This window comes from Aeromonas sp. 602658, assembly GCF_049173005.1.
GTDB classification, from domain to species: Bacteria; Pseudomonadota; Gammaproteobacteria; order Enterobacterales; family Aeromonadaceae; genus Aeromonas; species Aeromonas veronii_A.
The window spans coordinates 1-57,671 of the sequence record NZ_JAAKRF010000001.1 but is presented as its reverse complement, the minus strand read 5'-3'; the positions used below and the strand labels follow the sequence as shown (position 1 = coordinate 57,671).

Genomic DNA, 57,671 nt, shown 5'->3' with positions numbered 1-57,671 from the left:
TTATCCCATCGGCAACGACGTGACCTCGGACGTGGCGGTGCGCCGCGCCATCAACTACGCCATTGACCGCAAGTTGCTGGCCGACCAGCTGCTGGAAGGACATGCCATCCCCGCCTACAGCGCGGTAGAAGGCCTGCCCTGGCTAAACAAGGCCACCGCCTTCAAGGATGGCGATGCGGCCCACGCCAACGCCCTGCTCGACGAGGCGGGTTGGAAGATGGGCAGTGACGGCATTCGCCACAAGGGCGACCTGCGCGCCGCCTTTACCCTCTGGTACACCAGTGGCGACAGCACCCGCCGGGATTTGGCGGAAGCGGTGCGGGCCATGCTCAAACCCATCGGTCTTGAGGTGAGCCTCAAGTCCGGCAGCTGGGAGCAGGTGGAGCGGGAGATGCACGCCAATCCGGTGCTGATGGGGTGGGGGAGTCTGGATCCCATGGAGCTCTATCACCACTACCAGAGCGGCTCCGGTGGGGTAGAGTTCTACAACCCTGGCTACTACAGCAACTCTGTGGTGGATGGCCACCTCAAGCAGGCGCTGGATGCTCCGAACTGGCAGGCGGCCGTGCCGTTCTGGCAGCAGGTGGAGTGGGATGGCAAAACCGGCGCCGGGGTACAGGGGGATGCCGCCTGGGCCTGGCTGCTCAATGTGCAGCACACCTATCTCGCCAACCGCTGCATCGACCTTGGCAAGGGGGCGCCGGAAATCCACGGTAGCTGGTCCCTGCTCAACAACCTGCAGGATTGGCGGTGGACGTGCCGTTAAGTTCGCCCTTGAGTCATTCAGGTTATCTGTTGCTAAAAGCCCTGCTGCGTCTGGCAGGGCTGCTCTGTCTGGTCTCGGTCGCCACCTTTGTGCTGCTGAGTTACTCCCCCATCGACCCCATCAAGGCCTATATCGGCAACGATCTGCTCCATGTGCCGCCGGAGCAATACGCCCGCATCGCCGCTCGCTGGGGGCTGGATCAACCGCTCTGGCTGCGCTACTGGCACTGGTTTAGCCAGGTGCTGCAGGGGGATCTCGGTTACTCCATGCTCTACAACGCGCCTGTGGGTGAGGTAATAGGCCAGCGCTTTGCTGCCTCCTTCCTGCTGCTGGCGGGTGCCTGGCTGCTCTCCGGCTTTTTCGGCATCCTGCTTGGGCTCTGCGCCGGTCGCTATCTCAACCGCTGGCCTGATCGTCTTATTTGCCGCTTTGCCTACCTGCTCGCCTCCCTGCCCACCTTCTGGGTCGGCCTGTTGCTGCTCGCCCTGTTTGCGGTGCACTGGCCGCTACTGCCGGTCTGCTGCGCCTGGACGCCGGGGCTGGCTGCCTATGAGGCGGATTGGGCCATGCGGTTGCGTCATCTGCTGCTGCCGGTCACCACGCTCGCTCTGCTCGGGCTGGGCAATATTGCGCTGCACACCCGGGCGCGGGTGGCCGAGGTGCTGGAGAGCGACTTTATCCGCTACGCCCGCGCTCAGGGGGATGGCGGCTGGCCCATGTTGCGCTTTCACGTGCTGCGCCACGCCCTGACCCCGGCGCTCTGCCTGCAGTTTGCCTCCCTTGGTGAGCTGATTGGCGGGTCGCTGTTGGCGGAGAAGGTCTTCTCCTACCCGGGGCTCGGCCAGGCCACCGTTGATGCGGGGCTCAGGGGTGATATCCCCTTGCTGATGGGAATCGTGCTTTTTTGCACCCTGCTGGTCTTTATTGGCAACACGGTGGCCAGTTTGCTGCTGGCCAGCATCAATCGAGGCTGGGAGGGTGAGCATGCTGTTTAATCCGTTTCCCTCCATACTGCGGCTGGTTTTTGCCCTGCTCGGATTGGCGCTGCTGGCCACTTACGGCTGGAGCCTCTCTCATCAGGATGTGCCGATGGATCTGCTGGCGCGCCAGCAGCCCCCCTCGCTGGCCCACTGGTTCGGCACCGATCAGATGGGGCGGGATCTCTGGTTGCGCGCCTTTCAGGGCACCCTCACCAGTCTGGAACTCGGCATCAGCACGGCTCTCTGCAGTGGCCTGCTCGCCATGGTGGCGGCAAGCGTATCGCTCATTCACCCCAGATGTGATGCGGCGGTGCGAATGGTGATCGACGCCATGCTGGCGCTGCCCCATATGCTGCTGCTGATCCTTATCTGTTTTACCGTGGGGGGCGGTATGCGCGGGGTGATCCTGGCGGTGGCGCTGACCCACTGGCCCAAGTTGGCGCTGATCCTTTGCGCAGAAGCGCGGCGGATCGCCTGCAGTGACTATGTGGTGCTGGCCCGCTGTCAGGGGATGGGGGCGCTGCGTCGCTGGCGCATCCACTTGTTGCCGGGGCTGTTGCCCCAGTGGTTTATCGGCACCTTGCTGATGTTTCCCCATGCGGTGCTGCACAGCGCGGCCTTGAGCTTTCTCGGCTTTGGTCTGGCGGCCCACGAAGCCTCGCTGGGCCTGCTGCTGGCCGATGCCCTGCGTTATCTGGCCGGTGGCGGCTGGTGGCTGGCCCTCTTCCCGGGGCTGATGTTGCTGCTGCTGGTTCTGCTGTTTGATCAGGCCACTCGCGCCTTGCAACAACTCTGGTTTGGGGGAGATACATGCTGAGCTTCGACCAGTTGACCATAGAGGCGGCCCACTACTCCTGGCTGGGGCGGCGCAGCTGGCAGCCTTTGCTGACCGATATCAGCCTGCAACTGGCGCCGGGGGAGATAGTGGCGCTGGTGGGGGGGAGCGGCGAGGGCAAGAGCCTGCTGTTGCAAAGCGCCCTGACATTGCTGCCGGACAATCTGCGCATGCGCGGCACCATTTCCCTCGATGGCGAGCCCCTGTGTGATGCCAGCCGGGCCCGTCTGCGCGGGCACACCCTCTGCTATGTGCCACAGGGGGTAAGCTCCCTCAATCCATTGCTGACGGTGGAGCGCCAGCTGGGCCGTGCGGCACGTCTCTGCGGCCAGAATTGTTCCCGCGAGCGGCTCGGCGAGCAGTTGCTGCGCTATCAGCTGCCCGCGACCACCCTAGACAGATTCCCGCGCCAGCTCTCCGGCGGCATGGCCAAGCGCATTCTGGCCTGCACTGCGGCGCTCGGCGGCGCCCGCTACATTCTGGCAGACGAGATCACCGCCTGGCTCGACGAGGGGCTGGCCTGTCTGCTGCTCGGCCAGTTGCGTGAATTGGCCAATCAGGGCAGCGGTATCCTCTGGGTGACCCACGATCTGGCGCTGGCGGCCCGCTTTGCCGATCGCATCGTGGCGCTGCATCAGGGGCAGGTGAGCGATACCTTGAGCTGCCACCATCTGCGCCAGGGGCAGGGGAGCGAGATGCTCCGTGCCCACTGGCAGGCGCTGCCGGAGTTCAATGCACTCTTCCCTGCGCCGGAGGTTTCCTGATGTTGGAAGTACGAAATCTCACTATCGCCCAGGGTGAACGTCCCCTCTGGCAGGGTTTATCGCTGACGGTGAAAGCGGGCGAACGGCTCGGCATCTCCGCCCCGAGCGGCCATGGCAAGACCACGCTGGGGCGGGTATTGGCGAGTTGGCAGCCTGTTCGGGCTGGCGGGCAGATCCTGCTGGATGGGCAGCCAGTACCTGAACAGGTAAAAGGTTATAACCCTATCCAGCTGGTGCCCCAGCATCCGGAGCTCACCTTCAATCCCTATCGCACCTCCGGGCAGGCGCTCTGGGATGTATGGCGCCCCGATGACGCCATGCTGACCCGCTTTATGGTCAAGCCTGCGTGGCTCAGTCGTAAACCCGGTCAGCTCTCCGGTGGCGAGCTGGCCCGCATCGCGCTGCTGCGCGCCCTCGATCCCCGAACCCGGTTGCTGATTGCCGATGAGGTGACTGCCCAGCTGGACCCGCAAATTCAGCGCCAGCTCTGGCGGGAGTTGATGATTGAGTGCGAGCAGCGCGGGCTTGGCATGGTCATCTTCAGCCACCAGCAGGCACTGCTGCGCCAGATCTGTCATCGGGTGCTGCGCTTTGGTGAGATGCAGCCCGTGACTGGTGTATTGGCTGAAAATGCGGCCTGAGGGTTAGTTCCCCCTCATCCCCAGCCCTTCTCCCGCAAGGGGAGAAGGGAGCAGAAGGTGCCATCTCACCCGCCCGGGGTTAGGGTTTGGAAAAATTCGGGGTTTGAAAATATGGCTGGTTGTTATGCTCGAAGCCTCCCTGAGGGGTTTGAGGGCGTCGTATAGCCGCGGCATCCACAAACCGGTTCCCTCTCCCTGGGGAGAGGGCTAGGGTGAGGGGAAGCGAGTGTGGGATGCTGGCCATTTTGGACGGATAGCATGACCGACAAGGTCTACAGATAAAAGAGAGGGAGGCATCAGCCTCCCTCTCTTGCTATCCGCTGTTGGTAACGGCATTTAACCGGTTCTGGTTCAGGCCGTGGCCAGCCAGTTCAGCCAGGCATCCATCCCTTCGCCTGTGGTGGCGCTGACCTGGATCACCTGGATATAGGGGTTGACCCGTTTGGCGTTCTCGATGCAGCGGGCCACGTCAAAGCTGACATAGGGCAGCAGATCGATCTTGTTGATCACCATCAGCTGGGCGGCGGCAAACATGTCCGGGTATTTCAGCGGCTTCTCTTCCCCCTCGGTGACGGAGAGGATCGCCACCTTGTACTTCTCGCCGAGATCGAAGCTGGCGGGGCAGACCAGATTGCCCACGTTCTCGATAAAGAGGATGCCCCCTTGATTGGCGGGCAGCTGGTGGCAGGCGTCGTGGACCATTTTGGCGTCCAGATGGCAGCCCTTGCCGGTGTTGATCTGCACGGCAGGGACGCCAGTAGCACGAATGCGATCCGCATCGGCGCTGGTCTGCTGATCCCCTTCGATCACCGCGCAGGGGCGTTTGTCGGCCAGTTGGCGCAGAGTTTCGCACAGCAAAGTGGTTTTGCCTGAACCCGGGCTAGAGACCAGGTTAAGCACCAGCTGGTCTGCGGCAGTGAAGTGTTCGCGGTTGTGGGCCGCCAGCGCGTTGTTCTTGGCCAGCACATCCATCTCGATGGCGATCAGCTGGCGCTGCCCCATACCGGGCACCGACAATCCCGCTTCCCCTTTGCCATAGTGCAGATCACCCTGCTGGTGGTCATGGTCATGGTCATGGTCATGGTCATGGTCATGGCAGTGATCATGGGGATGCGTGTGGGAATGGCCGTGCTCATGAGATTGGGCATGATCATGATGATGGTCGTGGGGGTGATCATGGTGGTGCTCATGGTGGTGCTCATGGGGGTGATCATGACCCTCTTGGCTTATGGGAGCTCGCACCCCGTGGTAGTGGTGATGGACATCCCCCTGATGGTGATAGTGGTGGTGAATGTTCAGGGTGCGCGGCGCACTCTGCTCGTGATCATGATGGTGATGGGCGTCATGACCATGATGGTGGTCGTGCTCATGGCCATGGTGATGTTCATGTTCGTGATGATGCTCATGATCCTGCTCATGGCCGGCGATCCGCGCCTGGCCGCATCCGCATACGCTACACATATCAACTTACCTCGATGTCGGTGATGCGCAGGCTATCACCCTGCGCGACTCGTAATTTGTATCCGCCACACTCGGGGCAGGCCTGCCCGCGCTCGGTGAGGGTGACCGTCTTGTTGCAGTCGTAACACCAGGCCTCTGCCGCCTGGTGCTGAAAGTGCAGTTGGGCCCCCTCGACGGCGGTGCCCTTGGCGGCGGCCTCGAAACAGAAGGCAATGGTGTCCGGGTCGACGCAGGAGAAGCTGCCGACCTCGAGCCAGAGGGCGGTCACCCTGGTAAAGCCCCGCTGGGTGGCCTGTTCAGCCGCCAGATCGATGGCGGCCATGGCCAGAGACATTTCGTGCATGGTGGCTCCTTAACCGATATGGGGAGGAGCAGTGACTCCTCCCTGTAAATGACGGAACGGCATGGCTGCTCAACAGATCCGCGGCAGCAGCTCCCCTTGCGGCAGCTCCAGATAGCGGCGGCTGCCCCAGGGGTTGTTGAGGATCACCTTGTGGCGATCGCTCGCCTGCACCACGCCGATCTGGCTGGCGGCGGGGTTGAATTGCCGCAAGATGCCCAGCGCGTCCTGCGCCTGTTCGGCAGGCAGGGCCAGCACCATGGTTCCCTCGTTGGCGAGATCATGGGGCTCGAAACCGTAGAGCTCACACAGGCCGCGCACCGGATCGCACACCGGAATGGCTGACTCCTCCAGCTCGATGGCAACACCGGAGGCGCTGCTCCACTCGTTGAGCACGGCGGCAAGGCCACCGCGGGTGGCATCGCGCAGGGCGTGAGGGGTAATCCCCGCTTTTAGCAGCGCTTCTACCTGCGGCCATAGGGTGGTGCAGTCGCTCTTGAGATCGGAGCCCAGTTGCAGGGCGTCACGGGCCATCAGGATGCAGGCGCCGTGGCTGCCGATATCCCGCGACACAAGAATGGCGTCACCGGCTTTGAGGTTGCGTACCGAGATGCCCCGGCTCTGCTCAGGCCGCGGAAAGGTGCCGACCCCGCTGGTGTTGATGAAGATCTTGTCGGCCGCCCCCTTGGGCACCACCTTGGTGTCGCCGCAGACGATGCGGGCACCGCTCTTGGCAAGCTCGGCCGCCATCGACTCGACGATGCGGGCAAGATCGGCGTAGGGGAAGCCTTCCTCGATGATAAAGCTGCAGCTCAGATACTCGGGCTTGGCCCCCATCATGGCGAGATCGTTGACCGTACCGGCGATGGCCAGCTTGCCGATATCGCCCCCCTCGAAGAAGAGCGGCGAGACGGTAAAGCTGTCGGTGGTGAAGGCAACGGGGCCGTTTACCGGCAGCAGGGCGGCATCTTCACCGCGCAGCAGGATCTCGTTGCCAAAGTGGCGAAAGAAGAGCTGATTGATCAGCTGGTTCATCTCCACACCGCCGCCGCCGTGGCTTAACTGAATTTCTCTCATTGGATCCCCATATATCGGTAGTAGGCATTGCAGGCCCCTTCGGAGCTGACCATGCAGCTGCCCATGGGCTGGGTCGGGGTGCAGCCCCGGCCAAAGACTTTGCACTGGTTCGGTTTGGCCAGGCCGCGCAGGATATCGGCGCACTGGCACGCCTTGTGGTCATCGATGGGAGTCTGATTGAGCGCGAAGTGGCGCTCCGCATCGCGTTTGGCAAAGGTATCGCGCAGGCGCAGGGCGGAGGCGTTGATATCCCCCAGACCTCGCCAGCGAAAGTGCTCGCGGGTCTCGAAAAAGCGCTCGACCAGCCGCTGGGCGGCTTTATTGCCGCTGGCGGTGACGGCGCGGCTGTATTGCACCTCCAGCGCGTAGCGACCCTCCACCTTCTGGCGCACCATCATCAAGAGCGCCTCCATCACATCCACCGGCTCGAAACCGCTCACCACCACAGGCACCTGATAACGATCGACGATGGGCAGGTAGATATCGGCGCCGGTGATGACGCTGACGTGGGAGGGGCCGATAAAAGCGTTCACCTTGGCGACCCCGTCGGCCATCACCGCATGAATGGCGGGCGGCACCAGCACATGGTTGATATGAAACAGCAGATTCTCGACCTCTTGCTCTTCAGCGGCAGCCAACAAGGCGGCCGTCATCGGGGTGGAGGTCTCGAAACCGATGGCGAAGAAGACCACGGTTTTCTCCGGATTCTCACGGGCGATACGCAGGGCATCGAGGGGGTCATAGACCGGGCGGATATCGCTCCCCTTGGCCCGTTGCTGGGCCAGCGTGCCCCTGGATCCCGGCACCCGGATCATGTCCCCCAGGGTGACCAGAATGACGTTCGGTTGGCAAGCCAGCTCGATGGCCTGATCGATGCGCTCTTTGGGCATGATGCAGACCGGGCAGCCGGGGCCGTGAACGAACTCGATGCTGGCCGGCAGCAGCTGGTGCAGGCCGTACTTCATGATGGTGTGGGTATGGCCGCCACACACCTCCATCACCCGCAGCGGTTCGGGCAGATCTTTGGCCAGTTCGGTGATCTGGGCGGCGAGGGCGCGGATCACCTCGGGTTGGCGAAAGCCCTGGAACAGGTCATTCAAGGTCAGCATGGCAAGATATCCTGTTTGGGCATCAGGGCCACCATCTGGCGGAAGCTCTCGAGGCTGGCCTGCGCCTCCGCTTCGTCAATCTTGCTCATCACAAAGCCGATATGGAGCAGCACATAGTCGCCCACCTGGAGGGGCTCTTCGAGCAGCATGCAGCTGACGCGCCGTTGCACCCCCAGGGTGTCGACGGTGACGCAGTTATCTTCGGGGTGCAGTTGCACCACCTGAGAGGGGATGGATAGACACATGAATTTCAGGACTCCGACAAGGTGGCACAACCGGCTGTGGCAGGCTGGTGCATGGCAAGATGGTGGATGGCAAACCAGAGCTGACCGGCGGCGATGCCACCGTCATTGAGCGGCAGGGTTTCGCTGGTCAATACCTGCCGACCGGCCGCTTCGAGAGCGGGCACCAGCTGGTCCATCAGCACCCGGTTTTGAAAAACGCCGCCCCCCAGCGCCACCGGATAGCCGGGGAAGCGCTCGGCAAGGGCGATGACCAGATTGCTGATGGCGCGGATAAAACCGGCAGCCAGGCTGGCGGTTGAGGTGCCTTGGCGCCGCTCGCTGACAAGGGTATGGATCAGCTTGGCCCACTGGATCTGCAGTGGCCCCTCTGTTGATTGGCTGAGATCAAAGGCGAGGGGGAAGGGCGCTTCATCGGGGGCCTGCTGCAAGGCGGCAGCCTCCAGCAAGAGTCCCGTTTCGCCCTCGTAATCGGGGGTGCCGATTACCCCCAAGAGCGCTGCCACCGCATCGAACAGCCGGCCGATGGAACTGGTGTAAGGGGCGTTGCGACCCAGCTGCCAGAGCTGGTGCAGGTTGCAGATCCGTTCAGCTGGCAACTTGTTGATCAGCGGAATATCGAGGGCGCTGATCTGCTCAGGAGTGTGCGATTCAAACAGCAGCCCCAGTAGCTGGCGCACCGGCTCGCGGATGGCTGCCTCGCCGCCGATCAGCTTGAAGGGGGCAAGGTGGGCAACCCGCTCAAATCCCTTAACGTCTGCGATCAGCAGCTCGCCGCCCCAGAGGGTGCCGTCATCGCCAAGGCCGGTGCCATCGAAGGCCACCCCCAGCACCGGGCCCGTGATGTCGTGCTCGGCCATCACCCCCAGCAGGTGGGCGTGATGGTGCTGTACCTCGAGATGGGTGGCATTCTGATCGCGGCAATAGCTTTTGGCCCACTGGTGGCTGAGGTAGCCGGGGTGGCGATCCGAGACCAGAACTTCGGGCTTGAGATCGTAAAGATCGCGAAAGGTCGCCAGGGTCTGCTCGAAGTGGCTCTGCATCGGCAGGCTGTGCAGATCGCCGATATAGGGGCTGTAGATGCGCTGGCGGCCGAAGGCCAGTGCCAGCTGGTTCTTCTGTTGCGCCCCGACAGCCAAGAGCGGCACCCTGACCGCCTCTTGCAGGCTGGGGGTGCAGGGGGCATAGCCCCGGGCGAGGCGCAACGTCTGGCGTCGCCCGCCTGCCCACTGCACCAGACTGTCGTCGCAGGGGTGCAGGATGGGGCGGTTGTGATCCAGGATGCCGTCAATCTCGCTGCCGAGCTCCCTGACCACCACCTCGGATTCGATAAGGATTGGGCTGCCGCGACCATTGGCGCTGGTGGCCACCAGCGGCATGGCGCAGGCGTCCAGCAGCAGCTGATGAAGCGGGGTATAGGGGAGCATGACCCCAAGGTAGGGGATGCCGGGGGCGATCCCCTCGGCCAGCGGTGCGGTTGCAAGTAGGGATTCTGAGAGCCGATCATCATTTTTGCGCTTGCGCAGCAAGGTGATGGGTCTGGCTTGGGAGGTGAGCAACTTCCACTCTTCTTCGCTTCCGGTGACATGCAATTTGGCCTCGGCAAGGGAGCCCATCATCACCGCCAGTGGCTTGCGCGCGCGCCGCTTGAGCGTTCGCAATCTGGCAACACTCTGTTCATTGCGGGCATCACACATCAGGTGATAACCCCCCATCCCCTTGACCGCGATAAGCTTGCCTGCTTGCAGGGCGCTTGCAGCTGCTTGCAGGGCATCCTCGCGCTCAGCCAGCGCATCGCCATAGCCGCTGCGCCAGCTGAGATGGGGCCCGCACTCGGGGCAGCTCACCGGCTGGGCGTGGTAGCGTCTGTCCAGCGGGTTTTCATAGGCCGCCGCGCAGTGCGGGCACATGGCAAAGCCTGCCATGGCGGTATGGGGGCGGTCGTAGGGGAGGCGGCGGATGATGGTGTAGCGCGGGCCGCAGTGGGTGCAGTTGGTAAAGGGGTAGTGGTGGTGGCGATCGTTGGGATTGGCCACGTCCCGGGCGCACGCCTCGCACATCCCCTGATCCGGCGAGATGGCGACCGTTGCAGAGCTCTGCTGCTGGCTCGCTTTAATTCGAAACTGGCCATGAAATTGGCCATCGAAGTCGGGATCATGAGCAAGGGGCAGCTCCCGCTCGCTGAAATGATCGATGCGGCTTAAGGGCGGCGCCAGTTCCCGCAGTTCGCGGGCAAAGCTGGCGAGCTGCTCGGGCGATCCTTCGGCGCCAATGGTGACGCCGTTGGCATCGTTCAACACATAGCCGGCAAGGCCGTGGCGCAGTGCTAGCCCATAGACGAAGGGGCGAAAGCCGACCCCCTGCACGATACCGTCGATATGAAATTCGCGGCGCAGCCGGTTGGCCACAGGATTAGCAGAGCCAGAGGGGGCGATGGTGGCGCTCATGCCGGCTCCATCTCATCTTGAGTCTGCGGCAAACGCAGTACTCGGCGCTCGTTCTCCTCGCGCCGCACCCAGCCATCCATCTCCATGCGCAGGCAGAACGGAATGGCGTATTTACGGGACAAGCCGGTGATCTCCTTGAGGGATGCCATGTCGATCAGATCTCCCACCTGCTGGCCCGCCAGCACGGCGGCGACCATCTGGTTGTAAAGCTCGGCGTCGTAGTAGATGGGGCCATCGAGCTGCACCAGATACTTGAGTCGTGCCAGATTGCGCAGCTGCTTTTGCAACGCGCCTTTTTGCAGCAAGCCCTGCTGCAGGGCGGCGGGCAGCTGGCGGGTGATAAAGGGGTCCAGCTCCACGCCGCCGGGGCCCAGTTTACCGGGCTCATAACCCTCCTTGCCTTGATCTCGCACCACCTTGAGCACCAGCTGCGCCTCTTCCCCCAAATCATCTTCCGACTCGCCGCTGCCCTGCTGCCACTTGTCATGGTGCAGGCGAACAAGCTGCTCGCTCTTGAGCTGCTGGAGCAGGGCCTGAGTGACTGGCAGGGCGATGCCAAAGCGGGTCGCCAGCTCGGCGGCGCTAAGCGGTTCGCTGGCCAGCGTAGCCAGCAGCTGGTCGCGGCTCTGGGCCAGCCAGCAGCTATCTAGCAGCCAGTCACCGAGGGGGGTGATCTGCTCTGGCTGCTGGTCAAAGCGGCTGGCAAGCACATAGCCATTGAGCCCCAGTTGCAGGGTGGCCGGGTTGTAGTGCTCCAAGTCATCAGGCAGTTCGCCCAGCAGGGCGTGCAGCGCCTTGCGTCTGGCGGGGTGGATGTCGCCGCACCAGACGATGCGGGCGCCGTGCAGCAGTTCGCTGCTGCCGTGGCGAATGATGGCGAGCGGCTGGCCAAAGAAGCAGGGGATGGGGCTGGTAAAGATCAGCCGTACCAGCCGGGTATCCTTGATGGGCAGCCCTTTTATAGGTGCCTCTTTTATCGGCACACAACGGGCTCGGCCATGCCAGCTGCCAAGGGCCACCTCGACCTCCTTGTTGTGCAGAGAGGGGCGCAGCGCCTTGCCGCTCAGGCTCTCGGCGTTGAGTCGCACGATAAGGTGGGTTGCCGCCTCGCACTGGCCAGCGGCGCTGGTAAGGCAGTGGCCGCGTGCCACCTCCTTGTGAGGCACTTTTTTAAGGCCCACCGCCACCCGACAGACGGCGCCAATCTCGTCGACGCTCTGGTGATAGGCCTGCAGGGAGCGCACCTGCACCTCCCGATCGGCGGGGTAGAGGCGCAGCTTGTCCCCCACCTTGAGGCAGCCCTGTTGCAAGGTGCCGGTGAGCACTGTGCCGGTGCCATTGGCGGTAAAGACTCTGTCTACATACAGTCGCGGGGCGCTCTGCTCGCGGGTAGCGTGTGAGGCTGGCAGATCGGCAAGCTGGCGCACGATGGCGGCGTGCAGGGCAGTCATATTCTCGCCGGTTTTGGCGCTGACGCTGACGATATCGGGCACCATGCCGCTCTCGTCCATCACCCGTTCCAGCAGGCTCTCTTCCAACAGCAAAAGCTCGTCGGGGGAGACCAGATCGCACTTGTTGATGCAGACCAGCAGGCGTGGCACCCCCATCGCCTTGAGCAGGCGCAGGTGATCGCCGGTCATCGGCATCCACCCCTCGTCGGCGGCGATGACCAGCAGCACCAGATCCAGACTCCAGAGCCCCGCCACCATATTGCGGATATAGCGCTCGTGACCGGGTACATCGATGACGCCGATGGTGTTGCCCTGACCGTCGTCGAAGTGGGCAAAGCCGAGATCCTGGGTCATGCCGATGGCCTGCTCGTGGGCGCGGGCCGTGGTGATGCCGGTGAGGGCCTTGATAAGCAAGGTCTTGCCATGATCCACGTGGCCGGCAAGGCCGATAACGGCGCGATAGGGGGTCATGGGATCAGGGCTCCTCGGTCGCATTTGTTGCATTGAACGGGGCGAGGAGCAGCAACTCCTTGAGTTGGGCGATCAGCAGTTCCATCTCGGTCGGCAGCAGGGTGGCCATATTGAGCAGCACCTTCTGCTGGCGCACCGTGGCGATGACAGGGACGGGGAGTTCGCGCAGGGCGTCGAGCAACTGCTGGGCCGGGCGCGGGTCGGTGCATTCGAGCGCAGGGGCCGGGTAGAACTCGTCCGGCAATGTGCCGCCGCCCACCACCAGCTGGGCGGGAACCGGCACAAAGGAGCCGGGCAGGGCGGCCATCAGCTGATCTGCGCGGGCCTGCATGGCGGCCGGATTGCTCAGGGTGCGCTGGGCGATACCCTCGCCGACGGGAGATTTGTTGAGCTTGTGGATGAGCAGGCGTTCGAGCAGGGAGTAGACGATGCGGCTCGGGCGGAAGGTGCGCATCATGGGGTGTTTTTCCAGCCGCTTGATAAGGTCGCTGCGGCCACTGATGATGCCCGCTTGCGGGCCCCCCAAGAGCTTGTCGCCGGAGTAGCAGACCAGATCTGCCCCCGCCTTGATGTACTGCCGTACCGAGGTTTCATCCGGTGCAAACTCTTCGGTGGTCAAGCCCGACCCCTGATCCACCGCCAGCACTACATGTTCGGGCAGGGCGCGGGCCACCTCGCCGATATCGGGGGATTCAGTAAAGCCGCGAATGGCGAAATTGGATCTGTGCACCATTAGTACCAGCGCGGTCTGATCGGTGATGGCATCGAGGTAATCTTTGGCGGTAGTGATATTGGTAGTGCCCACCTCCACCAGTTTGGCACCGGAGAGCGCCAGAATATCGGGAATGCGAAAGCCGCCACCAATCTGGATCTGCTCGCCGCGCGAGACGATCACCTCGCGCCCCTTGGCCACCTCCTGCAGCAGCAAAAAGAGCGAAGCGGCGTTGTTGTTGACCACCAGCGAATCCTCGGCCAGGGTGAGGCAACGGAGCAGGGGGGCGATCAGCCCCTTGCGCCCGCCGCGCTTGCCGGTGGCGAGATCCAGCTCCAGATTGTTGTAGCCGGTGTTGAGATCCCGCACCTCGTCCCACAGATCGGCACTTAACGGCGAACGCCCCAAATTGGTATGCACCAGGGTGCCGGTGGCGTTGATCACCCGGGTTTGACGCTGGCGCAACTGCTGTTGGCAGCGTTTGGCAATCAGCGCCTCGATCTGCTCGGGGGCGACGCCGTGCTGGCGAAAATCTTCGCTCTGGCGCAGCTCGCTCAGGGTGTCGCGCACCGCCTGAGTCACCAGCGGGCGGCTCAGCGCTTCGATAAACCCGGCGAGAAAGGGTTGCTGCAGCAGCTGTTCCACTTGCGGCAAACGGCGCGTTGGTTGCTGGCTGGGCTGTTGCTGTGAATCTGGCAGTGAATCGTCGGCAGCCGTACCTGATGCGGGCTGGCGGTGGGGGATGGCTGACGCGTGAGACGAGTTCGGCATGGGATTACCAGTGCAGTGCGTGGGTTCGGGATGCGCACCGGTTTGCCGATAGAGAGGCCGAGCTGACGGGTTATGGCACTGCTGGCGATTTGCGGATGAGTGCAAACTGGGTGCATTAATGAGCGGGTATAAATTAATGCTGCATCGATGCTGATAAATTAATTTTTGGCCAGCGAGATAACCTGAGTTCGGATTATATTGGCAAGCGGCAAGCACCTTTTTAAAGGTATTACTTCAAACATATTGAACAAACAATGGAAATAACATCCAGGCCGAAAAATTCAGCGGGAGAGTATTTGTTCAATAGATAAATTTGGCGGAAGAGGCAGGAATCGAACCTGCCAAAGCCTTCTCGGCTCACATCGGTTTTGAAGACCGAGGAGGCCACCAGACCCCATCAACTTCCGTAATGGTCGCCATTTTGTGGCAAATTTCTGTGACTGGCAACGCTTTTTTTGTCATAAAAAAGCGAGAGTTAGCGATTTTTTGAAAAAATCAAAGAACCTTGTTTTATATCAAGTCCAGCACAATTAGCCCGATGTTTTTAATTTAACATCGGGCCTCGATCACATTGCCGTAACCGTCGGTCAATAACGGTCGTTAACAACTCGATAAATAATCACCGCTTGGCGTTGGCAATATTCCACTGATCCAGTTTATCTATTAACAGACTGGTGTCACTGGCGGCATCAAGATGCTGATAAAGATAATCCATCGCCTCGCTCACCATCTCGGTCATCGGGAAGGAGAACGCCACGATGGCCGGTTGTACCCCGACAAAGATCACCTCGGGGACAAAGGTCTTGAGCTCGTCGATCAGGAAATTGAGCGGCATATTGTGGGTCGAGAAGATAAACATCTCGGCGATGGTCTCGGGGGGGATCACCTGCAGGGTCCCCGCCTTCTCGCCGATCTCGGCGGCATCCACCAGCACCACCCGCTCCGGTTGCAGTTCCCGCACCTTATAGACCACATTTTCCGGCGCGATGCCGCCGTCGATATGGATCCAGCCGGGTAGGGGGGCGGCTTGCAGTTTGTCGGCAAGATAGGGGCCGGCACCGTCGTCCCCCATCATGGCATTGCCCACGGTCAACACGAGATTGCAGCCCATCAGCGGCTCCTTACCATCAGGTACATATGGGGGTCGTTAAAGAGGGCGGTGAGCTGATCCATAAAGGTATTGGTCCAGCCCAGCTCCTGCTCATCGAGCAGATTGTCGGCTTTGCGCAGTCGGTCGAAGGCGCAGGCCAGCATATGGCAGTGCTCGCGATAGATGGTGATCTCGCCAAAGGTGAGAAACCCCTCCATCTTGCGGCGCGCTTCGCTCCCCTCTGGCAGCTTGGCTACCCAGTCGCGATAACCGGTCAGCGAGCAGACCAGGTCTGCTCGCAGGCAATCGACAATGCCGAGGTGGTGGCCGATGGCGAGGCTGTAGTACATCACCTCCCTGGCCTCTTCCGGCACGTCGAACTGCTCGTCGACGAACTTGCGCGAGAGGCGATAGAAAAAAACCTCGTCAGCCATGCACCGCCTCTCCCTTGCCGGCTGCCCGGTTGAGGCAGGCGTTTGCGAGGTTGTTGACGATCTCCGAGAGGCGCGGATCGTCGTGCTGATCGAGGTAGCTCTGGATGCGCAGATCCACATCCTGCTGGGTCGCCCCTTCGAGAAGGGCCATAAACTCGTCGGCGATGATCCGCCCCTGCCGGTAACCGGCCATGCGGCGCGCTTCGCGTTCGATCATCACCCGGATTTCGTTGGGGATGCCGGTGTGGCGCAGTTCGACCCGCTCACCCGGTTGCACCTCGTGGCTGGTGGCTTTGAGTTTCTGCTCAAGCAGACCGAGCGCCACGGCAAAGCCGTAGATGGTGGCCGCCGGTGTCGGAGGGCAGCCGGGAATATAGACATCCACCGGTACGATTTTGTCGGTGCCGCCCCAGACGCAGTAGAGGTCGTGGAAGATACCGCCGTCACAGCCGCAGGCGCCGTAGGCGATGCAGATCTTGGGATCGGGCGCCGCCTCGTAGGCGCGCAGGGCCGGTACCCGCATCGCCCGGGTCACCGCGCCGGTAAAGAGCAAGATGTCGGCGTGACGGGGAGAGGCGACCACCTTGATGCCGAAACGCTCGGCATCAAACAGCGGGGTGATGGTGGCGAAGATCTCGATTTCGCAGGCGTTGCAGCCGCCGCAATCGACCCGGTAGACATAGGCCGAGCGGCGAATGTCCTTGAGCAGGGTCTTCTTGAGTTTGGTGATCTCGGGATCCTGTGCCAGCGGCACGGCGCGGGTATGGGCATGGCCGACAGCCGGTTCTATGCCTTTGATCTTGCTCATCACATCTACTCCTTTTGTGCGGCCATCGGTGTGGCTATCGGTGTGATCAGGGCCGAGTCAGGCTGGCTCAGCATGCTCTGTTTTCGTTTGCAGTCGGGGCAGTGGTGCAGCCTTTCCGGGGTCGCGAGCGGCGTGCCCGCCTGCTTGAGGGTGTCCTCCACCAGCGCCACCAGCTTGCTCGGGGCAAAGTAGGTGCCGCACAGGGTGCAGGGGGCCAGCGCAAAGCGGGCCTCCTCATAAAGGTCGGCCTTGTTGGTCACCGCCAGCTCGAACTCGGGGGAGAGGGCGATGGCGCGGGTCGGGCAGACCTCCTCGCAGCGGCCGCAGAAGATGCAGCGCGCCATGGAGATCTCCCAGCGCCGTTCGCCGGTCTCCATGTCCACTTCCATCACCAGCGCATTGGCCGGGCAGGCCTTGGTGCAGGCGGCGCAGGCGATGCACTGATCCGCCTGATATTTCGGTTTGCCGCGAAAATCCCGGTTCACATCAATAGGGGCGAAGGGGTACTTGGCGGTCGGGGTGCCAGCCTTGAGGATGGTCTTGAACAGCTTGATCATGATGACCCCTTATTTCAGCGGAGAGTTTTTGCGATCGATGCCGTAGCGCTCGATCTCCTTGTAGGAGACCACGGTGGATTTGCCCTTCTTGGGGTCGACCAGGGTGACCCGGTCGGTACAGGAGTAGCAGGGATCCAGACTGCCGATGATGAGCGGCGCATCCGCCACGGTATTGCCGCGCAGCATGTAACGCAGGGCAGGCCAGTTGGCGTAGGTGGCGGCGCGGCAGCGCCAGCGGAACAGCTTCTGGTTGTCCCCGGTCATGCTCCAGTGGACGTTCTCGCCGCGGGGCGCCTCGGTAAAGCCCAGCGCAAACTTGCCCGGCTGGTAGGTGAACCCTTCGGTCAAAAGTGGCCCTTCCGGCAGGTGCTCAAGACCAAACTCAATCATGTCGAGGGAGTCGTAGAGCTCGTGGATGCGCACCAGCACCCGGGATTGCACGTCGCAACCCGCCTTGGTCTGGATCTCCATCGGCAGCTCGCGGTAGCCGGCAAAGTCGTGGACCCGGCGCACGTCACGCTTGAAGCCGCTCGCCCGCACCATGGGACCGACGCAGCTGAAATCGCGGGCAATTTGCGGCTCGAGCTTGCCGATACCGATGAGGCGGGAAGAGATGTTGGCGGTATCCAGCAGCATGGCCACCAGGGGTTTGAGCTCATCACGCAGCTCCCGTACCAGCTGGGCACCCTTGATGCGATCTTCCTTGAAGATGTCGCGGCGCACCCCGCCAATCAGGTTGAGGCCGTAGGTCTTGCGTGCGCCGGTCAGCAGCTCGGCCAGGGTCATGGATTTCTCCCGCACCCGGAAGAACTGCATGAAGCCGGTGTCAAAACCGGTGAAGTGGCTCGACAGGCCGATGTTGAGGATATGGCTGTGCAGGCGCTCCACCTCCAGCAGCACGGCGCGGATCATCTTGGCCCGCTCGGGTACCGGAATACCCATGGCGTTCTCCACCGAGGTGGTGTAGGCGACGCTGTGGGTAAAGCCGCAGATGCCGCAGACCCGGTCGGTCAGAAACGCCACTTCGTTATAGCCCATCCGGGTTTCCGCCAGCTTCTCCATGCCGCGATGGACATAGAAGAGGCGGTAGTCGGCATCGATGATGTCTTCGCCATCGACGAACAGACGAAAGTGGCCCGGTTCGTCCGAGGTGATGTGCAGCGGGCCGACCGGCACGATGCGGTTGGCATCACTGCCCAGCTCGTTGACGAAGGGGTAGATCTCGGTGTCGGTGGTGGGCATCGGGCGCTGGCGGTAATCCATGGCGTCTTTGCGCAGGGGATGGATATCCTCCGGCCAGTCGTCCGGCAGTACCAGACGGCGTTCGTCCGGCAGACCGATGGCGCGCAGGCCGTACATGTCGCGGATCTCCCGCTCGCCCCACACCGCCGCCGGAATGGTCGGGGTGATGGAGGGGTACTCCTGGGTATCGGCATCCACCAGCACCTTGACGGTGATCCAGCACTTGGTGTCGCCCTCCATGGAGAAGACGTGGTAGACGGCGAAGTGGCCGTTGAGGCTGCGCTCGTCATTGGCAAAGGAGAGCGGAAGCCAGCCCCCCAGCTGGTGGAAGATCAGGCTGGCGGTTTCGACCAGACTGGTGGGCTTGACGGTGATGGTGGCCTGATCGGCGGTTTGCCACTCCTCGTCGACGATGGCGTGGGGCAGTTGTGCTCGCACCTGCTGGATGTAGTCGCAGCCGATGCGATCCGAAATGGCGATGGTCATGCAGTTCTCACTTTAATGTTCGGGAATGAGCATTCACAAATGATGAAATCGGAAAAAGTTGCTGTGCTGGCGGGCATGATTCAGATCCCGACCAGATAGGCGAGCAGCGCCAGCAGGGCTAGCCCCAACCCGTAGCGGGTGAGCTTGTGGGTGCGCACGAACTGGGTACGGGCCATGGCGTTTTCGATGATGCCAGCCAGTAAAAAGGCCACCAGCAGCTTGCAGGCGAGGATCAGTGCCGCGCCGATGAGCGCAGGCAGACTCCAGTTGGCCGCCTTGCCGAAGGGGAGGAAAATCACCAGAAAGAGCTGCACCACTACCAGCTGCTTGAGGCCGATGGAGAGCTTGAGCAGGGCGAGGCCCGCACCGGAATACTCGGTGAGCGGCCCCTCTTGCAGCTCCTGCTCGGCTTCGGCGCAGTCAAAGGGCAGCTTGCCCATCTCGACAAACACCGCGAAGGCGCAGGCGGCACCCGCCAAGAGGGTGGCGATGGGCGCGGCCAGCGGCTGGGTCGCTACATAGCTGCTGATATTGCCCAGATCCGAGCTGCCCACCATCATCGCCATGATGAAGCAGGCGAGCACCAGAATGGGCTCCACCAGAATGCCGAGGGTCAGTTCGCGGCGGGCGCCGATCCCTGCAAACATGCTGCCGCTGTCGAGCCCCGCCAGCGAAAAGAAGAAGCGGAAGATGGCGAACAGATAGATGTCGGTGATGAGATCCCCGGCGATGGGGAAGGGAGACTCGTGAGTCAGGGTCGGCAGCGCCATCCCCACCAGCAAGAGGGCGGCGATGAGCAGCGCAGGCATCAGGTTGAAGATGATGCCGGCAGGCTCGGGGGTCACCTCCTGACGGCGCAGGAGCTTGGCGATATCCCGGTAATCCTGCAGCAGGCCCGGCCCCTGACGGGAGTGCATCTTGGCTCGCAGCACCCGGTTGAAACCGGTGGCGAGCGGCGCCAGCGCCAGCATGGCGATGGCCTGGGTCAGGGCGAGGGCAACCATGCCCCAGCTCGGCATTTCAAGAACAGGCATATCAGACTCCTACTGCCATCAGGATAAAGAGCGCCAGCACAACGCCATGCAGCAACCAGCCGGTCGTCCCGCTGGTATCGCTCACCCCGTGCAGGGCGCTGGCCAGATCGAGCTGCGGCTGCTTGCGATAGAGCGGCGCGCAGAGTTGGCGCAAGGTGTGGGTGACACCGCCAGAGGTGAGGCTCATGCGCTCCTCGTAGGCGTAACCACAAGCCCACGGGGTGCCAGCGTGACGACGACCTAGCTTGGGCCCCTTGAAGATGGCCAGTACCAGCAGCGGGATGAGGAACAGCCCCAGCAAGGTGATGGCGATAACGGGTGGGGAGAGGATCGCCTGGCTGCTATCCAGCGGCAGCAGGGTGGCGCCGGTGGCCACGTTCATTTGGTCGCTTACCAAGGCTTGGCCATAGCTGGCGATATGGGGGGCAATCCAGGGGGCGCCCAGACCCAGCACCAGACAGACCGCAGCCAGCAGCAGGGTGCCTGCCACCATGGCGCCCGGCACTTCGCGGGCGTGGCTCGCTTTCTCGCTGCGCGGTGCGCCGCAGAAGCAGATGCCGTAGACCTTGACGAAACACATCACCGCCATGGCGCCGGTCACCGCCAGCATCACTACCGCGAGCGGGGCGACGACAGAGGTGCCGAGTTTGGTCATGGAGAGCAGGGATTGGTAGATAAACCACTCGCTGACAAAGCCGTTCAGCGGCGGCAGCGCCGAGATGGCCATGGCACCGATGAGGAACGCCAGCGCGGTCCAGGGCATCAGTTTGGCCAGCCCCCCCATCTTGTCCATGTCGCGGGTGTGCAGGCGGAACATCACAGAGCCGGTACCCATAAAGAGCAGGCTCTTGAAGATGGCGTGGTTGAGCAGGTGATAAAGCGCACCGAGCAGCCCCAGCACCACCAGCGCCGGTTGCTGGTTGGCGATGCCGATCATGCCGATCCCCATCCCCATCAGGATGATGCCGATGTTCTCCACCGTGTGGTAGGCGAGCAGCCGCTTGAGATCGTGCTCGGCCAGCGCAAACAGCACCCCGAGCACTGCCGAGCAGGCGCCGAAGATCAGCACTACATAGCCCCACCAGAGCTGGCTGGCGCCGAGAAAATCGATGCTGACCCGCAAGATGCCAAAGAGACCCAGTTTTACCATGACGCCAGACATCAGCGCAGAAATATGGGACGGCGCAACGGGCTCGGCCACCGGCAGCCAGCCGTGCAGCGGCACGAAACCGGCGCGCAGGCCAAAGCCGCAGAAGCTGAGCAGGAACACCAGGGAGGCCAATCCGCCCGCCAGATGGTGCTCGCGCAGCGCGGCGAACTCCAGCGAGCCGCTTTCGCGGCAGAGCAGCCAGAAGGCGATCAGCACCAGTGCCATGCCGATATGGTTCATCACCAGATAGAGACGGCTCTGTTTGGCGGCCTCGGGGTTGGTCTTGACCAGCCAGTAGGTGGTGAGGGTCACCAGCTCGTAGCAGAGCAAGAAACCGAGCGCATTGTCGGCCAGTACCATGCCCACCATGGCAAAGAGGAAGAGGTTCATCAGCGCGCCGATGGCCACATCCCCCTTGCCCTGATATTCGCGGATATAGGCAAAGGAGTAGAGGGCGACGGCAACGCCGACGGTGCTAATCACCAGCAGCATCAGCGCGGAGAGCATATCCAGATGCACTGAGCCCAGCAGCCAGAGTTGGCCGTCGACGGGGGCGCCTTGAGCAAAGATCTGGATGGCGGCGACCAGACCCGCGAGTGACCCCAGCAGGGCAAAGCCGCTATTGAGGCGGTTGGCCAGTGCGGGCAGCTTTTGCAGGAGCAAACCGGCGGCAGCGCCCAGCAAAAAGAGCAGGAGCGTGGCCATAACAAGGGGGGACAACATCAGCGAACTCCCTCTGTGGTGGATAAATCGGATGCAGGGAGCGCCGTGGCGGGCGCCGAAAAGGCGGAGGCCCCTTGCGGGTTGGTGTCGGCCGCTTGCTGGCGACGGATACGGGCGGCGCGTTCGGTGTCGCCGTCATTGACCAGCCTCAGTGCTTGGGAGGGGCAGGCACCGACACAGGCCGGGCCGTCGGCGCGAAACTCGCACAGGTCGCACTTGACCGCGATGCTGCGCACCCCCGGCTCCCAGCTCAGCAGATCCTCGCCAAAGCAGCGCAGGCCGGCAGAGGTGGAGGGGTTGCTGGAGCGGATGGAGCAGGGGATATAGGTGTCGTAACTGGTGGCCATGGCCACCGGACGGCTGCCGCCGCTCTGGATGGCGCCAAAGGGGCAGGCCACGGCGCAGAGATTGCAGCCGATGCAGAGCGACTCGTTGAGTTGCACGCAATCGCCGGTCTGGCGAATTGCCTCGACTGGGCACACCTTGATGCAGGGGGCATCGTCACAGTGACGGCACTGAACCGGCATGGTCGCCTGCTCGTGTCGCATAACGGTTAAACGGGGGGCTTGCTGCAAACCTTGCGCCTTGTGTACTTCACTGCAGGCCGCCATACAGGTGCCACAGCCGATACAAAGCTTGGGGTCAGCGATAACGAAGCGGTTCATAGCCTACCTTGTCGTGTCGCGAACGGAGAAAGTAGGGGCAGGTTGGCAAGATACGGGCCAGAATGGTTTTTGCAGCGAAATTGGTTTTAAGTGGCTGTTTTTAAATAAATAAAAATCCTCGCGTAGTTGAGTGAACGCGCTGATGTGGCTGTCGAACTGTGACGTTCGTCACTTGTGACGAAGCCGCCGGGAGGGTTCGTCACCTTGGAAAACGCAGCATAAGTAGGGTGCAAAGAACGCAGTGAATTGCACCGTTGGCAACATATGGTCGCCGTGGTTTGCTCCCTTCTCCCCTCGCGGGAGAAGGGCTGGGGATGAGGGGGGAGGTCAGCCATATGGTCGCGGTGCACGGCGCTGCGCTTGTTGCCCCCTACGGCGGAGGTCTGTTCGGATAGAGGCCGCCTGTTTTGAGACCGTAGGTTCGATTAGCGAAGCGTAATCGGACGCACGAGAACGCAAATATATCGGCAGCATGCAGGGAGCAGGGTGCAAAGAACGAAGCGACTTGCACCGTTGGCAGCATATGGTCGCCGTGGTGTTCTCCCTTCTCCCCTTGCGGGAGAAGGGCTGGGGATGAGGGGGGAGGTAATCGGGTGTAACGGAAACAACAGAGGGAGGCCAATGCCTCCCTCTCTATTTGCTGACGTTTTCAATGCCATTAAGAGGCCATCAGATATCCACCTGCGAACCCAGCTCGATAACCCGGTTGGGCGGTATCTCGAACTGATCCGGGGCGCGCAGGGCGTTGCGCTGCAGCAGCATAAAGAGCTTGCCGCGCAGATAGAGATACCAGGGGCGGTCTTTCATGATGAGCGACTCGTGGGCCATAAAGAACGAGGTCTCCATCATCCGGCAACTGAGCCCCTCGGCGTTACAGCGGTGGAAGATCTCCTCCACGTTCGGGGTCTCGCGCCAGCCGTAGCTTGCCACCACCCGCCAGAAGGTGGGGGAGAGCTGCTCGATGCAGACCCGGCGCACATTGTGGACGTAGGGCACATCCTCCACCCGCAGGGTGAGCAGGATGATCCGCTCGTGCAGCACCTTGTTGTGCTTGAGGTTGTGCAGCAGCGCATGGGGGATCACATTGACCACCCGCGACATATAGACCGCAGTGCCGGCCACCCGGGTCGGCGGGGATTTCTCCAGCGAGGCGATCATCGGCTCAAGGGAGTTGCCGTGCTCGTTCAGGCGGCGAATAAGCTGGAAACGCTCGCTCTTCCAGCTGGTCATCACGGTGAACATCACCGCGCCCAGGGTGAGCGGCAGCCAGCCGCCGGAGAAGATCTTGGCGAGGTTGGCGGCAAACAGCGGCACGTCGATACAGAGCAGCGCGGCAAACAGGATGGCCACCAGATACTTGTTCCAGTGCCAGCTGTTCTTGGCCACCGAGCAGGAGAGGATGGAGGTGAGCACCATGGTGCCGGTCACCGCGATGCCGTAGGCCGCCGCCAGATTGCTGGAGTGCTCGAAGCTCATGATGACGATTACCACCGAGATATAGAGCATCCAGTTGATGACCGGAATATAGATCTGGCCGGACTCCTGCTCGGAGGTGTGAACGATGCGAATGGGGGAGAGATAACCGAGGCGCACCGCTTGCCGGGTCAGCGAAAAGACCCCGGAGATCACCGCTTGCGAGGCGATCACCGTCGCCATGGTTGCCAAGAGCAGCAGCGGCACCAGCGCCCACTTCGGCGCGAGCAGGAAGAAGGGGTTGGCAATGGCGGCGGGGTTACTCAGCAGCAGCGCCCCCTGACCGAAGTAGTTGAGCACCAGCGAGGGCAGCACCACGATAAACCAGGCGAGGCGAATTGGATTTTTGCCAAAGTGGCCCATATCCGCGTAGAGCGCCTCCACCCCGGTGATGGCCAGCACCACGGCGCCGAGGGCAAAGAAGGAGGTGGTCTGGTACTGGATAAAGAAGCGCACCGCCCAGATGGGGTTGAGCGCACCCAGCACCTCGGGGTTGTGGATGATGCCGCGCAGCCCCAGCACCGCCAGCGTCATAAACCAGATCAGCATGATGGGGGCAAACAGCTTGCCCACCATGGCTGTGCCATGTTTCTGGATGGCGAACAGCAGGGTCAGCACCAGCACCGAGAGGGTGACGATATAGGGGTCGAGGGCGGGGGTGAGAATGCTCAGACCCTCGATGGCCGACATCACCGACATCGCCGGGGTGATCACCACCTCGCCATAGAAGAAGCTGCCGCCAATCAGGCCGAGGATGATCAGCAGCGGCGTCCAGCGGGTGGAGGCGTTGCGGGTCGCCAGCGACATCAGGGTGAGAATGCCACCCTCGCCGGCGTTGTCGGCCCGCATCACAAAGGAGAGGTACTTGACCGACACCACCAGGATCAGCAGCCAGAAGATCAGCGAGAGAAAGCCGAGAATGGAGGCCGGCTCGACGCCGAACCCGAATTGACCTGACAGGCACTCGCGCAAGGTATAGAGCGGGCTGGTGCCGATATCGCCATAGACTACGCCAATCGCCGCCAGCATAACGCCGGGAGTGGCTTGTTGTTTATCACAGTTCATGAGTTCATCTTGTCAGTTTGATGTTTACACGTTTGCCAACGCACAGTTGCCCGACCTACCAGGAAAGTCGTGATATTTAATCGGGAGAGAATTAATGGATTGCGATGGGAAAGGGCGCTAACGGAATAGTGATCTGCTTGTCATGGAACACAGTCTGTTCATCTGTCATTAAGCTTATAATGACACACACTCTGCGGGTTCATGCTTAGGTATAAATAATCAAAACGTCCTTTTGAGTAAGGTTGTTAATTGGCCATTGATTGAAATATTCATGCGCTCTGCGGGCAACCGTTTGTTTTATCTGGGGAAGTGGTTTGGCCACTATTTTTTACCGGGTTGAGTGAAAAAAAGAAGATAAAATGGTGACTAATTAATTGCTGTCAGTATGACAAGGGGGAGGGGGTTGGGTAGCAATGGAGTCTGTATTTGTCAAGAAACAGCAAGCAAGTAGCAAGTAGGGTGCAATGAACGAAGTGAATTGCACCATTAATTAAAATGCAAGAGGCACAATTAGCTGTGCTTATTGCACTCTACGGTGCTGATTCCTTATTGAGGTTTTCACGATATCTTTAATAGGTACTCAGTTGAGGGGCAGAAGGCTTAGTATAAAGTAGCCCTCGTGATAAATCGCGAGGGCTACTGGAACTCAATAGGATGTTCTCTATATGCTAAGGTTGTGTTATCTCGCTATTAATAAATATATATTTATCATAGGCAGACCTACCCTTTAAATAACTATTAGACTATTGCTTTAACTTTTCCTTAAATGCTTTTGCAACATCTTCCCCAGTCAGCTTTTTGTCCGGGTCATTTTTTAAAAGTGTATACAGGGTCGCAATATAGGCTTCACCAAATGTTGTTGTGACCGTTGCAGCTACGGTGGCTGAAATCGCAGCGCCGGCAGTACTTCCTAGTCCTGGGAAAAACTTTAACAATGCACCTACAGCGGCCCTGCCGCCGAGACTACCAGCAACCGCAGTAAATGTACCACTTACTAATGAACCTAAAAATGCCTTGTTTGTATCTAATCCAAAAGCGAGGCTGATACCTGCGAGCATTCCTATTTGAATCGGAACAATGCCAACAGCATCGGAAAATGGAATAGGAATAGCTGCAATGCCCGCTGCAGATGTTGCGGCAGCTGCAACAATTTTATGAGATTGATTGAGCTTATGTTCCAGTTTAATTTGCTGGGATGCTGCAAAAGCTTTTTTTTGGCCTTCTGGTATCACCTCCATCGTTATATCTATAAGATCTTCAAGTCCATGAACAGGTATTGTATATCCTCCATCAAGAGTCAATGCAACCGAGTTTACTCTGACTACATTTTTCGCAAATGGGAATAAATCTTCAACAATGCTTTTAAAACCTTGATCCGATGATGCTGTTGTTATTACTATAATAACAGGCATTAACTCCGAAAGATTTCTTGCTAAAGATATTTCTGCCTCTTCAATGCGTCGCGCACCTTCGGCGATACAAATCCATGCAGCATGAATATGTTGCTGATGATCGGTATGTCCGTTGTTTATTTTTATAAACCCCATTAATTCGTCAAGAATTGGTTTATAGTCTTTGACTTCTAACCCTTTTGTATCATAAATGGATATTGGTACACCCTCTTTTGTTATTTTCTTAGTTGATTGTGTAATGGGCTTTCCTTGTCCAGTCGATGCTAGTCGACCTTGAAAAACAGTATTTATAAGAGTGCTTTTACCTACGCCAGTTTTTCCTGCAATCAATATGTTTGCAATTCCTCTTTTCTTCAGTGCATCATCATAAGCATCTGATATTATCTTGTTTAGTTCTAAGTTCTCATTCATGGTCTAATCTCTGTACTAGTCATGTTGTTCAATGTGACTAATTTCTGTATATCAATACATATTATTATAAAATTAGTCAGGCCTAGATAAAATAACCCATAATTATTAACACGATTTTATTGGAAAAGTCGCTATTCCTAAACTCCTACCCTCCAGTCTGCTTTTATTTATCTGCATTGTTTAAACTACCCGTTTCATAGGAACGACTCTAAACGGAGCTGGTTGCCATCTGGGACATGCTATCTGGTCGATTAAAAAACAGAAGAGGGAGGCATTAGAAACCCGATCTTGCTCAATAAAATTGTTAGTAGAAGGGCTTTTCTGCTCCCTTTGCTTTGCGTACCTTCCACAGCCGAGAGCCGGGTTAAACAAGGGGTTGCCGCTTTATCTCCTGTTGCGGAATGTACTATGTTGCACGGTTTGGTTCCCTCTGACCGATAGCGACTTATTTCCCCATGATTTCCCGTTTATCCATTGGGCAGGGCCCCGTCACCCAGTGTCGAGCTCGTCACTTTTGTCATGTCGATCACACTTCCCACCCCGTCGTCACCCTCGTCAGGGGTGGCAAATAGCACGTTTTTCTTTCTAATTACTTCTTTATTTTCAGTTGCTTGTGAATTTTTATCGCACCTTTGGCCCGTTTTGGTCTGATAAATGCTTTGTGGGGGGCTGGCCGCCTCTTTGCCTGTCGGCGGGCGGCCCGGTGTAACGAACCATTTAGGATCCCTCTCTATGAACAGCTTCGTGATTGCAGATCCCAGTCTCTGTATTGGGTGTCGTACCTGTGAGGTGGCCTGCGCCGTTTCACACCAGTCAGGGTCTTGCAGCGGGACCCTTGAGCGGGAGGGCGGCCTGCATCTTGCCATCGAGGATGGACATCTGGTCTCCAGGGACAGCTACTTTCAGCCGCGCCTGAAGGTGATCGTGGGCAGCAAGGTGACCACGCCGGTGCTCTGCCGCCAGTGTGAAGACAAGCCGTGCGCCATGGCCTGCCCGAACAATGCCATCGTCAGCGAGGATGGTTGCGTCAAGGTGTTGCAGGCGCGCTGCATCGGCTGCAAGTCCTGCGTGGTGGCCTGTCCTTACGGCGCCATGGCGGTGGTGCTCAAAGAGGTGCCCCCGGCTGCAGATTCGCTCTTCAAGCGTCCGCAGACCAAGGCGCAGGCGCTCAAGTGCGATCTCTGCCGTCACCGCGAGGCGGGCCCGGCCTGTGTCGAGGTGTGTCCGACCCAGGCGCTGCGGCTGGTCACGCCGGAGCATCTTGAAAACCTGAACCGGCAGAAACAGCTGGCCAGTGCCGAAGCACTGCTGGCGATGCCGGCGCGGGTGTGAGCGGGCTTGCCGAGCCGTTTTTCGTTAACAAACAAGAGTGTGAGTCATGAAAAAAGTCATTACCGTGTGCCCCTATTGCGGCACCGGTTGCAAAATCAACCTGCTGGTTGAAAACGACAAGGTGGTGGGGGCCGAAGGCGCCAACGGCCGGACCAACGAGGGGCAACTCTGCCTCAAGGGCTATTACGGTTGGGATTTTTTGAACGACACCAACCTGCTGACCCCCCGTCTCAAGAGCCCGATGATCCGCCGCGAGCGCGGTGGCAAGTTCGAGGCCGTCTCCTGGGACGAAGCGATCGAGTTCGCCAGCAGCCGTCTCTCTGCCATCAAGGCGAAATATGGCCCGGACGCCATCATGACCACCGGCTCTGCCCGTGGCCCCGGCAATGAAGCCAACTATGTGATGCAGAAATTTGCCCGTGCGGTGATTGGGACGAACAACGTCGACCACTGCGCGAGGGTGTGACACGCACCCTCAGTCTCCGGTCTGGAGACAACTGTAGGCAACGGCGCCATGAGCAACGCCATTCCCGAAATTCAAGAGACCAAGTGCCTGCTGGTGTTTGGTTACAACGCTGCTGACTCTCACCCCATCGTCGCCCGCCATATCCTCAAGGCGAAGGCAAACGGGGCCAAGGTGATTGTGTGTGATCCCCGTATGGTGGAGACCGCCCGCATCGCCGATCAGTGGCTGCCGCTCAAAAACGGTTCCAACATGGCGCTGGTTAACGCCTTCGCCAACGTGTTGATTAACGAAGGGCTCTACAACAAGGCCTTTGTCGCCAACTACACCGAAGGGTTCGAGACCTTCAAGGCGACGGTGGCCAAGTACACCCCGGAATATGTCGAGGGGATCACTGGCCTCAAAGCCGCGGATATCCGCGCCGCCATTCGCACCTATGCCGAGTCGCCTGCTTCCATGATCCTGTGGGGCATGGGGGTGACCCAGTACGGTCAGGCGGTGGACGTGGTCAAGGGGCTCGCGGGTCTGGCGCTGCTGACCGGCAACTTCGGTCGTCGTGGCACCGGTTGCGGGCCGGTACGTGGTCAGAACAACGTGCAGGGCACCTGTGATATGGGGATGCTGCCGCATCAGTTCCCGGGTTATCAGTCGGTGGCCGATCCCGAGATCAGCGCCAAGTTCGCCAAGGCGTGGGGCGTGGCGTCGCTCTCCCAAAAGCCCGGCTATCGCCTGACCGAGCTTGGCCACAAGGTGGAGGAGGGCAAGTGCAAGGCCTTCTACATCTTCGGTGAAGATCCGGCCCAGACCGAAGCAGATCTCGGTCAGTTCCGCCGCACTCTGGCGGGGATGGAGCTGGTGATCGTGCAGGATATCTTCATGACCCAGACCGCCGAGATGGCCGACGTTATTCTGCCCGCCACCAGCTGGGGCGAGCACGAAGGGGTCTACAGCTCGGCAGATCGCGGCTTCCAGCGTTTCTACAAGGCGGTAACGCCCCCTGAGAACGTGAAACCGGACTGGGCAATCTTCTCGCTGATGGCCACCGCCATGGGGTATCCCATGGAGTACCAGAATACCCAGGAGATCTGGGACGAGATGCGCGCCCTTTGCCCGCTCTATGCCGGGGTCAGCTACGACAAGATGGCCGATCTCAAGAGTGTGCAGTGGCCTTGCCCGACCGAGGATCACCCGGGCACCAGCACTCTGTTCGAGGGGAACGTGTTCACCACCCCGAGCGGCAAGGGTCAGCTGATCGCCTCCGAGTGGCGGCCGCCGCTGGAGCAGCCCTGTGCCGAGTACCCGCTGGTGCTCTCCACCGTGCGCGAGGTGGGTCACTACTCCTGCCGCTCCATGACCGGCAACTGCTCGGCGCTGCAGACCCTGGCCGATGAGCCGGGCTATGTGCAGATCCACCCGAGCGATGCCAAAAAGCTCGGGGTGAAGGATCAGGCGCTGGTCTGGATCTCGTCGCGCCGTGGCAAGGTAATTACCCGGGCCAACTACAACGACCGGGTCAACGCCGGGGTGGTCTACATGACCTACCAGTGGTGGATCGGGGCCTGCAACGAGCTCACCATCGAGCACGTCGATCCCGTCTCCCATACGCCGGAGTACAAGTACTGCGCGGTGAAGATCGAGCGCATCGACAATCAGCCTGAGGCGGAAGTGTACGTCCAGACTGAATACAGCGCGCTCAAGGCGAAATTGCGCAGCGCAGCCAAAGGCTGATCGCCCTAAAAAGAGGTTCTGCACAAATAAGGGAACCCGACTCGGATTTATCGAGTCGGGCACCCTTTTATTACCCAAAAAAAGGGGAGTAAATGATGCAACATGAAATTGGTCGCTTATTCGGACTTTTCTATATTGGCACCTATCTGGCGGCGATATTGCTGGGAATAGGTTGCTATATTTGGCGCGACGAGATGATATTTCTGCTCGGCTTCGGTTTTTTCGGCTGTTTTATGGCAGCGCGGCTCGCCATGGGCAGCGTATTTTCTGCCTTGAGTATTTCCAGTGCCTGGCTGATCGGGTTTATCTCCACCACCTTGATCAACGGCCTGCTGCTGGGGGTGATCACCCTGCTGATCTACCTCACTCACCAGAGCGTCACCACCGAGCTTGCCGACAACGCCAGCTGGCTGCTGATGGCCTTCCAGAGCTTGTCGGCCCTCTTTATCTTCGGTGGCCTGAAGTGCTGCCACAGCCGGATCATCACCTCATAAATTGCCGATGGATGGGCAGCAAACGCCATCTCGAAACCCGCAGCCAGCGAAGAGGAGAGGCAGATCTGACAGTTGACGGCGGCCCACTTTTCGGGCGCCTTAATTGAGATCAAGAACTGATGAAATATCCGGTTAAATATGGCCATCAGATATATTAAATCGGATTGTAATGAAATTTGAGCTCATCTATGATGAGTCGCCATTCCAATATATCTCCCGATAACGATGTTACTTTTTGTTGTCGTTCGTTAATAACAACTCTGGAATTGCAACATGCGACAATTTTCGTCACCGCTTTTCTTATTGGCAGCCGCTATTACGGGCTGCGGCTATTTATTTTGGTGACGGGTGCTTGTCGTGATGCGATGGCATGGACAGCCTGACTGGTGACTAAATCGATATAACGTGAGGCCGCAATGCTAAATGTGAGTGCCATCCCCCTGGACGAGATCTCTCCCATCTGGGACGACGGTTTCCTCCTGCTCTCCAAATCTCTCCTGTCGGCCGTGACGCTCGATGATTTTATCCACAAACTCAACAAGATAGATGCCAGCTTCGGCGGCGTAACCCGGGTCAACCTGATCCTCAACATGGGTGCGGACGAGGAGGCCATCTTCTACTTCATGGGACATTCCGGCCCAAAGCATCTGGTCTGCCCCAAGGCAGAGCTGCACCTCTCCCCCCGTCCTACCAAAGAGACCCCGGAACAGGCCATCATTCTCGCTGCCGCCCGCTTTGAGAATCGCTGCCCGGATCTGGATCGCGAAGGGGTCTACGGGGGGCTGCGCTCCTACTGCCAGCTCCCCATCACCACAGCCCGCAGCCACCTGGGTGGGGTCGAGTTTATCAACACCCAGCTCGACAGCTTCACCATGGAGACCCTGGCCAAACTGACCCAGCTGGCGGCCATTATCGCCATTGCGCTGGAGAACGTGCTCGACAAAGAGCGCACTCTGGAGCAGGCCAACTCCCTGCGCCTTGAGCGCGACAGCTGCAAAATTCTGGTGGATGTGACCAACGCGGTGATCAAACTGGTGCGCATCGCCGAGCTGCCCAAGAGCCTGTTTGCCATTCTGCACCACCACTTTGGCATCAGCAGCTTGTGTCTGGCGGAGTACAACGCCACCTCCGACAGCTTCAAGAGCTATCTGGTCAATCAGCACCAGAGCGATCAGCCGGGCATCATCGATCACTCCTGTTTTGAAAAGAAGTGCCTGCAGGGGGTCCTTGGTCATAGCGAGCCGTTTTTTGTCTATCGCGAACACGGCCACGGCTGCAGCAATCGCTGCCGCTTTACCTCCCAGATCCTGCCGCCCGAGGCCGACAGCTCCTGCATTTTGCCGCTGCGTTATCGGGGCAACCTGCTGGGGGTGTTGATCCTCTCGCATCCCAACGCCGACTTTTTTGCCGATATCGATATCTCTCTGCTGGAGCAGGTGGCGGCGCGCACCGCCATTGCCATGAACAACGTGCAGGCGCAGCAGGAGATCTCCAACACCAACGGCGCCAAAGAGAAGACCATTCGCATCAACGAGCCGCAGATGCAGGGGGAGTTCCCCAACATCATCTACCAGAGCGCGGTGATGGAGAGCGTGCTGGAGAAGGTGCGGCTGGTGGCCGAGAGCGACAGCACGGTGCTGATCCTCGGCGAGACCGGCACTGGCAAGGAGCTGATCGCCCAGGCCATTCACGCCCTGAGTGCCCGCCACGACCACGAGATGGTGAAGGTGAACTGCGCCGCCATTCCCACCGGCCTTATCGAGAGCGATCTCTTTGGCCACGAGAAGGGGGCCTTTACCGGCGCCCTGACCCAGCGGATCGGCCGTTTCGAGCGGGCCCACAAGGGCACCCTGTTCCTCGACGAAGTGGGGGATATGCCGTTGGACTTGCAGCCCAAACTGTTGCGGGTATTGCAGGAGCACGAGCTGGAGCGGGTGGGCAACAGCAACCCCATCGCAGTGGATGTGCGGCTGGTGGCCGCCACCAACTGTGATCTGCTCTCCATGGTCAAGAACAAGCGCTTTCGAAGCGATCTCTACTACCGCCTCAATGTCTTTCCCATCGAGCTGCCGCCGCTGCGGGAGCGGCGCGAGGATATTCCGCTCTTGGTCAATTTCTTTATCAAGAAGATTGCCAAGCGGATGCGCCGCACCATCACCTCGATCCCCGCCGATGCCATGAAGATGCTGGTGTCGCTGCCGTGGTACGGCAATATCCGCGAGCTGGAGAACGTCATCGAGCGCGCCGTGGTGATGACCCGCGGTCACGTGCTCAACCTCTCGCCGGAGGAGCTGATGCCCCTCAAGGGCTATCACAAGATTGAGACCCTGGTTTATGACGAGCCCGCTACACCGCTCTTTGCCGAGGGGCCGGAGGATGAGCGTGAAGCGATCATCGCCGCCCTGCGCGACTGCAACGGCATAGTCGCTGGCGAGCGGGGGGCGGCCAACCGCCTCGGCATGAAGCGCACCACCTTGCTCTCCAAAATGAAGCGGCTCGGCATCTCTGCCCGGGATCCCGAGATCATTGATGGGGTCGCACCATGAGAGAGCTACTTGAGCTGGAGGCGCAGAACGAACTGGCTCGCTGCGCCATCCATCGCGAGGTGGTGCACTACCGCGCCGATGCGCTGACCTGCGACAGCGAGATGGCGCTCCCCTCCGAGACGCCGGTGGCGCTGGTCTATAACGGCATAGCCCACAGCGTGATGATGTGCTCGGCCTCCGATCTGGAGGATTTTGCCATCGGTTTTTCGCTATCCGAGGGGATCATCGACAGCCTGCTCGATATCCACGATATCGAACAGATCGACGGCTGTCAGGGGATTGAGCTGCATATCACCCTGGCCAATCGCTGCGTTCACCGCCTCAAAGAGAAGCGGCGCACCATGGCGGGGCGCACCGGTTGCGGCATCTGCGGCAGCGAGAGTCTGGAGCAGGTGATCCGCACCCAGCCAAGCTTGCCCGACAGTCAGCGTCTGGCGGTAGGGCATATCGACAAGGTACTGAGCGCGCTGCGCCCGCTCCAGCTGCTGGGCCAGCGCACCGGCGCCACCCATGCGGCAGTGCATCTGGATGGAGAGGGAAACATTCTCGCCATTCGCGAAGATGTGGGACGCCATATTGCGTTGGACAAGCTGGTGGGCCACTTGTGCCGCAGCGGTCGCCGTGACGGTGCCATTCTGGTGACCAGCCGCGCCAGCTTCGAGATGGTGCAAAAGTGCGCCAGCGCCGGGGTGGAGATCCTGCTCGCCATCTCCGCCGCCACCGAGCTTGCGGTCGAGCGGGCCGAGCAGACAGGGCTGACGCTGGTGGGTTTTTGCCGCCCTGGGAGGGCCGAGATCTACAGCGGCTGTCAGCGTATCCTGCTCAAGTAATGGCAAGGCCGCAAACCCGCTAAACGGCTCATAAAAACTGGCAATGAAAAAGGGCGGGGAGTGTGACTCCCCGCCCTTTTTATATCTGCTTCTGTAGCGGATTAGCGCGCCAGCAGGATACGCAGCATGCGGCGCAGCGGCTCGGCGGCGCCCCACAGCAGCTGGTCACCCACGGTAAAGGCGGCCAGATACTCAGGGCCCATATTGAGTTTGCGCAGACGACCGACCGGAATGCTGAGGGTGCCGGTAACGGCCGCTGGAGTCAGCTCGCGGGCTGTGATATCGCGATCGTTGGGGATCACTTTCACCCAGTCGTTGTGGGCGGCCAGCAGGGATTCGATCTCCGCCAGCGGCACATCTTTTTTCAGCTTGATGGTGAACGCCTGGCTGTGGCAGCGCAGGGCGCCGATCCGCACGCACAGACCATCCACCGGAATAACGGCGTTTTCGATACCCAAAATCTTGTTGGTCTCGGCCTGACCCTTCCACTCTTCACGGCTCTGGCCGTTGTCGAGCTTGGTGTCGATCCAGGGGATAAGGCCACCGGCCAGCGGCACGCCGAAGTTGTCCACCGGCAGGGTGCCGGAGCGGGTCTTCTCGGTGATCTTGCGCTCGATGTCGAGGATGGCGGAGGCGGGGTCAGCCAGCTCGACCGCCACTTCATCCCGCAGCATCCCCATCTGGGTAACCAGCTCGCGCATATGGCGGGCACCGCCACCGGAGGCAGCTTGATAGGTGGCAACGCTGACCCACTCCACCAGATCGGCCTTGAACAGGCCACCGAGGGCCAGCAGCATCAGACTGACGGTGCAGTTGCCGCCAACGAAGGTCTTGATGCCATCGTTCAGGGCCTGCTCGATGACATCGCCATTGACCGGATCCAGAATGATGACGGCGTCTTTCTCCATCCGCAGGGAGGAGGCGGCGTCAATCCAGTAACCCTGCCAGCCAGCGGCTTTCAGGCGCGGATAGACATCCTTGGTGTAGTCGCCGCCTTGCGCTGTGATGATGATATCCTGCTTGGCCAGCGCCTCGATATCGAAGGCGTCTTGCAGAGTACCGGCATCGACGCCGAAGTTGGGAGCGGCCTCACCGGCCTGGGAGGTGGTGAAGAATGTGGGTTGAATATGGGCGAAATCCTGCTCTTCCTGCATCCGGCTCATCAGAACCGATCCCACCATGCCACGCCAACCGACCAAACCTACTTTTTTCATATTGTCCTACCCTGGATTGCTGCTAAAGAAACTCGTGGTGACACCCGTAACCCTTTGTCTGGCGACGCCTGTTTACAAGCGGTTTACAGGCCATTTAAAAAATATGCGCTGCGAAAAATGCGTCTATCCACATTACGGATTGTGGCGGCTTGCGCAAGTCGAATTGCGCAATATTCTGTGCCGTTTGCTGCATTAACCGGCAGCCAGAGCACCGCTCAGGTAGACGGGGAGGGAGAAGGTCAACATCAGATGAAAAGGCCACCGTTTATGGCGGTGGCCTGTCAATAAAGCGGTTGAGAACGTCCTCTGCTGCTGTCTGGGGGGCGCAGTTGGCGTGTGAAACAGCCCGACAGCTTAGGTGCTTAGCCGTAACGAGCCAGAGTGAGCCCCTCATCGCTGATGGCGGGCTCGCTGCCGCTGATGAGATCGCACAGAAGCTGACCCGAACCGGCCGCCATGGTCCAGCCCAGGGTGCCGTGGCCGGTATTGAGCCAGAGGCCGGGAATGGGGCTCGGCCCCACCAGCGGGGTGCCGTCCGGCGTCATGGGGCGTAGGCCGGTCCAGAATTCAGCCTTGCTGATATCGCCCCCTTCGGGAAAGAGATCCCCCACCACCATCGCCAGAGTGTCGTGGCGTCTGGGGTTGAGAGCGAGGTTGTAGCCCGACAGCTCCGCCATGCCGCCGACCCGGATCCGCTCGTCAAAGCGGGTGATGGCCACCTTGTAGGTCTCGTCGAGTACGGTACTGCGCGGCGCGGCGTCTGCGTTGATCATCGGCAGGGTGAGGGAGTAGCCCTTGACCGGATAGACAGGCAGCTCCAGCCCGAGCGGGCGCAGCAGCGGCCGCAAAAAACCGGTGGCATAACTGCCGAGCGCACAGACGATGGCATCGGCGCGATAGCGCTGCTCGCCCGCCCGCACCGCCACGGCTCGGCCACGGGCTTGCTCAATCTCGTCGATGTCGCAGCTGAAGACAAACTTGACCCCGAGCTTCTCGGCTTCAAGGGCAAGGGCCTTGGTGAAGCGGAAGCAGTCGCCGGTCTCGTCGCCGGGCAGACGCAAGCCGCCGACGATTTTGCCGCGCACCCGCGCCAGCGCAGGCTCTGCCGCTTCGCAGCCGCTGGCATCCAGCGACTGGTAAGGGACGCCATACTCCTCCAGCACCTCGATATCGCGCTGGCTGGCATCGAGCTGGGACTGGCTGCGAAACAGCTGCAGGGTGCCGAGCTGGCGCCCTTCGTAATCGATATTCAGCTCGTCGCGCAGCAGCTTCATGCAGTCGCGGCTGTATTCGGCCAGACGCACCATGCGCCCCTTGTTGGTGGCATAGGCGGTCGGAGTGCAGTTGGCGAGCATTCTGAGCATCCAGCGAAGCTGGAAGGGGTCGGCGGTGGGGCGCACGGTGAAGGGGGCATGCTTTTGCAGCATCCACTTGGCGGCTTTGAGGGGAATGCCGGGGGCCGCCCAGGGGGCTGCATAACCCGGGGATATCTGCCCGGCGTTGGCATGGCTGGTTTCAAGGGCAACGCCCCCTTGTCGCTCCAGCAGGGTCACCTTGTGACCCGCTTTGGCCAGATACCAGGCGCTGGTTACCCCAATCACGCCGCCACCGAGAACCACTATCTCCATATCGTCTTTCCTTAGACTCGTTTTTCTGATGTTTGGTTGATGGAAACCTTGATGTGGCCACCACCATAATCAGCCGCCACAGGATATTCAACCGCTCTGCGCAGGATTGGGATCTCCGTCTGCTTGCCTGTCACAAGCTGGTGTTTGGTGCGATGGTGAGCCTGATTGCCAGCGCAAAGCGCTGCGCTGTTGTGAGGGACATGGCCCGCTTACAACTGCTCCAGCTTGATCAGGTAGTGCTCCGCCGTGGCCAGAATGGCCTGCTGTTGTTCTGCGGCTTGGCCATCCCAGTTGGCATAGGGGAGGGCGAGGCGGGGATTGCCGCCCAGTTTGTCCCGATTGCGCCAGAGAAAGTGCCAGTAGAGGCTGTTGAAGGGGCAACTCCCGTCGCCGTGGCGGGCTTTGACCTGATAGTGGCACCCCTTGCAGTAGTGGCCCATCCGCTCGAGATAGGCGCCGCTGCTGGCGTAGGGCTTGCTGCCCATCAGGCCGCCATCGGCAAACTGGCTCATGCCGCGGGTGTTGGGCAGCTCCACCCACTCGATGGCATCCACATAGATGCCGAGATACCACTGATCCACCTCGTCAGGATCGATCCCCGCCAGCAGGGCAAAGTTGCCGGTCACCATCAGCCGTTGGATATGGTGGGCGTAACCGTGTTCCAGAGACTGACGAATGGCGTGGCGCACGCAGGCCATTCTGGTTTCGCCGCTCCAGAAGAAACCCGGCAGCGGCCGGTTGGCCTCGAGAAAATTGGTCTGCTGGTAGTCAGGCATCTTCTCCCAGTAGAGGGCGCGGACAAACTCGCGCCAGCCGAGGATCTGGCGAATAAACCCCTCTACCTGCGCCAACGTGATGGTGCCCTGATTGGCCTGCCAGTGGGATTCGGCGGCCCGGATCACCTCAAGCGGATGAAGCATCTTGCTGTTTAGGGAAAACGACAGGCGGCTGTGAAACAGGCTCCAGCCCCGCTCGCTCAGGGCATCCTGATAGCGGCCAAAATGAGGCAGGCAATGGGCCAGAAAATGGGCCAGCAGCTCGCGACTCTGGCGCCTTGTGATGGGCCACGGCAGTTGGCTGGCATCCGCCTCGCCGATGGTGCTGACCCCCTGGCGGGTCAGCATGGCGTCAATCTCGCTCACCTCGTTGACAAAGGTGAGAGGGGCCGGGAGCGGCTGGCTCGCCGGCAGTTTGGCGCGGTTCTCGTCATCAAAATTCCAGCGCCCGCCAAGGGGTTGGCCGCGATCATCAAGCAGCACCCGGTATTGCTTTCGCAGGGCGCGGTAGAAGAACTCCATCCGGCTGTGGGGGTAGCGCTGCCAGCCATCGCGGGGGGTGAGAAAATGCTCGCTCTCCACCTCGGTGGCAGTGATGACAAGACCCGCCGCCCAGCTTTTCAACTGGCTGGCGAGGCGCCACTCGTCCGGGCTCTGCCAGGCAAAGCTGTCGGCCTGATGTGCTACGAGCTGAGCCTCCAGCAAGCCGGGCAAGTCGGGCCAGCGGGCGCTCTCATCCAGGGTCAGGTAACAGACGCGGTGGCCCGCTTGGGTGAGTGCTGCTGCGAAGGCGCGCATGGCGGCAAAGAAGGCCAGCACCTTTTGGCGATGGTGGCGGCAGTAGTCGGTCTCCTGGCGCAGCTCCGCCATCAGGTAGCAGATTGCCGGATCCGGGGTGCGAAACCAGCTGTGACCGGCGTTCAGCTGATCGCCGAGAATCAGGCGCAGCTCCATCAGACTGGCTCCCCGTTATGTTGGCAGCTGCAGTGACGAGCGTGGCGACAGCGCTCGCTGCAGTAGCGAACCTCCTCCCAGCTGCGTGCCCACTTGCGCCGCCAGCTGAAGGGGCGTTGGCAGACGGGGCAGATCTTCTCGGGGAGATGGGGTTTGCGATGCATGATGGCTTCCGGCCTTGGCTGATGGGGGATGTGGCGTGTGGCTAGGGAGAATAACGAACCGGGGGGGGGGGCGGATCAACCTCACTGCCTGTTTGCCGCGCAGATGCCCACTTTGTGAGCGGGCGCACAGCCCGTCGGTGCGCCCCTTGTTTGCAAATTAACCAGCCGTTAACGTGGCGAGGCTGCCTGTTGGCAGCACCCATCAATGGATCTTGTTGGCCACCGACTGTCTACAACCGATATGGAGGGGAGTGATGCCAATCATGACAGCTACGCCCCGGGCAGCTTGCCTGCTCGCCCACTGGTATACCCGGGATCCCATTCTCACCTTCGACTTTCCTCACCGCTGATTGGCGGCTCCCGCCGTTTGAATTTGTCAGCCGGACGAACCTGATCGCCCCGGCCTCTTTTCCAATCCTGATTTCAAACACACTGGCCCAGCGCCGGTGAGGAGTCTTTTATGCGTCGTATACCCGAGCCGTTTCGTATCAAGATGGTCGAGCCCATCAAACAGACCACTGGCGCTGAGCGTCGCGCCGCCCTAGAGGCCGCTGGCTGGAACCCCTTCCTGCTGCTGGCTGAAGATGTCTATATCGATCTGCTGACCGACAGTGGCACAGGTGCCATGTCTGACCGTCAGTGGGCTGGCATCATGATGGGGGATGAGGCCTATGCGGGCAGCCGCAACTTCGTCGAGCTGGAGCGCGCGGTGCGCGAGATCTTCGGCTATCAGCATGTAATGCCCACCCACCAGGGGCGCGGGGCCGAGCAGATCCTCTTCCCCGAGCTGGTCAAGCGCTGCAAGGGCAAGGCGCCGGTCTTTATCTCCAACTACCACTTCGATACCACCAAGGCCCATGTGGAGTTGGCTGGCGCGCGGGCCATCAACCTGCTCACCCCGAAAGCCCTCGACACCACGGCTCCTTATGCCTGGAAGGGGGACTTTGATCTCCCTCGCCTGACCGACACCATCGAGACCCTGGGGGCCGACAACGTGGCCGGCATCATCATCACGGTCACCTGCAACAGCGCGGGTGGCCAGCCGGTCTCCATGGCCAATATGCAGGCGGTCTCGGCGCTGGCCCGTCGTCACCATATTCCGGTGGTGATCGACGCCGCCCGTTTCGCCGAGAACGCCTGGTTTATCAAGGCGCGTGACCCGGCCTATGCCAAACACAGCATCAAGGAGATAGTGCGCCAGATGTTTGCACTGGGGGACATCTTCACCATGTCGGCCAAGAAGGACGGGCTGGTCAATATCGGCGGGCTCTGCTGCTTCAAGGAGGATCTCGACCTGTTCCGCGCGGTGCAGGTGCGCTGCGTGGCGATGGAGGGGTTTGTCACCTATGGCGGCCTTGCGGGGCGGGACATGGCTGCGCTCGCCATTGGCCTGCGCGAGGGGATGGATGAGGAGTATCTCACCTATCGCATCAGTCAGGTGGCTTATCTGGGTGAGCGGCTGGCCGAGGCGGGGATCCCGATCCAGACCCCCACCGGCGGCCATGCGGTCTTTGTGGATGCCAAGAAGCTGCTGCCCCATATTCCGGCCGAGCAGTTCCCCGCCCATGCGCTCGCTTGCGAGCTCTATCTGGAAGGGGGTGTGCGCGGGGTGGAGATTGGCTCCCTGTTGCTCGGGCGCGATCCCGCCACCGGCAAGCAGGAGGCGGCGGACTTCGAGCTGTTGCGTCTGACCATTCCGCGCCGGGTCTACACCCGGGATCACATGGACTATGTGGCCGACTGCCTGATCGCGGTGAAAGCGCGGGCCAGCGACATTCGCGGGCTTACCTTCGACTATGAACCGCCGTTGCTGCGTCACTTCACTGCGCGGCTGAAACCGGTCTGATCAGCAACCGGTCAGACGGGGTGATCAACCGCGCCAAGCCGTGAAGATCAAGGGCCGCTCCCGGTTAAACGGCACAGTAAAAAAGCCCCCGCACCAAGGTGCGGGGGCTTTCGTTTATCGAAGCGAAGCGGGGGGTCAGACCGCCTGATACTCCAGCTCGACGGAGCCCAGCGCCTTGAGGGTGGACTGGGCGGAGTCACGCTGGCTGATCTGGCCGTTCTTGTTCTCCAGCAGCACGGCGCGGCGGATGGTGGCGAGATCTTCGCCGTTAAGCACCGCATGGGCGCAGGCCATCTGCATCGGTGGCAGGCTGGGGTTGAAGGCGGCGTTCTCGGCGTAGCGACCAGAGAAGATGCGGCCATCGGCAAACTGCAGCGCCACCGCGGCATAGCCCTGACTATAGGGGGCGTAGCTTTGACGGGCGGCGGCCAGTGCGGCTTGCCACAGCGGGTCTTCGCTTTGAAGCTCAAGCTCTGCGTGATCCTGCGGGCTCATCAGCGCATCCGTGATGTCGAGATCTGCCGGCCCAAACGAGTGGGGCAGGAAGGATTGCAGGGCGCTCAGGTCATCGGGCAGAGAGACTTTCAGGATCTTGGCGGTGCTCAGCTCGTTCATAAACTGACGGCAGTGGCCACAGGGGGTGTAGTTGACGGTGATTTCAGAGATCCCGGTCTCGCCACCCAGCCAGGCGTTGGAGATGGCGGACTGCTCGGCGTGGACCGAGTGGAACAGACCTTGCCCCGCGAACTCCATGTTGGCGCCGAAGTACCAGCTGCCACTGAGGCCGCAGGCGATGGCACCGACATAAAACTTGGAGATGGGCGCCACCGAGCAGGCGGCTGCCAGCGGCAACAGGGCGAGGCGCAGGGCGCGATCATCGAGACCTGTGGCGGCTTTCAGGGTGGCGACTTGCTCCGGCGTGAAGCGGGCGTGGAAGTCGGCACTATCCAGCATAGGCTGCACGGCTGCTTTGAGCGGGGCAGAGAGGGTATCGAATGGCTTGGCAAAACGGGGATGCATAGTGTGTCCTCAAAGGCCAATTGGGCGGCCATTGTAGGGAGCAAGCTCGGGTAAATGTGTGAGCAGGCTCACGCCCTGACGGGCAAACGGAGGGGGATGGTAATGGAAACGTTTGTCTTGTGCAAATTGTGCGGCAGGTCGCACCCCGAGAGGCCAGCAGGCCCCTCGGAATGGTCAACAGGTGGTCAATGGGGTCATCAGAGCAGCCAGTGATAGATAGCAAACAGCAGCGGGGCGACGGCAGCGGTGAGGATCCCGCACACCACCATGGCGAGCGATGCAAAGGCCCCCTGGGTGATCCCCTTCTCGGCGGAGGTGGCGGTGCCGATGGCGTGGGCACAGGCCCCCATGGCGAGCCCTTGCGCTTCCGGATCGGTCACTTTGAGCAGTTTGAGCAGCGGGTAGCCGATCAGGGCACCGACAATCCCCACCACCACCACCACGGCGGCCGCGATGGCGGGAATGCCGCCGATGGACTGGCTGACGCTCATGGCGAGCGGGGTGGTGATGGATTTGGTGGCAAGGGAGGCGAGCAGCGCCGGATCTGTGCCCATAAAATGACCGATCAGCAGGGTTGTGCACACCGAGATCAAGACGGAGGCGAGGGTACAGATTAGGATGGGCTTGAGCTTGGCCTGGATCTGGCGCGCCTGTTGATAGAGCGGCAGCGCCAGCGCCACCACTGCGGGCTCCAGTAGCATTGTAATGGGGCTGCTGCCGCGCTCGTACTGCTCAAGGGGCAGATCGAGCCAGAGCAGCAGGCCAATGATCACCGCGGTCGGCACCAGCACCGGATTGATGATGGGCCAGGGCAGGCGTCGATAGAGGGCGCGGGTGGCGAAATAGAGCGCCAGGGTCAGGGGAATTGCGAGCCAGAAGATCATTTGTTCATCCTCTGGTAGAGCCGACCGACGGTGGCGAGGATCAGCACAATCCCGAGCACGATGCAGAGCATGATGACGCCGAAGGATTGGCGCAGGGGCTCAAGCCAGGCCACCAGTCCGACTGCAACCGGCACGAACAAAACGCCCATGTGGCGCAGCAGCAAACCTGCGCCCAGCTCGACCCAGTGCAGCTTGATCAGTTGCAGGGAGAGCAGGACGAACAGCAGCAGCATGCCGATGATGCTGCCGGGAAAGGCAAACGGCAGGATGGCTGCCACGGATTTGCCTGCCAGCAGGCAGGCGACAATGACCATAAAGTCACGAAAGTACAGCAAGGCGCGTTGCGCGATCACGTGAACCTCATCGACTGGGAAGAAAAATCGCAGTTTACCAGAGAGGCCGGGTCGCGGCATTAAAACAATAACAACTGAAATCAGTTCGTTTGAAGCTGATTTGTATGCAGATTATCTGTTGAACATCGTCTGATAGAACCCTTTTTCGAACTACAAGGAGTAGTGATGACATCCCTCTTGTCCCGAGTTCGCCAGCTGGCGAACGATAACGCGTTGCCACCCCATCTGCTGCAAACCCGTCAGTGGGAAGGGCCCCTGTGCCGGGTGCGACTCGACAACACCGGCGCTGATGCCACCCCGGTTGAGCGCTGGGTGCTGTTTGACGGCAAGCTTGGCCTGCCGGTAGAGAGCGCCATCTATGGCGAAGGATTCCAGATGCTGGCCCAGACCATGGGTAGCTGGCAATCACCGCAACATGTCGGCCGTTGCCCCGATGCCAGCGTTTATCGCATCACCGATGACAATGGCTATCACACCATTCACAACCTGTTGCTGGTAGAGCATGGCAAGGGGTGGCTGCTGCTCGCCTTTGCCAGCTGCCACCGTTTTGGCGGGGAGTTTCGCCTCTATCCCGATGGTCGCTTGCAGATCCTGATGAACTGCGAAGGGCGAAAACTTGCCGCCGGTGAGCACTGGCAGAGCGAGGCGCTGATCTGCCTCGAAGGGGCGGAGCGCGAGGATCTGCTGGCCGAGCTGGCACGGCTGATCGAGGTCGAGCACGGCTCGCTGATCGGCAAGGTAAGTGAGCGCCCGAGCGGCTGGTGCTCCTGGTATCACTACTACGCCGAGGTGAGCGCTGCCGATATTCGCGAGAACCTGCAGGTGCGTGCCGAGCGTTTCCCGGCCCTGCGCTACGTGCAGATCGACGACGGCTATCAGGCTAAAATGGGCGACTGGCTCACTCCGTCGGCCAAGTTCGAGCAAGGTGTAGCCTCACTGGCTGCCGAGATCAAACAGGCTGGCTGCGAGCCCGCCCTCTGGGTCGCTCCCTTTATTGCCGAACCCGGTTCACAGGTGTTTCAGGAGCACCCCGACTGGTTTGTGAAGGGGGATGACGGCCTGCCGCTCCCCTCCGAGCGTGTCACCTATGGCGGTTGGCGCTGCACCCCCTGGTATGTGCTGGATGGTACCCACCCTGAGGTGCAGGCGCACCTTGAGCAGGTGTTCCGTACTTTGCGTGAGCAGTGGGGCATCCACTACTTCAAGCTGGATGCCAATTTCTGGGGCGCTATCCACGGTGGTCGTTTCCACGATCCGGCCGCCACCCGGGTTGAAGCCTATCGACGCGGTATGGCGGCCATTCTGCATGGTGCTGGTGAAGGCGCTTTCCTGCTCGGTTGCAACGCCCCCATCTGGCCGAGCCTTGGGCTGGTGCATGGCATGCGGGTGAGCGATGACGTGGAGCGCAATGGCCACCGCTATCGCCAGATCGCCCGCGAGGCCTTCTGCCGCGCCTGGCAGAACGACAAGCTCTGGGCCCTCGACCCCGACTGCATTTGCCTGCGGGATCTGCCAAGCCAGCAGGCAAGCAAGACGGATTACAGCTTCCATCTGGCAGCGCTGGTGGCAAGCGGTGGCATGATGCTAGCTGGTGATCGACTGCAAGATCTCGATGAGGAGCTGGCGGCGCAGCTCAACAAACTGCTCGCGCTCTGCGCGGTACGTGCGCCCTCTGCCCGTTTCGAGTCGATGGACTTTGCCTGGGGCGAAGTAAGCCTGCCCGAGGGCGGCACTCTGCTCTGCCTCTTCAATTGGGAGGGGCAACCACAGGAGTTTCTGCTGCCGGAAGGGGGAACCGATTTTTGGCAGGGGCAGGCAGTCGGCACAACCGTGACCCTGCAAGGGGGCGAGGGGCGGGTGATCCACTACACCTGATCACAGCGTCACCATAAACAATTCAGGCTCCATCACGGAGCCTGAATTGTTTCAATCAGCGGTTATCAGCGACGTTTTTCAGTAACGCCACTCAAAACCGACGGCGTATTTGGCGGAACCATAGCCCGGGATATCACTGCCGGAGGCGATCGCCTTGAGGGTCAGCAACGGGGTGATGGGCACCCCCAGACCAAAACCGATGGCCAGCTGATCATTGGGGTTCCCCATCAGATCGACCCGCATCACTCGATAAAGGGACATGTCCTCGCTCAGGTGCATATAGGCTTGCGAAGCGCGGTTATAGACCTGACCAAACACCTCCAGCTGGAAACCTGACTGGGCGCTGATGGCCAGCGGTACCCCGACAAACTTGTAGAGTTGGGAGCCGTTGAAGTAGCTGTTGGTGATCAGGGGTGTGAAATCAGTCTGCTGATAAAGGGTGTTGAAGTTCTGTTCTACGATGCGATAGGTCTGCTCGGGCAGGCGAGCAAGATAGTCCGGCACATCGAACCGGTATGCGGCGTTGGCTGCCAGCGGCAGCAGGGCCAGTAATCCGAGCAGTGCGTGGTGACGAGGCATCAGCAAATGGCTTCCGTTCGGCCAAAGAGATCTCTTGCTTGGGAGACATCCGCTCAGAATGTCGCAAGATATTGGTTTTTGGGGAAATCCCCTTCGTCATTATGACCTGAAGAAGGGGACGAGCGGGAAGGATTTATTGTGAAACTACTCACAACTCATAAATCTTCCAGATAGTGGTAGAGACTCTTTAGAATCGCAAAGTTCCGTTCGTTACTCTGGTTCTGCTCTGCCAGCGCCTCGAGTCGGGGCACGTAGTCCGGCAGACGACGGCTGAAGTAGTCGCTGCAGTGCAGGCGCCAGCGTTTCTGCTCTGCTTCGCTCAAGGTGTGTGGCCAGTTGCGGGCGCGGTAGCGGAACAGCATCTCCGGCAGCCGGGCGTCGGTAAAGGCGAACTCCCGCTCACCCAGCAGATCCGCGGGGGTGGCACGCACCAGATCCATGGTGGACTTGTCGCCATGGCCAAAGAATCCGGCGTAGAGCTGGGTATCGGGGTCGCTCTCATTGCTACCGGCAAACTCCTGATGGAACACCTCCACCAGTTTTTCCCGCACCTCGGGGTGGGCGCGCAGCAGATCCAGGCTCTTGCGGCACTGCTCCCGATCGATGCCCAGCTCGTCGGCGCGCTCCGCGGTCAGGGTGGCGGCCGGCGCCAGTACCGGGCACTTGTTGATGTGCACCAGTTTGACCGGAATGCCCGCCAGATCCCCCAGCTCCTCTTTTTTGGTGTAGAGGCGCTCGCGGATCTCCTCGCTCGTGAGCTCGATAAGCGGGGTGGGATCACGGGTCAGGTCGACCATGATCACCGCGTTCTGGTTGGTGGGGTGCCAGGCGAGTGGCGAGACCCAGCTTGCGCATCCCTGCCACGGGGAGAACATGCCGGAGACGTGTACCAGTGGCTTCATGGTCACCACGTCGATCAGTGCCTTCACCTTGTTCTTGTTGCGAAGATCAAACAGGTACCCGAACAGCTTGGGCTGGGCCTTTTTCACCAGCTTGGCCATCTCGGTGGTGGCCAGCACGTCTGAGAGTGCATCGTGTGCATTGGCATGAGCGACGCCGTTGGCGACCGTCAGCTTCTCCAGCCGAAAACTCGGTTTGCCCTCATCGTCAAAGGCCCACTCGATCCCCTCTGGTCGCAGGGCATAGCAGGCCCGCAGCATATCGAGAATGTCCCAGCGGGAGTTGCCGTTTTGCCACGCGTAGCCATAGGGGTCATAGAAGTTGCGATAGAGGGTGTAGCGGGTCACTTCATCATCGAAGCGGATGCTGTTATAGCCCAGCACGCAAGTATTCGGCGTGGCGAACTGCTCGTGGATCTGGCGAATGAAATCTGCCTCGCACAGCCCGTCCTTCATCGCCTTCTGTGGCGTGATACCGGTAATGAGGCACGCCTCCGGATCTGGAAGATAATCAGCCGGCGGCTTGCAATAAATGACCAGCGGCTCGCCAATGAGATTGAAATCCGCATCGGTACGAATACCGGCAAACTGCGACGGCCTGTCCTTGGCGGGGCTGATGCCGAAGGTTTCGTAATCGTGAAAGTAGAATGTGGGCTCGTTGCCGGCGTGTGCTGTTTTGCTCATGTTGCTTGGGATGGGATCCGATGACGGCGGCGGCTAGCGCCAGGGTGGGCGGTGCCATGCACCACAATTGCCTGCATGGTAAACCATAGCGCAGGCAGAACGAAGGGCGAGCCGCACAGGTGGTGGTTTATTGGGCGGAAAATACGGCGTGATGGTGGGTGACGGTCTGGTTTGCGCAGACTTCTGCCTGAAAATGTGACATGTGAATTTATACACCCTTAAAAGGGGCGGATATCCTCTGTATGATGGTTCCACTAGGCGCTTATTGTTGTTTCTTCAATAAGTAAGCGTGAAAAGTAGCTATCTGTAGAATATGAGGATTCTATGCTCCACGAACAGGTATTTCTCAAGGAAAGTTTTCCCCGTATCGAGGTCATCTGGGCTGCACACAAGTTTCCTCTTGATGAGTTGGCCGTATTAAGCGCGGAGCTAAACCAGTTTTCGGTTCGGCTGCCCCTTATCGGCTCATTCAGTGCAGGCAAGTCGTCACTGATCAACTTCTTGCTCGATGAGAGCCTCCTCTCCGTTGCAGTCAACCCCGAAACCTGTCTGCCAACCGAGCTCCGCTTTGCTGATGATGAATTTCTTATTCTGCATCATCCCACCAAGGAAGCGGTGCCGCTGGACCGTGCTGCACTGAAGGCTCAGGATTTTGGCAATGTTGAAAGTGACAGTTGGGTTGAGGTCGCAACACCATCTCCGGCACTCGCTCGGCTGGACGGCATGACACTGGTCGACATGCCGGGTTGGGAGTCTGGCATCGAGCAACACTCGGAGGCCATTGATAATTATCTGGAACGTAGTTCTGCATACTGCATCGTTGTGAGTGTCGATGAAGGAGGGCTCAAGGATAGTCTGAAAAAGATTATTGAAGAGTTGGCCATTAACAAGAAGCCGATGATGCTGGTGCTCACCAAATGTGACAAAAAAACGCCAGAGGATGTAGCGAGTGTGCTGACTCAGGTGAAGGATGAAATTGAAGTCATCAGTGGGACACCGTTGCTCTCCGTCAGTGCGGTAAGCCGTAAAACCAAATCGAGTGGTGATACAACGGAAGGATGGGCGCGCGCATTGCAGCAATTGTTGCCGCTAAACGAAGTGTTCTTTCATCAACGTGTCGGTATGCGTGCAGCGCGGCTGATCGATACCTTGGTTCGTCATCTACAGCAATTGCTCAATAGCGAGAACCTCACGATTGAAGAACTCAAAAGCAAGCAGGCGCTGTTACGCCAGCAGCAGGATCAGCTACTTCAGGATCTGCAACGAACTGAACAGCAGTTACAGGAACAGGTAACGCCCATTGCCACCTTTATCGGTGAGCAGTTTTCAAGTCGACTGAAAGCACAACTCGAAAGCCTTGCCAGTAGCCTGCTCCATCAGAGTGATATCAATGGCATCGTTGGGGCTTCGCTGCGTATGGCGTATGCGACGGGTATGGAAGAACGACTCAAACCATTGATTAGCAGCAAGTTAAGCCAGCTTGATCGCCTTGCAGAAGTCTCTTTCAACGAGCTTAATTTTTCACATGATTTTCAGTTAGGAGGTAAGGGGAGTGGCATGTTCCAGGATGTGCTGAGTGGCCTATTGCCCCTTGCGCTGGCAGCACTGACACGCATACCCGCTTTGATGATATTTGCCCCGATACTCAAGTCCATTCTCGGCTCGTTGTTTGACAATGCCGCCGAAGAGATGGCTAAGCGCGAGCAAAGGGAAGAGGCGCGTCAATACGTGCTGGCGACCTTGATCCCCGATTGCCTTGCTCAGGTGCAGGCGCCAATTACTGCAGCTCTGAGTACGAGCATTGAGCAGGTGATGGCGCAGGTTAAGACCGAAGCAGATCGCAACATCAGTCATCTACAACTGTCGCTGCAGCAATTGGCTGAGCAGCTTTCAGCCGAGCAAGAAACTGACGCCAAAAATAAAGTTCGTTACCAAGGCGAACAGGCCGAACTAGTCGCGTTACAGACCAAATTGAAGGAGTTTGCCCGTGGCTGATCACCTGTGTACCCAATTGAGTGAGCAAACGGTGCGTGAGCGCTATGCGCTGCTTAGTCAGGCTTGTGAATCTACTGTTGCCGGTGAGGGTAATCAGCAGCTTGAGCAGCAGTTACAAGCCCTTGAGCAGATCATTGAGCAGGAGTTGCCAGCGCTGGCCCGCAAGGGGAGCCCGGATAACATTACCGATCTGTTGCAGGCTCTGCGGCTGGAGATGGCCCGTTTTCGCGAGTTCTGCGAATACCCGGCCTTGCCAAGCAAGGTGGTAGTGGGGCTGGGGGGAAGTTTTAGTGCAGGTAAATCATCGCTTATCAATGCACTAATCGGTGATCGTCAATGCCTGGTCACTGAGGTGGATCCGACCACGTCACTGCCCACTTATTTGGTGCAGGGGAAAGGTGAGCAGACCGAGGTGCATGCCATCAACCTGTTCAATCGGGTAGTTTCTTTAAGCCATGAGCAGTTTCGTACCCTGACCCATGATGAGAAATCCCGCTATGGTAGCCAGATCAGCAGCCTGCTCACATCGGTCGTGGTGGCTCATCCGGCGCTGCCTTGGGACAATCTGGCTCTGCTTGATACTCCGGGTTATAGCAAGGCGGATCAGGTAGGTAGTGAGCGCACCGATGCCAATCTGGCACGGACCCAGCTTAATAGTGCCCAGTTTATCGTCTGGCTGGTACCGGCGGATAAGGGCACCATCACCGAAGAGGATATTGCCTTCCTTGGCACACTGGATCGCGCCATTCCGAAGCTGGTGGTGATCAGCCGTGCTGACAAACATCCGGCCGAGGAGATCGAGAAAATTGTGGCACTGGTGCGTGACACTCTGGCCAAACGTGGTGTGGCTGTGCTCGATGTGATCCCCTTCTCGACCCGTCCCCGTTCCGGCTTCAATGCGGAGCCACTGATGGACTATTTTGCCCAATGGAATGAGGCTCGCCGGGAGCTGGGTTTTGCTAAGCAGTTCAAGCGTCAGTTTATGGCCTACCAGCGCTTTATCGATGAGGAGCGTCAGGAGGCTCAGCGTCAGCTCAGCAAGTTCAACCGCATTCTTGCTTTAAGCGACGATAGCGACGTGCAGGATGATATCAATAACCTGCAACGCAAGATCAAGAACGAGCTGGAGCAATGGGAACAGGTAGCCAAGACGTTGGCTGATGTGCAGATGCGCTTTTTTACTCAACTCAAGCAAATCGGGGATTGGGTCGGTATCCCACTACCGGAGCCGGATGACTTGAGTCTGCTGGATCTTAGCGCTATTCAGCTCTCGAATATGCTCGGGCAATTGGCTGAGGAGTGGTGCGTATCTGCAACAGAGTGTGATCCCGCGATCTGGCTGCCGCTGACTCGTGATCTTCCACTGACCAACTTACCGAAGTTATTGCGTCGGGATAACTCCTCTTATCCCGCGATCTGGCTGCCGCTGACTCATGATCTTCCACTGACCAACTTACCGAAGTTATTGCGTCGGGATAACCCCTCTTATCCTGTCTTGCAGACGCTGTTGGCGTGATTGGCATCAGTAAAATAAGTAAGGAATACCATCCATGAGCAAATCATCATTACTCGATATGCTAGATCAGATTCGTCCTGAATTAGAACCGATTGACCCGCACTATATGTCGCAACAGGCAGAGTTGGAGCAGAATCGCTATCTCACACTCCTCGTCACAAATCTGCTCGAAGAGGGGGCTATAAGCGAAGTCCAGAGCCGCTTGCTTGATATGTTGCTCACATCAATGGCAGTCAAAAATCCTGTTGATTTTTACCTGAAACAGGCTGCTGCCCTGAATCGTGATGAGCTTAAAGAAACTATCATTTTTTTGAAAAAAGATGAGCAAGCTAGTAATTCTTATTTGTTCGATCTAATGATATTGCTGCGTGTTAATGGTGCTTTGACTACTCAACGATTTGATGTATTGTTAAAGCAGTTTATTATCCTTGGGATCTCTGACATACGCTCTCAGAGGCTCATGTATTGGTTTGAATATCTTATGATGGGGTTGGATGATTTAAAAATAGATGATATGGCCGAAGATTTCATTGTAATGGATAAAATTGTAGACGAAATTTTTGGTGCATTTTATTTTAGAGAACAGACTTCATTTAAAGTGGGGGATTTAACTAGAAATTATATCTGTATCAGATATTCATCCACTCACTACGGATCGAGGACTAGAGAGGTTGAGGTTCCTGCAGGCCGAGTAACGCAAATATGCTCAAGCACAGTACAAAGAAGCGAGGGGGGAATACCTGCTATTCGTATAATCCCATTTCCCACTGGATTAAATGCCTGGTGGTCCATGATTGGCCAAGTTAATAACAATGGGGAATAGCCATGAATGTGATAACAGCACTGCACCAACTCGATAAATTAAGAATATTGGAGCAGCCCTATAAGGACCACTATGCAGTCGATAAGGATGAGGTGACTCGCAGCCACTATGTCGCCTTGTTGCTGATGGTCTTGCTGTGTGAGGGGGCCATCAGCGAGCAACAGCAACGACTACTGGATCTCTGGTTGCCTGCCATAGGATTGGCTGGTCAACAGACTCGTTTGTGCGAACTGGCTGAGCGTTTGGCTAAGGATAAACTGGGCGATGCGCTCGGGTTAATTAAACAAGACCCGTTACTTATCCGGGGGGTGCTGCTTGATATCATGATCTTTGCGCGGATAAATAAGCCACTGGATAAGCAAGTCACTTCTCTACTTGAGATGTTGGTCAGTTATTTAGGTCTTACGGATGACGAGCTTGGTGACATTGTTTATCTTGCAGTATTTATCCTTGGGTTATCTGTCGACTCGCTCAGTGAACCCTCCTGTGATATGGATCTCGCACCATATCAAGTGTGGTCTGAGTTTCTATATCATTATCGCCCAAATGCAGCAAAACGTTTGTTTGCATGGGCTGACGAGAATGGTATCCCATCAAGTAATTTGCCTCGAAGCTTGAATGCACTGAGTCGCGTCAAGAAATTAAGTAATCTCGACTATAAGAGGGAGGATAGTATCGTTCGTTGGTCATCGATACCCGAAGAGATCTATCTTTTGGAAAATATTGAGTTGTTAACCATAGACTCTCACCGACTGACGGATATGCCTCCTGGCATTGGCAAGCTCAAAAATCTTAAATATCTGACGCTCCTGTCCCTCAATGTTACTTCATTACCAAAAGAGTTAACCGAGTTGAGGTCACTCCAGAGGATCAAAATTGAAGTTTTTAGCCCTACTTTTTACTATTTAATGGGGCCAGTTAATAAGCTGACATTTGTACCTAGAGAGCTAGTTCAATTTATAAAGACAAACGGAATTGAGTTGGATGTATCTCCATCAATAGAGTTGCTATTTAAGTGAGCTGATTATGTTTGTAAATAAAATTGAAGATTTTTTGATTGCGCTGGATGAACATAAGTTCCCTGATGATTACGCGGACTTAAAATCAATCGCGTCTGACTTTTCAACCAAGCTACAACGTTGGCAAAAACAGGAGCAGACCCTCAATATCGGTATTATGGGGCAGGTCAAAGCGGGGAAGAGTACCTTCCTTAATGCGCTGCTGTTTGATGGTCGCCCGATCCTGCCAGAGGCGGCCACGCCCAAGACGGCCAACCTGACCAAGGTGGTATATGGTGATCGCTATAGCTTGCACGTTGAGTATTACAACCAGAATGAGTGGCGCGAGATCACCGACTTGGCCGAACGGCAAGGGGATAGCGATGAGATCAAGGTTGCCCGTGAGCTGGTAACCATGGCCAGCACCTCTGGGCTGGATCTGGCTGAGCACTGGCAACGTTTTTCAGATAACGAGGCGACCGAGATCCTGTTTGCCGAGGATGTCGCGGGTCTGCAGGGGTTGCTCAATCAATACGCCGGCAATGATGGCCGCTATACTGCCCTGGTTAAATCGACCGTTCTAACCCTGCCGAGTGAAGAACTTAAGGGTTTTGAGGTGGTGGATACCCCGGGCATGAATGATCCGGTGCAGAGCCGCTCTCAAAAAACTCGCGACTATATGGCTAACTGTGATGTGGTCTTCTTCCTTTCCCGCTGCAGCCAGTTCCTAGATGAGTCAGATGTGAGCTTGCTTAGCGAGCAGTTGCCAAACAAGGGGGTGAAACGGCTGGTGCTGGTGGCGGGGCAATTTGATTCCGCCATTCTGGACGATGGTTATGATCGCAGCTCTCTGGCCGAGACCGAAAACAATATTCGCCGCCGTCTGCTGCGAGGAGCCAGCGAGAAGGTCGCAGAACTGGTGAAGTTGCGCCGCGAGCGGGGCCAAACCCGCTTGGCTGAGGTGCTGGCACAACTGGCTGACCCGGTTTTTTCCAGTACCTTTGCTTACGGCTTTGCTCACTGGCCAGAGACGAATTGGGGGCGCAGCATGCACCACACCTATAGCCAGTTGCAAGATATGGCGGAAGAGTGCTGGGGCGAGCCGATTAACCAGCCACAGTGGCAGCAGATTGCCAACTTTGCTGCGTTAACGGGGGCTTACCAACAGGCCCGTCAGGATCGTCTGCCGCTTCTGGAGCAGCAGCGCGCTGGATTTGAGCAAGAAACCGCGGAGCGCCTCAGCCAGTGGTGCGATGGTTTGGCCGAGCGGGTGCAGCAGCGCATCACGCTGCTGAAAACTCAGGATCTGCAATCCTTGACCAAGCAGCAACAGGGCTGTGATATACGATTGTCGGCAATTGCCAATGAGCTACGAACTCTGATTGAGGGAGTGAAAACCAAAGCGCAGCAAGATAGCCGTGCCATGTTGAGGCAGCTGGATGCGGACCGTGGACGTTTCAGCCGCCTGCAAACTCGTACCGCTACCCATGAGGAGGAGCGCTACCGAACGGTCAGTGACTCCACATGGTATAAGCCTTGGACATGGGGCGATACCAGAAGGGAGTATTACACTCGCACCGTCAGTTATGACTATCTCAGTGCATCTGATGCTATTGAGCAGGTTCGTGACTATGGCCACCAGTGCGCCGAACAGATGCGTAACCATATAAACCGACTTATCTCTCCGTTGGAGTTGAAAAACAGTTTGCGCAAGGCACTGATAAAGCATCTGGATACGGGCAATGATCATTTCAACCCAGCTCTGTTCAAGGGGACGTTGGAGGGAGCGATCAATAGGTTGGCTATGCCCACCCTTGAGTTATCACTGGGAGATGCGACAGCCATTATTCCCTTCAGTGGTGAGTTAAAAGATCAGAGTGAGATGAACAGATTACGCAGCTATCTGGATCAGGCACTTGCCAATGTATTTGCACAGTTGGAATCGCGATTGAAGAAAGGGGTGACCGATGTGATCGCTCAGCTGGATTGTTTGCAAGGAAGTATCCAGAGTGAGCTGACTAAAGATATTCAAAATGAACTGGAGCAGGTTCGTCAGGGTTTGCTGCATAAAGAGCAGGATTTAGCTGATTATGATCAATTGCTGACGCGTCTTGGCACGATTTAATTTAAATTCTCTGATTGGGAAAGGCTCCCGTCATGCCGGGAGCCTTTTTTATTTCTATCTCTCTTTGCCGGATGTGCGGAGAAGCCGGACATTATGGCGCCAGGATTAACCTGGTCGCATTTGTAGATCTGCACTCTTGAGCTTGAAGGTACAGCCTTGCTTGATCAGCTCGTCCCGGTTGGCAAGCACCAGCGGGTAGAGCAGGGGATGTTGGTGGTGTTCGCCGTTATAGCTCACCTGCATCCGTTCTAATGCGTAATGCACCAAGGGGATCCGTTGGCTGATCAACAGCTGGTTCCCTGTCATGGCATAGTCTCTGGCAATGATGGCCTGTTGTCCTTCACTGAGCCCGGGATTGGGAACGACTACCGCAGTCACCTGGGTGTTCCACTCCAGATCCTGCTCCCGGCCGTGAGGAGAGGCATCCAGCAGATCCGGTTCGCCCCGAAAACGACTCATCACAAAATCCAGATATTCCCCTTTCTTCTCGCAGTAGGCCCGCACATGCCAGCGGATCCCGTCATAGACCAGGGTATGGGGCACGATATTGCGGCCACTCTGCTCCTCTGAACTGAGGGATACGTAATCGACATCGACCCGCAGCTGGCCACGGGCCGCCTGCACCAAACCGCGTACAATCCTGGGGTCGATATGGCGGTTTGGCACATCCAGGATTTCGATATGGCCGTAGCGCAGATCCATCAGCGGCAGTGTCAACAGGCCCGCTTCATGTTGTCGCTGGTGCTGCTTTTCACGGTGCAGCAACATCAGGTACTCATCTACTTTTCCCTCACTAAAGCGCGGGACAAAGTGCTCTGTGGGTTTGTATCCCTTCAGGCTTCTGTCATAGACCAGCCCCTCCGGTGAGTAGTGTGTCAGGTAGTGGTTGATATCTCGTGACGCCTGTTGGCGACCGATATTGAAGGCGGTCATCAAATGATTGGTGGTCAGCCGTCCCTCCCACTGCAATACGATCTCCAACAGACGAAAGCGCAGGGTTTGATCCCAGGTGAGCTCTTTGGGTGCCATACGTGCTCCAAAATGCGACATGTTTATGTAACCAGTATCGGCATGAGTATACAGGCTACATATAATGAGTCCATCGAAATGAGCGCCAAAGGGGAATGCCATGAACGGGAAGCTGGATCGTGCATACAGCCATCACGCCGCGTGCCGGATGCAGCAGCGCGGTATTGCTCCCGAGCTGGTAGAGCTGCTGCTGAGCATCGGACGTTCTTCTTATCACCAAGGGCGCGAACTGGTTTATCTCGATCGCAAAGGCGTGACGATGCTGCAAGCCGAGTACGGAGTGCCAGCGGAATGCTGCCAGCGGCTGCGCGTTCACTATCTGGTACTGCAAGGCGGTGAGATTGTCACCGTCGGTCATAAAACCACCCACTTCAAACGCGATCGTCACTGAGGCGCTATGAACTCAAGACTGTTATCGGATCAGGCGGCCATGCCACTGATCAGGGGGATCTATTGCCTACTACCAGCCGAGCGAGCTAGGGCTCTGACCGTTCTGCTTGCCAAAGGCGCGTATCACCAAGAGGGTGAGACTTCACCGCTGACGGTGGTGACGGCACTGGCTATCCATGTCGAGCAACATCGGCTGGATCGCACTTCACAGCCAATCTACCAAGGGCGTGAGCAACTGATGACCGGTGCAGCCGATTTGCTGGGGGAGGATGCCAGCTTTGAAGATCAGGACGCGTTTCGTCTGTTGGCGCTGCTACTCGACAAATTGCTGCGAGGAGGGCGTGGCAGCCGTCAGGCCAAGCTGGATGGACTCACGCCAAGTGTGATGGAGCAGCGGGCGCTGGCGACTATATCCCCGAATAGCGGTGCTGCGGTGCGCGGCAGCTGGCGGCGCAAGTCACGCAATCAGCTGGGCCATGTCAGCTGGCTGGATGTAGTGGAGGCAGCCCTCTGGTGCTTCTGGCATGGTGACGATTTGGCAAGCGGCGAAGTACTACTCGGTGTGCTGTTGGGCTGGGATGAGCGGGTGCGGTTGGTCTATGGTTTGTTAGCCGGGGCTTTCTATCTGTCAGATCGGACGGATTGAAGCCGCGGGGCCATCTCAGCCCGCCATCTTGCGACTGATTAACCTGCCAGCTCAACCACCGGATAACAGGCATCTCCCCACAGGGTATCGGGATGGGTCATCATCAACTCGATGATCACCGGCACCAGTTTGCCGAGCAGGTTGGCACAATCCTTCAGTTGTTTGCGATTGACCGAGCTGTTCCAGGTCGCACCGCCATGAATTAACTGGTTGCGCAAGGTATAGAGGCGGTTAAACACCACGCCCAGCAACTGTGGGGTGTTGCTGCTGGCGAGGGCCTGGTTTGCCATCTTCTTGCCTTGTGCCAGCCGCTCCTTCCACTGGGCTTCGCTTATTTTGCCGCTGTGATAATCCCAGAAGCCTTGCAGTACAAACGGGGTATCCAGCAGTATGCGGATACTGCCAGAGAACTCCTGCCAAACCAGATGCTCGATCTTTTTGTGCTCATCCAGGTCGCACAGTTTCTCCAGAAAGCCTTTGAAGGTCTCCTGTTCAGAGAGGCGACGATCGTCATCGATTTCAGTGGCATAAGCCGCATTGAACGCAATCCAGAGAAAGATAAAGCGGCCATCTTCATCCTCGGCCATTTCGGCGCGTTTCAGCCAGCTTAATGCACGATGAACTCGCAGGTTGAGGTTGCTGGGAGAGTGTTCACGCAGCTTCCGGTGACGGTTTTTCAACTGTTCAAAATTCAACGACGCTCTCCTTCTCAATCAGATGAATAGCCAGTTTTGCCAAACATACTCTCTGTCCTGCTGCTTGATCATCAGGTTGATGAAGAACAGGCTGGAATAGCAATGTGGTTATAGCAGCGGCTACTTGCGGATGACACCCTTCAGCGTTGCAATGGTCAGCTCCACCATGGTGGCCGACGATTGTTCCAGTGGGGCATGGTGGCACTCGGGACAGGCCTCAAACCAGGTATGGCCACGTACCATAACATCGCTCTTGGGAACAACCGTCTTGTGCCAGCCACATGTTGGGCAGCGATAAGTCGAAGGGGGTGGTTGTATCGGCATGATATCCCTCTGGCAAGTTCCATTTGGCCTAGAGTAACACGGCTCAAATTATTGCAGTGAGCTCCTTGTTCACACTATTTAGAGTCAAAGTTGTATCCGCCTGAAAACACGACATGTGCAAAACCCAAGTATCGAAGTGTAGTGGTCTAATCATCCCGGACACCATCTTAGGTGGTACAGTCGCCACCATGACCTGAGGTGTTCAATGACAAGATTACGTCGCTCATTTACTGCCGAATTCAAA

50 protein-coding genes and 1 tRNA gene (1 of these 51 running past the window's edge) are annotated in these 57,671 nt (G+C 58.8%); 20 read left to right on the top strand and 31 right to left on the bottom strand.

What is annotated here, in order from left to right:
* The 5 genes in view from G5253_RS00255 to G5253_RS00235 are tightly spaced (each overlapping or abutting the next) and all read left to right on the top strand, a layout consistent with a single transcriptional unit that may run on beyond the window.
* Positions 1–766, top strand: partial view of an ABC transporter substrate-binding protein gene (locus G5253_RS00255; RefSeq protein ID WP_266133960.1) — the 3' portion only. Its footprint begins 845 nt before the window's first position; the window shows 766 of its 1,611 coding nt (coding positions 846–1,611); its start codon lies beyond the left edge, outside the window; the stop codon is at positions 764–766.
* Complete coding sequence (locus G5253_RS00250; protein WP_266133961.1) at positions 751–1,761, top strand: ABC transporter permease; 1,011 nt, start codon at positions 751–753, stop codon at positions 1,759–1,761. Before G5253_RS00255 ends, G5253_RS00250 begins: the two co-directional genes overlap by 16 nt.
* Complete coding sequence (locus tag G5253_RS00245; protein ID WP_266133962.1) at positions 1,751–2,563, top strand: ABC transporter permease; 813 nt, start codon at positions 1,751–1,753, stop codon at positions 2,561–2,563. Before G5253_RS00250 ends, G5253_RS00245 begins: the two co-directional genes overlap by 11 nt.
* Positions 2,557–3,345 carry an ATP-binding cassette domain-containing protein gene (locus tag G5253_RS00240; RefSeq protein ID WP_266133963.1) on the top strand — a complete coding sequence of 263 codons (789 nt, stop codon included), beginning with the start codon at positions 2,557–2,559 and terminating at the stop codon, positions 3,343–3,345. Before G5253_RS00245 ends, G5253_RS00240 begins: the two co-directional genes overlap by 7 nt.
* Entirely contained in the window at positions 3,345–3,986 is a 642-nt protein-coding gene (locus G5253_RS00235; RefSeq protein ID WP_266133964.1) for an ATP-binding cassette domain-containing protein, read from the top strand. The genes G5253_RS00240 and G5253_RS00235 overlap by 1 nt, the downstream gene beginning before the upstream one ends.
* 351 nt (positions 3,987–4,337) lie before the next feature.
* On the opposite strand, the gene hypB is transcribed toward G5253_RS00235, so the two are convergent.
* A complete protein-coding gene (gene hypB / locus G5253_RS00230; protein WP_421202623.1) occupies positions 4,338–5,216 on the bottom strand; it encodes a hydrogenase nickel incorporation protein HypB in 879 nt (292 codons plus the stop codon).
* On the opposite strand from hypB, the gene G5253_RS00225 reads away from it, so the two are divergent.
* On the top strand, positions 5,097–5,471 hold the full coding sequence (locus G5253_RS00225; RefSeq protein ID WP_266133965.1) for a hypothetical protein: 375 nt from the start codon (positions 5,097–5,099) through the stop codon (positions 5,469–5,471). The genes hypB and G5253_RS00225 overlap by 120 nt on opposite strands.
* Here the strand turns inward: G5253_RS00225 and hypA are convergent.
* From hypA to G5253_RS00135, 18 genes are all read right to left on the bottom strand, one after another.
* Positions 5,449–5,790 carry a hydrogenase maturation nickel metallochaperone HypA gene (hypA, locus tag G5253_RS00220; RefSeq protein WP_005345210.1) on the bottom strand — a complete coding sequence of 114 codons (342 nt, stop codon included), beginning with the start codon at positions 5,788–5,790 and terminating at the stop codon, positions 5,449–5,451. The two genes, G5253_RS00225 and hypA, sit on opposite strands and share 23 nt — an antisense overlap.
* 69 nt (positions 5,791–5,859) lie before the next feature.
* Positions 5,860–6,864: a hydrogenase expression/formation protein HypE gene (gene hypE, locus G5253_RS00215; RefSeq protein WP_236317687.1), complete on the bottom strand. Its 1,005-nt coding sequence runs from the start codon at positions 6,862–6,864 to the stop codon at positions 5,860–5,862.
* The gene (gene hypD, locus G5253_RS00210) at positions 6,861–7,973 is read right to left on the bottom strand and encodes a hydrogenase formation protein HypD (RefSeq protein WP_266133966.1); all 1,113 of its coding nucleotides are present in this window, start codon (positions 7,971–7,973) and stop codon (positions 6,861–6,863) included. The genes hypE and hypD overlap by 4 nt, the downstream gene beginning before the upstream one ends.
* The gene (locus G5253_RS00205; protein ID WP_033115859.1) at positions 7,967–8,218 is read right to left on the bottom strand and encodes a HypC/HybG/HupF family hydrogenase formation chaperone; all 252 of its coding nucleotides are present in this window, start codon (positions 8,216–8,218) and stop codon (positions 7,967–7,969) included. Before G5253_RS00205 ends, hypD begins: the two co-directional genes overlap by 7 nt.
* Positions 8,219–8,223: 5 nt before the next feature.
* Positions 8,224–10,662, bottom strand: a complete 2,439-nt coding sequence (hypF, locus tag G5253_RS00200; RefSeq protein ID WP_266133967.1) for a carbamoyltransferase HypF — start codon at positions 10,660–10,662, stop codon at positions 8,224–8,226.
* Positions 10,659–12,584: a selenocysteine-specific translation elongation factor gene (gene selB, locus G5253_RS00195; RefSeq protein WP_266133968.1), complete on the bottom strand. Its 1,926-nt coding sequence runs from the start codon at positions 12,582–12,584 to the stop codon at positions 10,659–10,661. Before selB ends, hypF begins: the two co-directional genes overlap by 4 nt.
* Before the next feature lie 4 nt (positions 12,585–12,588).
* The gene (gene selA, locus G5253_RS00190; protein ID WP_266133969.1) at positions 12,589–14,067 is read right to left on the bottom strand and encodes an L-seryl-tRNA(Sec) selenium transferase; all 1,479 of its coding nucleotides are present in this window, start codon (positions 14,065–14,067) and stop codon (positions 12,589–12,591) included.
* Between the two features lie 314 nt (positions 14,068–14,381).
* Positions 14,382–14,473 (bottom strand) — tRNA-Sec (locus G5253_RS00185).
* Between the two features lie 213 nt (positions 14,474–14,686).
* Positions 14,687–15,178 (bottom strand): hydrogenase maturation peptidase HycI, encoded by a 492-nt coding sequence (hycI, locus tag G5253_RS00180; RefSeq protein ID WP_203119027.1) that lies wholly within the window; start codon positions 15,176–15,178, stop codon positions 14,687–14,689.
* The gene (locus G5253_RS00175; RefSeq protein ID WP_005351509.1) at positions 15,178–15,591 is read right to left on the bottom strand and encodes a formate hydrogenlyase maturation HycH family protein; all 414 of its coding nucleotides are present in this window, start codon (positions 15,589–15,591) and stop codon (positions 15,178–15,180) included. The genes hycI and G5253_RS00175 overlap by 1 nt, the downstream gene beginning before the upstream one ends.
* Entirely contained in the window at positions 15,584–16,399 is an 816-nt protein-coding gene (locus G5253_RS00170) for an NADH-quinone oxidoreductase subunit B family protein (protein ID WP_266133970.1), read from the bottom strand. Before G5253_RS00170 ends, G5253_RS00175 begins: the two co-directional genes overlap by 8 nt.
* Positions 16,400–16,404: 5 nt before the next feature.
* Positions 16,405–16,956 carry a formate hydrogenlyase complex iron-sulfur subunit gene (locus G5253_RS00165; RefSeq protein WP_266133971.1) on the bottom strand — a complete coding sequence of 184 codons (552 nt, stop codon included), beginning with the start codon at positions 16,954–16,956 and terminating at the stop codon, positions 16,405–16,407.
* Between the two features lie 9 nt (positions 16,957–16,965).
* Entirely contained in the window at positions 16,966–18,684 is a 1,719-nt protein-coding gene (locus G5253_RS00160) for an NADH-quinone oxidoreductase subunit C (RefSeq protein ID WP_266133972.1), read from the bottom strand.
* Between the two features lie 80 nt (positions 18,685–18,764).
* Entirely contained in the window at positions 18,765–19,718 is a 954-nt protein-coding gene (locus G5253_RS00155) for a respiratory chain complex I subunit 1 family protein (RefSeq protein WP_017408180.1), read from the bottom strand.
* Position 19,719: 1 nt separating this feature from the next.
* Entirely contained in the window at positions 19,720–21,591 is a 1,872-nt protein-coding gene (gene hyfB, locus G5253_RS00150) for a hydrogenase 4 subunit B (protein ID WP_266133973.1), read from the bottom strand.
* Entirely contained in the window at positions 21,591–22,256 is a 666-nt protein-coding gene (locus G5253_RS00145) for a 4Fe-4S dicluster domain-containing protein (protein WP_266133974.1), read from the bottom strand. Before G5253_RS00145 ends, hyfB begins: the two co-directional genes overlap by 1 nt.
* Positions 22,257–22,925: 669 nt before the next feature.
* Positions 22,926–24,794 (bottom strand): low affinity potassium transporter Kup, encoded by a 1,869-nt coding sequence (gene kup, locus G5253_RS00140; protein WP_088869065.1) that lies wholly within the window; start codon positions 24,792–24,794, stop codon positions 22,926–22,928.
* A 743-nt stretch (positions 24,795–25,537) separates the two neighbouring features.
* On the bottom strand, positions 25,538–26,617 hold the full coding sequence (locus G5253_RS00135; protein ID WP_247822865.1) for a YcjF family protein: 1,080 nt from the start codon (positions 26,615–26,617) through the stop codon (positions 25,538–25,540).
* Positions 26,618–27,349: 732 nt separating this feature from the next.
* Here G5253_RS00135 and G5253_RS00130 point away from each other — a divergent pair.
* The 5 genes from G5253_RS00130 (at position 27,350) to fdhD (ending at position 34,010) form a co-directional block, all read left to right on the top strand.
* Positions 27,350–27,949, top strand: coding sequence for a 4Fe-4S dicluster domain-containing protein (locus G5253_RS00130; RefSeq protein WP_266133975.1), 600 nt, complete (start codon positions 27,350–27,352; stop codon positions 27,947–27,949).
* Positions 27,950–27,995: 46 nt separating this feature from the next.
* Complete coding sequence (fdhF, locus tag G5253_RS00125) at positions 27,996–30,140, top strand: formate dehydrogenase subunit alpha (protein ID WP_266133976.1); 2,145 nt, start codon at positions 27,996–27,998, stop codon at positions 30,138–30,140.
* 95 nt (positions 30,141–30,235) lie between these two features.
* The gene (locus G5253_RS00120; protein WP_139441460.1) at positions 30,236–30,634 is read left to right on the top strand and encodes a hypothetical protein; all 399 of its coding nucleotides are present in this window, start codon (positions 30,236–30,238) and stop codon (positions 30,632–30,634) included.
* A 416-nt stretch (positions 30,635–31,050) separates the two neighbouring features.
* A complete protein-coding gene (locus tag G5253_RS00115; protein WP_266133977.1) occupies positions 31,051–33,180 on the top strand; it encodes a sigma 54-interacting transcriptional regulator in 2,130 nt (709 codons plus the stop codon).
* Complete coding sequence (gene fdhD, locus G5253_RS00110; protein WP_266133978.1) at positions 33,177–34,010, top strand: formate dehydrogenase accessory sulfurtransferase FdhD; 834 nt, start codon at positions 33,177–33,179, stop codon at positions 34,008–34,010. The genes G5253_RS00115 and fdhD overlap by 4 nt, the downstream gene beginning before the upstream one ends.
* A 101-nt stretch (positions 34,011–34,111) precedes the next feature.
* Here the strand turns inward: fdhD and asd are convergent, their stop codons facing one another.
* From asd to G5253_RS00090, 4 genes are all read right to left on the bottom strand, one after another.
* Positions 34,112–35,224, bottom strand: coding sequence for an aspartate-semialdehyde dehydrogenase (asd, locus tag G5253_RS00105; protein WP_111806839.1), 1,113 nt, complete (start codon positions 35,222–35,224; stop codon positions 34,112–34,114).
* Between the two features lie 362 nt (positions 35,225–35,586).
* Positions 35,587–36,882 (bottom strand): D-amino acid dehydrogenase, encoded by a 1,296-nt coding sequence (locus G5253_RS00100; protein WP_266134004.1) that lies wholly within the window; start codon positions 36,880–36,882, stop codon positions 35,587–35,589.
* Positions 36,883–37,061: 179 nt separating this feature from the next.
* Complete coding sequence (locus tag G5253_RS00095; protein WP_266133979.1) at positions 37,062–38,582, bottom strand: cryptochrome/photolyase family protein; 1,521 nt, start codon at positions 38,580–38,582, stop codon at positions 37,062–37,064.
* Positions 38,582–38,746, bottom strand: a complete 165-nt coding sequence (locus tag G5253_RS00090; RefSeq protein ID WP_082035409.1) for a DUF2256 domain-containing protein — start codon at positions 38,744–38,746, stop codon at positions 38,582–38,584. Before G5253_RS00090 ends, G5253_RS00095 begins: the two co-directional genes overlap by 1 nt.
* Before the next feature lie 460 nt (positions 38,747–39,206).
* Here G5253_RS00090 and G5253_RS00085 point away from each other — a divergent pair, with 460 nt between their 5' ends.
* The gene (locus tag G5253_RS00085) at positions 39,207–40,592 is read left to right on the top strand and encodes a tryptophanase (RefSeq protein ID WP_266133980.1); all 1,386 of its coding nucleotides are present in this window, start codon (positions 39,207–39,209) and stop codon (positions 40,590–40,592) included.
* Between the two features lie 135 nt (positions 40,593–40,727).
* Here G5253_RS00085 and cdd read toward each other — a convergent pair whose 3' ends face one another.
* From cdd to G5253_RS00070, 3 genes are all read right to left on the bottom strand, one after another.
* Positions 40,728–41,612, bottom strand: coding sequence for a cytidine deaminase (cdd, locus tag G5253_RS00080; protein WP_266133981.1), 885 nt, complete (start codon positions 41,610–41,612; stop codon positions 40,728–40,730).
* Between the two features lie 197 nt (positions 41,613–41,809).
* The gene (locus tag G5253_RS00075; RefSeq protein WP_266133982.1) at positions 41,810–42,496 is read right to left on the bottom strand and encodes an LrgB family protein; all 687 of its coding nucleotides are present in this window, start codon (positions 42,494–42,496) and stop codon (positions 41,810–41,812) included.
* Positions 42,493–42,849 (bottom strand): CidA/LrgA family protein, encoded by a 357-nt coding sequence (locus tag G5253_RS00070; RefSeq protein ID WP_005333279.1) that lies wholly within the window; start codon positions 42,847–42,849, stop codon positions 42,493–42,495. Before G5253_RS00070 ends, G5253_RS00075 begins: the two co-directional genes overlap by 4 nt.
* A gap of 165 nt (positions 42,850–43,014) precedes the next feature.
* On the opposite strand from G5253_RS00070, the gene G5253_RS00065 reads away from it, so the two are divergent.
* Complete coding sequence (locus G5253_RS00065) at positions 43,015–44,724, top strand: glycoside hydrolase family 36 protein (RefSeq protein WP_421202607.1); 1,710 nt, start codon at positions 43,015–43,017, stop codon at positions 44,722–44,724.
* Between the two features lie 78 nt (positions 44,725–44,802).
* Here G5253_RS00065 and G5253_RS00060 read toward each other — a convergent pair whose 3' ends face one another.
* Positions 44,803–45,303, bottom strand: a complete 501-nt coding sequence (locus G5253_RS00060; protein ID WP_266134005.1) for a hypothetical protein — start codon at positions 45,301–45,303, stop codon at positions 44,803–44,805.
* A 155-nt stretch (positions 45,304–45,458) separates the two neighbouring features.
* A complete protein-coding gene (sbcB, locus tag G5253_RS00055) occupies positions 45,459–46,886 on the bottom strand; it encodes an exodeoxyribonuclease I (protein ID WP_266133984.1) in 1,428 nt (475 codons plus the stop codon).
* A gap of 324 nt (positions 46,887–47,210) precedes the next feature.
* Here sbcB and G5253_RS00050 point away from each other — a divergent pair, with 324 nt between their 5' ends.
* From G5253_RS00050 to G5253_RS00030, 5 genes are read left to right on the top strand one after another with little or no spacing between them, the layout of a single operon-like run.
* The gene (locus G5253_RS00050) at positions 47,211–48,881 is read left to right on the top strand and encodes a dynamin family protein (RefSeq protein ID WP_266133985.1); all 1,671 of its coding nucleotides are present in this window, start codon (positions 47,211–47,213) and stop codon (positions 48,879–48,881) included.
* The gene (locus G5253_RS00045; protein WP_266133986.1) at positions 48,874–50,397 is read left to right on the top strand and encodes a dynamin family protein; all 1,524 of its coding nucleotides are present in this window, start codon (positions 48,874–48,876) and stop codon (positions 50,395–50,397) included. Before G5253_RS00050 ends, G5253_RS00045 begins: the two co-directional genes overlap by 8 nt.
* A gap of 34 nt (positions 50,398–50,431) precedes the next feature.
* Positions 50,432–51,220, top strand: a complete 789-nt coding sequence (locus tag G5253_RS00040) for a hypothetical protein (RefSeq protein ID WP_266133987.1) — start codon at positions 50,432–50,434, stop codon at positions 51,218–51,220.
* A 2-nt stretch (positions 51,221–51,222) separates the two neighbouring features.
* Positions 51,223–52,239, top strand: coding sequence for a hypothetical protein (locus G5253_RS00035; protein ID WP_266133988.1), 1,017 nt, complete (start codon positions 51,223–51,225; stop codon positions 52,237–52,239).
* Between the two features lie 7 nt (positions 52,240–52,246).
* Positions 52,247–54,343 carry a dynamin family protein gene (locus tag G5253_RS00030; protein WP_266133989.1) on the top strand — a complete coding sequence of 699 codons (2,097 nt, stop codon included), beginning with the start codon at positions 52,247–52,249 and terminating at the stop codon, positions 54,341–54,343.
* 105 nt (positions 54,344–54,448) lie between these two features.
* On the opposite strand, the gene G5253_RS00025 is transcribed toward G5253_RS00030, so the two are convergent.
* Positions 54,449–55,372, bottom strand: a complete 924-nt coding sequence (locus tag G5253_RS00025) for a WYL domain-containing protein (protein WP_266133990.1) — start codon at positions 55,370–55,372, stop codon at positions 54,449–54,451.
* A 100-nt stretch (positions 55,373–55,472) separates the two neighbouring features.
* Between G5253_RS00025 and G5253_RS00020 the strand changes: the two genes are divergently transcribed.
* Together G5253_RS00020 and G5253_RS00015 are read left to right on the top strand one after the other, a co-directional pair.
* Positions 55,473–55,763, top strand: a complete 291-nt coding sequence (locus G5253_RS00020; protein ID WP_266133991.1) for a DUF4258 domain-containing protein — start codon at positions 55,473–55,475, stop codon at positions 55,761–55,763.
* Between the two features lie 6 nt (positions 55,764–55,769).
* The gene (locus G5253_RS00015) at positions 55,770–56,408 is read left to right on the top strand and encodes an ADP-ribosylglycohydrolase (protein ID WP_266133992.1); all 639 of its coding nucleotides are present in this window, start codon (positions 55,770–55,772) and stop codon (positions 56,406–56,408) included.
* 38 nt (positions 56,409–56,446) lie between these two features.
* Here G5253_RS00015 and G5253_RS00010 read toward each other — a convergent pair whose 3' ends face one another.
* A complete protein-coding gene (locus tag G5253_RS00010) occupies positions 56,447–57,103 on the bottom strand; it encodes a HEPN domain-containing protein (RefSeq protein WP_266133993.1) in 657 nt (218 codons plus the stop codon).
* 120 nt (positions 57,104–57,223) lie between these two features.
* The gene (locus tag G5253_RS00005) at positions 57,224–57,346 is read right to left on the bottom strand and encodes a hypothetical protein (RefSeq protein ID WP_266133994.1); all 123 of its coding nucleotides are present in this window, start codon (positions 57,344–57,346) and stop codon (positions 57,224–57,226) included.
* Positions 57,347–57,671: the final 325 nt, after the last annotated feature.

Excerpts from the sequence above, each read along its gene's own strand:
- G5253_RS00245 (WP_266133962.1), top strand. The coding sequence starts at position 1,751 with ATGCTGTTTAATCCGTTTCCCTCCATACTGCGGCTGGTTTTTGCCCTG.
- G5253_RS00240 (WP_266133963.1), top strand. The coding sequence starts at position 2,557 with ATGCTGAGCTTCGACCAGTTGACCATAGAGGCGGCCCACTACTCCTGG.
- G5253_RS00235 (WP_266133964.1), top strand. The coding sequence starts at position 3,345 with ATGTTGGAAGTACGAAATCTCACTATCGCCCAGGGTGAACGTCCCCTC.
- G5253_RS00225 (WP_266133965.1), top strand. The coding sequence starts at position 5,097 with ATGCGTGTGGGAATGGCCGTGCTCATGAGATTGGGCATGATCATGATG.
- hypA (WP_005345210.1), bottom strand. The coding sequence starts at position 5,790 with ATGCACGAAATGTCTCTGGCCATGGCCGCCATCGATCTGGCGGCTGAA.
- hypE (WP_236317687.1), bottom strand. The coding sequence starts at position 6,864 with ATGAGAGAAATTCAGTTAAGCCACGGCGGCGGCGGTGTGGAGATGAAC.
- hypD (WP_266133966.1), bottom strand. The coding sequence starts at position 7,973 with ATGCTGACCTTGAATGACCTGTTCCAGGGCTTTCGCCAACCCGAGGTG.
- G5253_RS00205 (WP_033115859.1), bottom strand. The coding sequence starts at position 8,218 with ATGTGTCTATCCATCCCCTCTCAGGTGGTGCAACTGCACCCCGAAGAT.
- hypF (WP_266133967.1), bottom strand. The coding sequence starts at position 10,662 with ATGAGCGCCACCATCGCCCCCTCTGGCTCTGCTAATCCTGTGGCCAAC.
- selB (WP_266133968.1), bottom strand. The coding sequence starts at position 12,584 with ATGACCCCCTATCGCGCCGTTATCGGCCTTGCCGGCCACGTGGATCAT.
- selA (WP_266133969.1), bottom strand. The coding sequence starts at position 14,067 with ATGCCGAACTCGTCTCACGCGTCAGCCATCCCCCACCGCCAGCCCGCA.
- hycI (WP_203119027.1), bottom strand. The coding sequence starts at position 15,178 with ATGGGCTGCAATCTCGTGTTGACCGTGGGCAATGCCATGATGGGGGAC.
- G5253_RS00175 (WP_005351509.1), bottom strand. The coding sequence starts at position 15,591 with ATGGCTGACGAGGTTTTTTTCTATCGCCTCTCGCGCAAGTTCGTCGAC.
- G5253_RS00170 (WP_266133970.1), bottom strand. The coding sequence starts at position 16,399 with ATGAGCAAGATCAAAGGCATAGAACCGGCTGTCGGCCATGCCCATACC.
- G5253_RS00165 (WP_266133971.1), bottom strand. The coding sequence starts at position 16,956 with ATGATCAAGCTGTTCAAGACCATCCTCAAGGCTGGCACCCCGACCGCC.
- G5253_RS00160 (WP_266133972.1), bottom strand. The coding sequence starts at position 18,684 with ATGACCATCGCCATTTCGGATCGCATCGGCTGCGACTACATCCAGCAG.
- G5253_RS00155 (WP_017408180.1), bottom strand. The coding sequence starts at position 19,718 with ATGCCTGTTCTTGAAATGCCGAGCTGGGGCATGGTTGCCCTCGCCCTG.
- hyfB (WP_266133973.1), bottom strand. The coding sequence starts at position 21,591 with ATGTTGTCCCCCCTTGTTATGGCCACGCTCCTGCTCTTTTTGCTGGGC.
- G5253_RS00145 (WP_266133974.1), bottom strand. The coding sequence starts at position 22,256 with ATGAACCGCTTCGTTATCGCTGACCCCAAGCTTTGTATCGGCTGTGGC.
- kup (WP_088869065.1), bottom strand. The coding sequence starts at position 24,794 with ATGAACTGTGATAAACAACAAGCCACTCCCGGCGTTATGCTGGCGGCG.
- G5253_RS00135 (WP_247822865.1), bottom strand. The coding sequence starts at position 26,617 with ATGAATGAGAACTTAGAACTAAACAAGATAATATCAGATGCTTATGAT.
- G5253_RS00130 (WP_266133975.1), top strand. The coding sequence starts at position 27,350 with ATGAACAGCTTCGTGATTGCAGATCCCAGTCTCTGTATTGGGTGTCGT.
- G5253_RS00120 (WP_139441460.1), top strand. The coding sequence starts at position 30,236 with ATGCAACATGAAATTGGTCGCTTATTCGGACTTTTCTATATTGGCACC.
- G5253_RS00115 (WP_266133977.1), top strand. The coding sequence starts at position 31,051 with ATGCTAAATGTGAGTGCCATCCCCCTGGACGAGATCTCTCCCATCTGG.
- fdhD (WP_266133978.1), top strand. The coding sequence starts at position 33,177 with ATGAGAGAGCTACTTGAGCTGGAGGCGCAGAACGAACTGGCTCGCTGC.
- asd (WP_111806839.1), bottom strand. The coding sequence starts at position 35,224 with ATGAAAAAAGTAGGTTTGGTCGGTTGGCGTGGCATGGTGGGATCGGTT.
- G5253_RS00095 (WP_266133979.1), bottom strand. The coding sequence starts at position 38,582 with ATGGAGCTGCGCCTGATTCTCGGCGATCAGCTGAACGCCGGTCACAGC.
- G5253_RS00090 (WP_082035409.1), bottom strand. The coding sequence starts at position 38,746 with ATGCATCGCAAACCCCATCTCCCCGAGAAGATCTGCCCCGTCTGCCAA.
- G5253_RS00085 (WP_266133980.1), top strand. The coding sequence starts at position 39,207 with ATGCGTCGTATACCCGAGCCGTTTCGTATCAAGATGGTCGAGCCCATC.
- cdd (WP_266133981.1), bottom strand. The coding sequence starts at position 41,612 with ATGCATCCCCGTTTTGCCAAGCCATTCGATACCCTCTCTGCCCCGCTC.
- G5253_RS00075 (WP_266133982.1), bottom strand. The coding sequence starts at position 42,496 with ATGATCTTCTGGCTCGCAATTCCCCTGACCCTGGCGCTCTATTTCGCC.
- G5253_RS00065 (WP_421202607.1), top strand. The coding sequence starts at position 43,015 with ATGACATCCCTCTTGTCCCGAGTTCGCCAGCTGGCGAACGATAACGCG.
- G5253_RS00060 (WP_266134005.1), bottom strand. The coding sequence starts at position 45,303 with ATGCCTCGTCACCACGCACTGCTCGGATTACTGGCCCTGCTGCCGCTG.
- sbcB (WP_266133984.1), bottom strand. The coding sequence starts at position 46,886 with ATGAGCAAAACAGCACACGCCGGCAACGAGCCCACATTCTACTTTCAC.
- G5253_RS00050 (WP_266133985.1), top strand. The coding sequence starts at position 47,211 with ATGCTCCACGAACAGGTATTTCTCAAGGAAAGTTTTCCCCGTATCGAG.
- G5253_RS00040 (WP_266133987.1), top strand. The coding sequence starts at position 50,432 with ATGAGCAAATCATCATTACTCGATATGCTAGATCAGATTCGTCCTGAA.
- G5253_RS00035 (WP_266133988.1), top strand. The coding sequence starts at position 51,223 with ATGAATGTGATAACAGCACTGCACCAACTCGATAAATTAAGAATATTG.
- G5253_RS00030 (WP_266133989.1), top strand. The coding sequence starts at position 52,247 with ATGTTTGTAAATAAAATTGAAGATTTTTTGATTGCGCTGGATGAACAT.
- G5253_RS00025 (WP_266133990.1), bottom strand. The coding sequence starts at position 55,372 with ATGGCACCCAAAGAGCTCACCTGGGATCAAACCCTGCGCTTTCGTCTG.
- G5253_RS00020 (WP_266133991.1), top strand. The coding sequence starts at position 55,473 with ATGAACGGGAAGCTGGATCGTGCATACAGCCATCACGCCGCGTGCCGG.
- G5253_RS00015 (WP_266133992.1), top strand. The coding sequence starts at position 55,770 with ATGAACTCAAGACTGTTATCGGATCAGGCGGCCATGCCACTGATCAGG.
- G5253_RS00005 (WP_266133994.1), bottom strand. The coding sequence starts at position 57,346 with ATGGTACGTGGCCATACCTGGTTTGAGGCCTGTCCCGAGTGCCACCAT.